The following is a 57,671-nucleotide window of genomic DNA, read 5'->3' on the forward strand; positions in this document are numbered from 1 at the left end:
AAGGGCTCTGCCCTTGCCGCTCAGCATCAGCAAACCTGCAGGTCAAACGTAGTTGTCGGCAAGGGCAGAGCCCTTGCACTACGGCCAACCTGACAGGTGGGGGGCTTTTGTTACAGCCCCGTTCGCGCGAAGCGCGAAAACGCAGGTCACAGTTGGGTTCTCCGCCTGCGGCGGAGAGGGCGCTTCGTGAAGCGCCTCTACGAAGGTTACCTTTTTAGTTAGGTTTATCGTACGTGAACGAGCCCTCGTCATAGTGATAGGGAGGGCAGTCATCTTGTGGCGCAATAGACAGCGCACTAGCGCGTCACACTTTTATGAAGCGGGGCAAGGCTTTAGGCGAGCAGGCTCTTTCCTGTCATGGCCTCGGGGGGGTTGAGGCCTATGAGTTCTAATAGCGTGGGGGCTATGTCGCAAAGGGCTCCTTGGGTGTTGGCCAGCGTGCGGCCGGTGTTTGCATAATCGGCGAGGACGAAGGGCACAAGCGCGGTTGTGTGGGCCGTGAAGGGCGAGCCGTCCTCGGCGAGCATCTTGTCGGCGTTGCCGTGATCAGCGGTGATAAGCGCCACACCACCTTTGCGTTCAAGCGCAGCCAGCACCTGCCCCACGCCTGCGTCCACCGCTTCGACCGCAGCGACCGCGGCCGGAATAACGCCCGTGTGACCCACCATGTCGCAGTTCGCGAAGTTCACGAGGTAAACGTCGGCCTCGTCCGCGTCGATGGCGGCGGCAAGCGTCGCGGCCACATCCGGCTCGCTCATCTCGGGCTGCAGATCGTAGGTGGCCACCTTCGGGCTGGGAATGAGGGAGCGTTCCTCCCCCGCCTTCGGCTCCTCGCGACCACCGTTTAAGAAGAACGTCACGTGGGCGTACTTCTCGGTCTCGGCGATGTGGTACTGGCGCAGGTTCGCCTCGGCCAGCACGTCAGCCAGTACTTCGTCCGGGAATTCCTTGGCGAAGGCCACCGGCGCGGGAATCTCCGGGTCATACTCGGTCAGACACACGAAATTGACCTGCGGGTATACCCCGCGGTCGAAGCCTTCGAACGCAGGATCCACCAGCGCGCGCGTGAGTTCGCGAGCACGGTCGGGACGGAAGTTGAAGAACACCACGGCGTCACCTTCGCGCACACCACGCACCGTGAGCGCCACCGGTTCCACGAATTCATCAGTGACCTCGGCGGTATACGAGGCGGCCATGACCTCGGCGGGCGTCGCGTCCGTGCACGGTTCGGCGCGCACGATGGCCTGCCATGCGCGCTCGACGCGCTCCCAGCGGTTGTCGCGATCCATGGCGTAGTAGCGCCCGGAAATGCTGCCTATTTCAGCGGTGCAGGTGTCATCAGTCAACTCAGCAGCCACAGCAGCCAGTTCGTCGATATAGCCCGCGCCGCTTTTCGGCGGCACGTCGCGGCCGTCCATGAAGCAGTGCACGACGATGTGCGCCATGCCTGCCGCCTTTGCTGCACGCATGAGCGCGTAAAGATGCTCATTGGAGGAATGCACTCCGCCGTCTGATACAAGGCCCATGAGATGCAAGGCCGCACCCGGCTCGCGCGTCGCAGCAAACGCGCTGTTCAACACGGGGTTCGCCGCCAGCGAACCGTCGGCGCACGCACGATTGATGCGCGTGAGTTCCTGATACACCACGCGTCCCGCGCCGATGTTGAGGTGCCCCACCTCAGAGTTGCCCATCTGGCCCTCGGGCAAGCCCACGGCCTCCCCCGACGCCTCAAGCTTCGTCCACGAACACGTGGCGAAAAGCTCGTCCAGATGGGGCGTGTGTGCCTGAGAGATGGCGTTGCCCGGGCCAGCCTCCGCCAAGCCGAACCCATCCATAATAATGAGACACGCGGGAAGCGTGAGGTTGGCGGCTTGCGCCGCACGGGATTCTTCGACTGCGCTCACTTCGTTCGCTCCGCTCAGAATGACAGACGAGGGCAGCTCGCACTGCCCTCGTTCACGATGACTAGGACTACGTTACAGACATGCCTCGATGAGTTGGACGAAGGAGGCGGCTTTAAGGCTGGCACCGCCGATGAGGCCGCCGTCGATGTTCGGCTGCGCCAACAGGCCCTCCACGTTGCCCGGGTTCATGGAGCCGCCGTAGAGCACGCGCATCTCTTCGGCCGCATCTTCGCCGAATAGCTCGGACAGCGTCGCGCGGATGGCGGCGCACACGGCTTCGGCCTGCTCAGGCGTGGCGGTACGACCGGTGCCGATAGCCCAGATGGGCTCGTAGGCCACGACGCAGCGCTTGCCGTCAGCCGCATCCACACCCGCAAACGCGGCGCGCACTTGGGCGGTCACGTATTCTTCGGTGTTACCCTCATCGCGCACGGCGAGCGATTCGCCCACGCACACGATGGCGTAGAGGCCGGCTTCCACCAGGGCCTTCACCTTGCGGTTTACGTCCTCGTTCGTTTCGCCGAACAGCTCGCGGCGCTCGGAGTGGCCCACAATGGAGCACGCGCAGCCAATTTCCTTGATCATCGGCACCGAGATTTCGCCCGTGAACGCACCCGACGGCTCCCAGTACACGTTCTGCGCGCCGACGGCAATTTTCGTGCGGTCGAAGTCGAGCACCGTTTTGGCCGGCTTGAGGTCGACGAACGGCGGGCAGATGACGATATCAACATCCTCCGGCCATTCCTTTTCGTACTGGTTCGAAATCTCCTGCGTGAGCACCACCGCCTCACCAACAGTGTTATTCATCTTCCAGTTACCCGCCATCATAGGTTTGCGAGCCATATTTACCCTTTCCGCCGTTCTGCCGAACGGCGGAACGACTTGACGGCAAGGGTAGAACCCTTGCCCTACGGAATACCTGCCAGGAGGCCTCTTATTGCGGCCTCCTACGCCAACCTGCTACTTCAAAGCCTCTACACCCGGGAGGGCTTCGCCTTGGACTAGTTCCATGGAGGCGCCGCCGCCGGTGGATATGAAGGTCATGTGGTCGGCCAGGTTGAACTTGTTGACGGCCGCTACGCTGTCGCCGCCGCCGATGATGGTGTCCGCTTCGGCGTTCGCGGCCACGGCCTCGGCCACGGCCTTCGTGCCCGCCTCGAACGGCTGCATCTCGAACACGCCCATGGGGCCGTTCCAGAACACGGTGCCCGCCTCGGCCACAGCGTTGGCGTAGAGCTTCGCCGTCTCGGGGCCAATGTCGAGACCCATCATATCACCAGGGATATCATCAACCGAAACCGTGAGCGTTTCGGCATCTTCGGCAAAGCGGTCGGCGCACACCACGTCAACCGGCAGCAGCAGATTCACGCCGCGCTCCGTGGCCTTCGCCATCATTGCGGAGGCGCGCTCCACCCAGTCCTCTTCCTTGAGCGAGGTGCCCACGGCTTTGCCCTGCGCAAGCAAAAACGTGAAGCACATGCCGCCGCCGATGATGAGGGTGTCGCACTTGTCCATGAGCGCGTCGATGACCTTGATTTTGTCGGACACCTTCGAGCCGCCGAGAATGGCGACGAAGGGGCGCTTCGGGTTTTCAAGCATGCCTGTGAGCGTGCCCACCTCGCGCTGCATGAGATAGCCCGCGTACGCCGGCAAAAGCGCGGCCACGCCCGCCGTGGAGGCATGCGCACGGTGCGCGGTACCGAAGGCGTCGTTCACGTACACCTCGCCGAGCTGGGCCAACTCTTCGCAGAAGGCGGGGTCGTTCTTCTTCTCGCGCTTGTCGAAGCGCAGGTTCTCCACCACCAGCACGTCGCCATCGCGCAGTGAAGCGGCCTTCGCCTGGGCATCCGTGCCCACCGTGTCGGTGGCGAACACCACGGGCTTGTTGAGCAACTCCGAGAGTCGCTGCGCAGCCGGACGCAGCGTGAATGCTTCCTCGAAGCCCTCGCCCGCCGGACGGCCCAAATGGCTCATGAGGATGACGCGCGCGCCACCTTCCACCAGCTTCTCAATTGTCGGCAGCGCCGCCCGAATGCGCGTGTCGTCGGTGACCATGCCATCCTTCACCGGCACATTAAAGTCAACGCGCACCAGCACCCGCTTGCCCGCCGCGTCCAACTCATCAATAGTTTTGATGTCCGCCATATTCATCTCCTTGAGGTCACATGCAAGCCACCGTCCGTGCAGAACCCCGTAGATTGTCATCCTGAGCGGAGGCCGCAGGCCGGAGCCGAAGGATCCCATGCGGCGACAGCGCATCCGGCCTTCGGCTCGCGCGGGATCCTTCGACTCGCTGCGCTCGCTCAGGATGACACCTGTAAGCATTCGGACGAGTCAGCAAAGGAAAACGAGCCTGCCAAGGCAGGCTCGTTTCAACAAATACGCTTAGAGCAAAATCTTCACGAGATCCTTAACCCTGTTGGAATAGCCCCACTCGTTATCGTACCAGCTGATGCACTTCGCGAAGTTACCCTCGCCACCCATCACCATGGTGAGCTTGCCGTCGTAGATGGAGGAATGCGGGTTGTCCACGATGTCGATGGAGACAATCGGATCCTCGGTGTACTCAAGGATGCCGTTGAGCGGGCCTTCGGCCGCAGCCTTCATCGCGGCGTTGATCTCGTCGATGGTGACATCGCGCTCCAGCTCAACCGTGAGGTCAACCATCGAGCCGTCCGGCGTGGGAACGCGAGTAGCGAAGCCGTCCAGCTTGCCCTTGAGTTCCGGCAGCACGAGCGACACCGCGCGCGCGGCACCGGTGGTGGTGGGGATCATGGACATGGCAGCCGCGCGGGCGCGACGCAGGTCCTTGTGCGGCAGGTCGAGAATCTTCTGGTCGTTCGTGTAGGAGTGAATGGTGTTCATGTAGCCGCGCTTGATGCCGAAGTTGTCCAGCAGCACCTTCGCGAAGGGGGCCAGGCAGTTCGTCGTGCACGAGGCGTTGGAGATGATGTTGTGCTTCTCGGGATCGTACTGGTCGTCGTTCACGCCCATGACGATGGTGATGTCTTCGTTTTTGGCCGGCGCGGAGATGACAACCTTCTTGGCGCCCGCGTCGAGGTGCGCCTTGGCCTTCGTGCCGTCGGTGAAGAAGCCCGTGGACTCCACCACCACGTCAACGCCCAGTTCACCCCAGGGGAGGTTCGCGGGCTCGCGCTCGGAGAGGACCTTGACCGCATGGCCGTCGGCGATGAAGCCATCCTCGGTGACCTCGACCGTGTCGAAGGCGCGCCCGTGGACGGAATCGTACTTGAGCAGGTGGGCCATCGTCGGGATGTCGCCGAGGTCGTTAACCGCCACAACCTCGATGTCGGGATCGTTCACCATCGCGCGGAACGCCAGGCGGCCGATGCGACCGAATCCGTTAATGCCTACTTTGATTGCCATGCGTATCCCCTTTCGTAAAGATACTCTGTTGCAGTCTTTTGGGACGGTACTGATACTACACCGCGTGCGCGCCCGGCGGGGCGAGCGCGGGGTCATCCCATAATAAAAGCATGCCGAGCAGGGAATTTGCCAACTTAGTGCAACTGCCTCCCAGTGGACGCCACCAGGCGCGCCCGATTCACGCATGCGCACACATTGTACTCCGCAAAAGCGCGTTGCACGGTTTCAGACGGTCAACGATGAGGCGGGCGGCGGTTTTTCACAGGGGGAACGCTAGCTTTTGGCCTCTTTCGCCATCTGTTCGATACGGCGCACGCGGTGGTACACGGCGCTTTTTGACAGCGGCGGGTTGGCGCGCTCGCCGAGTTCCTTGAGCGTGGCATCCGGGTAGGTGACGCGCAGGCGGATGAACTCCTGCAGTGCGGGAGGCAGGTTCTCCATGCCGTGAGCCTCAAGCACCGTTCTGATGGCGAAGATCTGATCGACCGAGGCGCTGGCGCTTTTTGCCTGGTTCGCCACCTCGGCGTTTGTCATGCGGTTCACGTCGTTACGCACGCTTTTGATGACACGCTCGTTTTCCATGGCTAGCGCGCAGTGGTGCGCGCCTGCGAACGCGAGGAATTCCAGAATGGCGGCTCCGCTTTTGAGGTACACCATATAGGAGCTGCGCCGTTGCATGATGCGCGCGTTGATGCCTTTTTCCTCCATGAGCGCCACCAGGCCCTCGGCCAAGGGTTCGGACTCCACGGTAATTTCGAAGTGGAAGTCGCCACGCGGGTTGGCGATGAAGCCGCTGCCGAGAAACGCGCCGCGCAGATAGGCGGCCGTGCAGCACTGCTTATCCACGAGGTCGGGCTTGATGCCCAGCTCCAGGCCCTCTTCGGAGAGCACGCCCATGTCGCGCAGCGCCTCGGCCAAGGTGGGCTGCGCCGGCACCTCTATCAGATAGTTTGGCGTTTTGTGCAGCACGCTGCGGCGCACGGTGAGCTCGGTTTTCAGGTGGTAGAGCTCGTGGAGCAGCTTGATGATGAGGCGCGCCACACTGGGCACGTCGGTGGATACTTCCAGACGGTACGCGCCCTGGCCGCTGAGGAAGAGGGTGCCTTCGATGCGCACGAGCGCCGCCAGGGTTGCTTTTTCGCAGTGCGAGCATACGGGGGGCACGCGCGCGAGTTCGTCTTTTACTTCTGCCGTGAACGACATAGCTTCAACACCCCCCGGAATGCGTCGCGCAAGGCGCCCGGGTTGTGCCAGGTGGGCTGCGCAGGGTCCACCAAATCGCGCGCGATGACCACGGGGCCCTGCGCTTGGATGGCCTGGACGTCGCGGTAGGTGATGGCCACGGGGCGCACGCGGCCGCCGAGCACCGCGTCGTCCATGTCGGACGTGGAGCCGTGTTCAGGCTCGTCGCCGGCAAGCGCGCCGAACACGCCGGTGGCGGGGCTGTCGGGGCGCAGCGGCACGGTGGTGTGCACCAGCATGTAGTCCACGAGCCCATGCATGCCGTGATCCATGAGCGCTTCCACGTGTTCGCGCGCCGTAAGGCCCCAGGTCTCCCCCTGCATGTCGGCGAGCGAGCACACGAAAAGCGTGCTGGCCCGCGAGGCGCGCACCGCGTCCACTACGCCGGGAACCAGCAGGTTCGGAATGATGGAGGTGAAAAGCGAGCCGGGGCCAAGCACAATGAGGTCGGCTTCACGGATGGCCTTGAGCGCGGGTTCGTAGGGCGTGACCGGGCGGTCGGCGCTCAGACGCACGCGGTCGAGCGCCGTGCGCGAATGGCAGGCCACGGCTTGGCCTTCAATCTCGCGGCCATCGCGCGTGTGCGCCACCAGCGTGACGCGATCGAGCGTGGAGGGGTACACGCGTCCCTGGGCATCAAGCAGCTTCTCGCAGATAGCGATGGCCTCAGGGAATGACCCGGCCGCGTCTTCGAGCGCTGAGAGCATGAGGTTTCCAAGCGTGTGGTTGCCCGCGAAGGGGAACCGGTACTTGAAGGCGCGCACGAGCGGATCGTTCGGGTCGGCCGCCATGGCAGCCAAGCATTTGCGCACGTCACCGGGGGGCGTGACGTTTGCCTCCTCGCGCAGTACACCAGTGGAGCCGCCATCGTCGGCCATGGCCACCACGGCACTGGTTTCCAGTCCCATGGACAAAAGCGTGCGGATGGACACGGGCGCACCGGTGCCGCCGCCGATGACAACCGCGCGCACGTGCTCGCCAGGAGCCACCACGGCGGGCGCGGGATCGAGCGCCGCGAACGCAGCGGTAGCTGAGGGATCGTGGGTAAACGCAGGTGTTGTCATAGCGCGCCGCCCTCGGCGAGCGCGAGGTCGCGGTGCGCGATACTCACGCGGTAACCCTGCGCCTTCAGGTAGTCGGCCGTGGATTCCGCGAGCGCCACCGAGCGGTGTTGGCCGCCCGTGCACCCCACCGCAATGGCCAGCTGCTGCTTACCTTCGGCCACGTAACCAGGCATGACGCAGTCGAGTAGCCCGCGCCAGCGCTGTTCAAACTCTTCGGTTTCCGGGCGATACAGCACGAAATCGCGCACTGGTTTGTCGAGGCCCGTAAGCGGGCGCAGTTTCGGGTCGTAGTAGGGGTTTGGCAGAAAGCGCACGTCCATGACCAGGTCGGCGTCGAGCGGCGCGCCGTGCTTGAAACCAAACGAGTACACGGTGACCGAGAGTCCCGTGCGCTCTTCCCCCGGCGCGAACAGATCGCGGATGGTGGCGCGCAGCTGCGGCGGCAACATGTCGGTGGTGTCTACCACGTGATGGGCGCTTTCGCGCAGCTCGAAGAGCAGGTTGCGCTCGCGCTCGATGCCTTGGGCGATGGAGGCGCCGTCCGTACACAACGGGTGCCGGCGGCGGCTGGACTTGTAGCGCGCAACAAGCTTCTCATCTGCGGCATCGAGGAATAGAATGCGGTAGTCAATGCCCTGGGCCTTCAACTTCTTCAACTCATTCATGAGGTTCGCAAAGAAATCACGGTTGCGGGCGTCGCATACCACGGCAAGGCGGCGACGCTCGTCGGGCTGGCCGGGCATGCCCGTGAGTTCCAACAGGTTCGCAATGAGGCTGGCGGGCAGGTTGTCCACGCAGAAATAGCCCAAATCTTCGAAGGAGTGCATGGCCTCAGTGCGCCCTGCCCCGCTCATGCCGCTTACGATGACAAGTTCAGGCATGTGCGCCAAGTCGACGCGATCCGCTGCTTCTTCGCTCATGTCGTCCGTCCTTCCGTGGATATTCTACGCATCACCCTGCACGGCCCGCTCTACCGCTTCGTCAACAACGGCCGAGGTCACCGCCGCGGGGCCCTCACCCGCTGGCGGACAGACAGCCTCAGCAGCCGCGTCCGTCTCGCCGCCCACGACGCGTTCGTCGGTGCGTTCCTTATTATACTGCTGAAGGACGCAATACAGTTCTTCAGCTACTTCTTCAGGCACGACGCGCGCGGCTTTGATCTCGTCGAGCGTGGCCGCCTTCAGGTTCCTGAACGATTTGAAGTGCTTGAGCAGCGCTTTTTTGCGCACCGGGCCCATGCCAACCACGTCGTCTAAGATGGAAGCCGTCATGCCCTTGCCGCGCAGTTCACGGTGATACGTGATGGCGAAGCGGTGCGCCTCGTCGCGCACCTGTTTCACCAGATAGAGCGAGGCCGAGCCGCTAGGCAGCACCACGGGGCCCGTATCCTGCCAGGGCACGAACAATTCCTCGTCGCGCTTGGCCAGGCCGCACATCGCAATGTCGTCGATACCCATTTCGTCGAACATGGCAAGCGCCGCGGAGAGCTGAGGCTTGCCGCCGTCAAGGATGATAAGGTCAGGCTTTGAGCCGAAGCGTTCGTCGGCCATACGCTCGGGCGCGTAGCGGCGGCTCATGACCTCTTGCATGGACAGGAAGTCGTTCGCTTCGTCGAGCGGCGTTTTTATCTTGAAGCGACGGTACTGGTTTTTGTCCGGCTTGCCGTTCGTGAACACCACCATGGAGGCCACCGTGTAGGAGCCGTGGATGGTGGAGATGTCGAAGCACTCGATGCGCATGGGTGGCGCGTCGAGTGCGAGCGCGCTTTCTAGCTGGAGCAACGCGTTGTTGATGCGCTTGTCGTCGTAGTTCGTGCGCACCTTGTAGCGCATGAGCGTGTGCTTCGCGTTCGTTTCGGCCATGCCCACCAGTTCCGCCTTCTCGCCTTTTTGCGGGGCGGTGAAACGCACTTTCGCGCCGTGGGGACTTGCCAGCTTTTCAGTGAGCCACTCTTCCATGGCCTCCTTGTCCTCCGGCTCGTCGCGCAGGATGACCTCGTGCGGGATGGAGGTGGTGGCGTCGTAGTAGCGCAGGAGGAACATGTGCAAGAGGTCGTCGTCGGGGACGTCTTTGCCGCGGTCGAGCACGAATTCGTTCGAGTTGATGATGCGGCCTTCACGCACCATGAACACGTGCACGCCCGCCACCGTTTCCTCGCGGAAGAGGCCCACGACGTCGGCGTCGAGGTTGCGCGTGGACACGGCGTGCTGCTTGTCGGTGAGGCTGTTGATGGTGTCGATGCGCGCCTTGATGCGCGCGGCGCGTTCGAAGTCCAGCTCAGCGGCGGCATCCTGCATCTCGGTGGTAAGTTCCTCGATGAATTCGCGGTGCTGGCCGGAGAGGAAACGCTCGATGCGACGCACGTTGAGATCGTACTCTTCCGGCGTGATGCCGCCGCAGCACGCGCCGGGGCCGAGGCCTACATGCGCGTCGAAGCACGGGCGCGCGTCGCGGTCGAGCAGCGCAAGCGGGTCTTTGTCAAGACGGCGCTTCAGCTGCCGCCAATCGGCACACGACGTGGCGCAGAGCGGCACGACGCGCCGAGCAATGTCCACCATATCGCGCGCGGCACGGCTGTCGGTGTAGGGGCCGAAGTACTTGGTGTCGGCGCGGTGCTTCTCGCGCGTGTACTTGATGGCGGGAAACACGTCGCCTTTCGTGAGCGCGATGAACGGGTAGGACTTGTCATCCTTGAAGTCGGCGTTGAAGAACGGGGCGTGCTGGTTGATGAGGTTCTTTTCGAGCACGAGCGACTCGTGCTCGTTTTCTACGACGATGTAGTCGAAGCTGTCAATTTGATCCACCAGCAGGGGGATCTTCGCGCGTTCGTCCTGGAAGTTCACGTACTGACGCATACGGGCGCGCAGCTGTTTTGCCTTGCCCACGTAGATGACCTGGCCAGACTTGTCCTTCCAGAGGTACACACCGGGCAGCGTGGGAACGGCGTTCAGTTCCTGCTTGATGCGTTCCAACTTAGCGCGTTGGCTTTCGGCAGGAGCCGCTTCCGCGTTGTAGGAGCGCACGGCATCTTCCAGCGCCGGGCGGCGGCGTCCCTCGCGCTCCAAGCGTGCGGCGGCATCAGCAGCGTCGGCGGTGTTGGCCGCGTCAGCTTCTCCAGGCTCTGCGACCTCTTCCTCGTCCCAGCGCTCAACACCGCCCGCGTCACCGTCGGAGAAAGAATCATCATTGGTATGTTCAAAAAGTTCGTCCATAGGCGCAGTATAGCAAACCGCACAAGCGTTCCCGTAACGTCAAACCCCCTCCACGCGGTCACCAGAACCGCTGGCTGGAACGAGGATTAACGGCGGTTTAGCGCGTGCGAAGGGTCGACGTTGCGGAGGAGGGTTGGGTTGTCGTAGAGGGGGTGGACTATGAGGTCGCGGGAGCGCAGTTCGTGATGGGTGCCGGTCAGGAGGTTTTCGAAGAAGCGGTGGAGGAAGCTGGGGTCGGGCATGACGCCGGCTTTTGCGTTGCGGTAGTTTGCGCGTACGAGCGCGTCGCGGAAGTAGCGCGCGTGCTGCTCGAAGGGTTCGTTGTCTATGTCGAAGCCGAGAAAGCGCAGGTAGAGCACTGCAAACACGGCCACGGTACGCGTGTTTCCCTCCACAAAGGGGTGCACCTGCCACAGCCGTGAGACAAAGCGCGCGAAGTGAGCAAGCTGCTCGCCCTCGAACGTGATGTCATACACGTAAGCCGCTTCCTCATCAAAGGCAAATTCGAGCGAGTGCGCGACGAGGGACGGATCAGCGTACACCACGCTGTCCCCGTTGAGGATGAATTCGCGCTTTTGAAGCGCCTCCGTTTTGAACTCACCGGGGTGGTAGAGTTCCGAATCGAGGTCTTGAAACAGCGAACGGTGCACTTCGGGAAGCATCTCAGGCATGAGCGAGAACGCGCCACGCGAAAGCAGTTCAACAATGCGCTGACTTACCAGGTCAGCTTCACGGGTGTCGGCCTCACAGGTACCTGCCTCCCCCTCGTCAGGAAACTCGGAGGATTTACGCTGTTCGTAATACGCCCGGATGAGACTGCCTGTTTCCGCAAGGTCGCGCTTCCCCGCAACGTGCGCGTCTGCCAGTGTGCGCAGGTAGCCAGACGGCTCGAGCCCATCCACCTGCTGCAAGCCCATCGCCACATTCCAGTATCCTCGGCGCACCGAGGCATCGCCCGTCTCATGCACCGGCTCATAAGGAAAATCCTGCGGACAATCGGCCGTCATACACAACCCTTCCGAAACAACATTGCCGCCAGTATAACAAACCCCAAGCCACCCAAACAAATGTTTCACATGAAACACCGGAAGCACGCCTGCCAAGCGGCAACAACAAAAGAGAGGCCACGCTTGAGCGACCTCCCTCCTACATGCGAAACAACGCAGACACTTACCTATTTATAGTAGGGTTACCCAGCTACCTCAATTGTCCAGGTGAGTTTCGTGAGCGATGTGATGTCCTCGCCTGGTTGATAATCCAACTGCGCGCCATTCAGGTTCAGTCCGATGGAGCCATCCAACACACTCGGCTTCCCTGACGAGGCAGCGGCTAAGGTGACGATATACTCATCACTGCCGTTTTCTATCGGAAGGGTCATCGTTTTATTCCCTAACTTAATATCAAGGCTCACCTTCGCGGAATCGCCCTCCACGGGGAACAGCACCGCAGCCCCATTGGCCTTCTGGCTTGAGACTTGCGAAACACGCAGCTTCTGCGGCGTGTTCGAAACTATATCAAACTCACCGGGCGTCACCTTACCGGACGAATCAACCTCCACCTTTGCCGAAAGCGGTACGTCCAAATCTACCTGCAAGGTAAACACGCCATACAGAGTGGTTGGCTGCTCAATAATACCCGTTTCAAAATTAAACATTTCCTGAAACGTCTCGTCGGTATACCAACCGCCGAAGGAATAGCCGAACTTATCGGGCACGCCAGGATCTATCACCTTCTTCTCACTCGTGGAGAGCAAACTGGCATAGTCGGTCCATCCTTGCTCGCCCGCAAGCTTGGTCTTAAGCGAAACGATATTTACACCTTCAGGCAAATCGGCAGGATCCGTCACCAGCGTACGGTATTGCGAATCCCAATATGTTTGATCGAGAATATGCGACGGATCCCCCGCATAATATGTGGTCACGCTATAAGAAAGTGGCTGATTTGTTACCGGGTCGGAGCATACGAAGGCGCTATCAAGACCAGCTTTCGCTTCGTCGGAAATCGCCGTCAGATCAATGCTGGCTGGAAGAACCATCAGTTCATTGCACTGCGTGAACATATCCACAATATTCGTCAGGCTCGATGGGATCGTAAATCCATTGGGGAGGTACTTTAGGCTGTTGCAGCAATAGAAAGCAGCTTGTGCGTTCAGGCAGTTTGGCGGAATTCTAAACCCAACGGGCAATGCTTCCAGCGAGCGGCACTCGTAAAACATCGACGCTATGTCCATAACGTTTGGAGGAATATTGAAACCCGCCGGCAGCGACTTGAAGTTCGGACACACATGCAACAACCCTGAGACATCCGTCACACTATCAGGCAGGGTAAAGCCCGCTGGAAGTGTTGTGAGACTCGCCATATTGTCAAACATATAAGAAACGCATTCGACACCATCCATTACCTTGAGCTGCGACGGCAAGGCTGCGATTGATTCACAGTGCGAAAACATTTTCAACGCCGTCTTCGCTGTGCCAGGAATCACAAGATTGGTGGGAAGATCCGTAAGATTAATACAGTTGGCGAACAGGCTTTCCACGCTGTTCACGCCCTCAGGAATGAACATCCCCGTTGCATCAACAAGCGAACTCATACCGGCGAACCAAAACGCCATGCTGGTGGCGCGCACCGACGCATCCATCTGAACGCGTTTCACTCTGTCACGCAGCGTGCCCCAGTGCTCCATGGGCAAGACGTTCATCACGTCGTTATTCCACGTCCATCCAAAGTCGTCGATCACCGCTCCTTCGGTGCAGTGGATCTTCAGCGTACCATCGTCGGTGAGTTCCCAGGAGGCATCGTGGTTGCCAGCAGTTCCGGTGGTGGGTAGCAGGCCGGAGGCCTTTTGGTACAACCCATATAACGTTGTATTCGCAGTAATCGGTTGCGAGAAGTCAAACTTCACATCACCCTTCTCGCTGGTAAACCAACCGAGGAAAACAAACCCTTGGCGTTCGGGCGCAACGGGTTCCGCCATCGCTGCATTGGCAGCAACAGGAAGCGTTTTCCATTCCTGGAAAGCGCCAGACTCTTGGGACACCATAAGCGTAACTGCAAACTCTCCCGAAAGAGACGTAACAAGTTCGCGAGACTGGCTGCTCCAGAACGCTGCATCCATCATGTCGCTTGGATTACCCGCATAATAGGTTTTCACAGGAGAACTTGGTTTAGCCTGGTCGTAGAACGAGAACATAGTGTTAGCCTTTTGAAGCGCTTCAGCACTCAACGAATTAAGCTTCATGCTTGCCGGCAGCGACCGCAACCTACCGCAATCAAAGAACATGTTCGTTACCTTCTTCAGAGAAGCAGGTATGCAGAAACCGGTCGGAAGCGCATCCAGTGCGTGACACGAAAAGAAGAGGAACGAGAGATTTTCCACCTTGGTGCATGTCGTCAGGTTGAAGCTGGTCGGAACCGCCTTCAGCGAGCCACATTCCGCAAACATACCTTCGCCGTTAATAAGATCACGCGGCGCGCTGAAGCCTTCAGGTATGGAAGTCAATCCCGTCCGAGCAAAGACGTACGCTGCACTATTCACGCCATCAGGAAGCGAAAATCCTGCCGGCAAGCTGCTCAGCTTATTGCAATAGTTGAAGGCGTGGTCCACCGCAGTCACGGTATCCGGAATGATAAAGGGCTCGGGAAGTTTTTCAAGCAGCGAGCACGAGACAAACAGGTTCCCCAGGCTGGTGACCCCGGTCGTAGGCACGAAGAAGCGAGAGGCATCGGTAAGCTGTGGCATGTGCGCAAACCAAAAGTCCATGCTTTCTGCCACGCCAACCGTCGGCGCCATTGCAATTCGTTTCACATCGCCGCGGTGCGGCCCCCAATACTGAAGATTATACTGGGCGTCAGGCGCTCCATTCTCCCACGTCCATCCGAAGTTAGCTATAACCCCATCGCCACATATCGAGAGCGTTCCGTCGACCGCAATGTGCCACCACGCCTCACCGGTGTCAGGCTGAACCGGCAACGCACCTTCCACCGTACCGCGACCACCATGCGTGAGCCACGTGCCGTAGAGCGTCTTGCTTTCGGTCAGCGGCTTCGAGAAATCAAACGGCTGCGTGCACTCTTCGTCAATACACCAACCACTGAAGATGTAGCCGTCAAGCACAGGGTCATCAGGTTTGACAATTTCTCCAGCTTCATTTGACCAGATCACTGAAAGGGTTTCCCACGGGAATCCCAATGCTTCATCCGAGGACTGCACCTTAAACGTAACTTGCCAGATACCACCGTCTTCCATACCTGAAGCATCGGTAACCAGCGTACGTTCCTGACCCTCCCAATCAAAATTCAAAATGTGAGGATTCGTACCCTGGTACAGCGTTTTGAGACGCGCCGTATCTCCTTCCCTCATTGCTTGAAATGGCTCAGCCGAAGACAGAGCAGCCTCAAAGGGAAAATCAAAATCCTCGCTCAAACTCACAAGACTTTGGCATCCCTTAAACATGTAGTCCATAGCGGTAACACTTTGAGGAACTATAAATCCCTCAGGAAGCCTTGACAGCGAAGAACATCCCTCAAAGAGCGAAGTGCAATTGGTAGATAGCGGTCCTATAAAATCATTGGGAAGACGCAAAGTAGCTAGGTTGGAGCAGTTCCTAAAAACGTTCCTCATATTCGTAACTCCAGAAGTGTCGAAGCTACGTAGGTCAATTGATGTAAGACTTGCGCATCCTTCAAACATGCTGAACATCGACGTCAAAGACGTTGTAACAAAATGCGAGAGATCGACGCTCTGCAAACTTGCACACCCGTTGAACATCTTGTGCGTGAATTGTACCGACGACGTATTGAAATTTGATATATTCAGTTCGTGAAGGCTTGAGCAGCCATTGAATAAGCTGCCCATATTTATCACCAGCGGTGTAGTGAAATGCGAAATATCAAGAGAAACAAGACTTGAGCAATCTTGGAACATCGCATAGATGCTAGTCGTACTATCGGTACTGAAATTCGACACATCGATAGAGGTTAATTTTGAACAGCCATCAAACGTCCAATACATGTCTTCTACACGCGAGGTGTTTAAGCCAGACACGTCAATGGATTCCAAATTGGAGCATTTGCTAAAGATATAGCCCATGTACTGAAGATTCGGTGTGTTAAACGAAGAAAGATCGAGCCTTTTGAGGCTTGAGCATCCAAGGAACATGCCATACATACTGGTTACATTCCTCGTATCAAACCCCGACACGTCAATCTCTTTTAAGCTTGAGCAGCCGTTAAACATATTGCTCATGAGCTGGACATTCGACGTATTCAAGCGAGACAAATCAAGTTCGGTCAGACTTGAACAACCAAGGAACATACTTGCCATAGACGTTGCTCCGGCGGTCGACGTCTCGGGAAGTATCAGCGTTTGCAAGTTGGAGCATCCGTAGAAAAGACCTCCTATGTTGGCAACAGACGAGATGTCAAGACTCGACAGATCAAGTGAAGTCAAACTTGAGCAGTTGTAGAACATGCCATAAACGCTGCTGGCATTCGTGCACTTAAAATGAGAAACATCGACCGACTTCAGGCTTGCGCAATCGTAAAACATGTCGAACATGAGGTCTACGTTTGAGACATCGAAGTTAGATACGTCGATCGATTCAAGGCTAGAACAACCGCGAAAGAGGTTATACATATCTTTTACATTTGAGGTATCGAACGAGGAAACATTAAGATAGGTAAGGCCTGATGCTCCGTAAAACATCTGGGCAATGTCCTCTGCTTTTGAAGTGTTGAATGTTCTCAGATCGAGTGACTTAAGAGCGGAGCAATCGCGAAACATGTTAAACATAATTGTGACATCTGAGGTGTCGAAGCCAGAAACATCCGCTGTTTCCATGTTCACGCAACCCCAAAATAGGCGAGAAGAATCTGGTGCCCCCTTCACACCTTCCTCAATCCGCAACGATTTAATTAAATCACGCTGGGTGTACCAGGGGATATTTTTTTCAGACTTATCGACACTACCCAGCACGCCATCAGTCCCCAACTTCGGGGAGATGGTCAGACAGCCTTGTTCGTCAATTACCCACGTACAGTTACCCCATTCGCCTTCTTTCGGATCCGAAGTGTCAGTGGGTTGTCCATCGGTAGCAAGAGGCATCACATGGCTCAACTGGGCAATACCGGTTTCGGAGTTGGATGAATTGGGCTTTTCTGTTCCAGCGTTTGTATCCGGGAAGTTGTATGTTTCGGATGCAGCGGAGACTTCTATGGTGCGGGTGGCACGGGCGAGTTCTTTGTTGTTGAGAGTGAGGGTAGCGGTGACTTCGGAGGTTCCGGGGGCTTTGGCGGTGGCGGTGCCGTCAGGGGCGACCGAGATTGGTTTGGCGGCGTAGGAGAAGGAGAGTTTACAAGCTTCGGGGACCTCGGCGAGGGCGTTTTCAAAGAGGTTGGCTTGTTGGTCTACCTCGAGGGTGAGGGGTTCTTGGGGGAGAGTGAGGCCGTAGGGGTTGAAGTGGTTGTTGTTCGCGATGAGGCCCAGGTTCCAGGGATAAGTGTTGTCTGCGTTGTAGGGGCAGTAGAGGGAGAGGTTGGCACAGCCTGCGAGGGTGTCGTCGGCTACTTGTGGTGTGCCGAGGGCGACGATGCGAGTCAGGGACTCACAGGAGGCGAAGGCGCGGGAGTTGATTGATTGCACGCTGGAGGGGAGCCAGATGTCTGCGAGGCTCGTGGCTTCGAAGGCGCGCTCGCCTAGTTCGCGGAGGGTGTCGGGGAGTTGGATGCTTGTGAGGTTGGCGCAGCCAGCGAAGGCGGCCCCGCCGATGGAGGTCACGGTGGCAGGGAGGGTTACGCTGGTCAGCGTGCCGCGGTTCGCGAAGGCGTTAGCGGCAATGGTGCTCACACGGTACGACACGCCATTGATCTCGGCGGATGCGGGGATTTCGAGGGTGGCGGCGGGGCCTTCTACACCTTCCCAGGTGACTGAGAGGGTGTAGTCATCAAGCAGCGTAAACACGAAGTCGCTGGCATCTTCGGCCTCAGCTTCTGGGCGCGTTGTTGCACCGGGCTCCGCAGGCTCGGCGAAGTGTTGGAAGCCGGCCGCTTCCCAGACAGCCTTGCGTACGTCGTAGTCCTCCCCTGCGGGAAGCGCGACAACAGCGGTGGCTTTGACATCATCAACAAAGGCAGTCGAGTCGATCTCAAGCACATTCCCGAGTGCGGTGATCGAGGTGAGGTTTTTGCAGCCGGCAAGCGCGTACTCGCCGATGGTTTCTGTCTCAGTGGGAAGCACGACAGCAGTTCCTACCTTCGGCGGGCAGACAACCAAGGTCTTGAGGTCTTTCGTGAAAAGCATCCCGTTGAGCGTTTTGAATTCGGCGCTGCCATCCCCGGCAGATAGTGAGGAGCTCAGACACCGGGAAAATGCCTGAGCGGGGACGTATGTTGTTTGGCCGGGGATGGTGGCAGCGCCCTCCTTGCCCTCGGGAATGAGCAGGAGATGAGAGTAGTCTTTGGTAAAGAGCATGCCGTCAGAAGCCGAGAAGGCCTCGTTTTTGCTGCTGACAGTAATTGATTTGAGAGAAGAGCAGCCCGCAACTGCGTCGGAGTCTACCTCGCGCAGGGTGGCAGGAAGTGAGATTGAGGTGAGTTCCGGACACTTCGCGAAAGCTTCTTTCGCGATGGAAGTTACCTCGTAGGTGGTTGACCCGCTGGTTACCGATGCCGGAATCGAAAGGTCACCCTTGGGCAGTGTCACGGCAGTGCCAACCAGCTTAGCGGTGTTGGCTGTGGTTTCGATTTCGAAGACAAGGCCATCAGCCACAATTGAGGCAATGGATTCGGATGCACCTTCAGGCAGCGGAACGGTGCCTGCTACCTGGCCGGACACACCAGTAGAACCCGCGTCCTGCACGGGCGAGTTTTCGTTTTGATTGTCGTTGGAAGAAAGTTGGTCGAGTGGGACCTGTTGGGAGAACTGCGAAGCATCGCCGCTCACATTCGGAGATTCAGAAGCACCCTCCGCGCTTGTAGCGTCAGAGGATTCGGAGGCTATAGGCTCAGAAAGCCCCCCCCCCCCCGGAGGTTTTCGGATTCAGCAGTGTCTGCGAATGCAGGCAGAGTACCGGTCGCCAGAGCAAACGTAAGCGTTACCGCACACGCAGCCCTGCCGAGCCGCAAAGCTCGACGATTATTCATTTCCCTTGTCCCTTTACTCCAAATTCTTTGTGCATTTCCCGATGCACGTACCCCACTCACTGAGGGATATGCTCGGCATAGTAGCACGCGAAATGGGAATGTGAAGAGGGGCCGGAGGCGCCCGTCAAGGGAAGACACAACCCATCAAGAACCAATAACCGCAGGTAGAACATATTCCGCACATGTTCTGCATAATACTTTTCAACAGACATGCAAATTCACAGTTTCTTCATAAATTGTTGACAAACACAGGAGATGAAAGAAGGGAGCGGACGTGCTAAAATACAGCCATCGGTGCCCCGCCAAGCCGGGCAGCGTGTTTTGGCAAGGCCGGGAAACTTTCGACGGAGACCCGGCCTATTTCTTTAACCTAACGTACCTACCAAACGCTGTTCGTCGTTATCTATCCCTTTTAGAGCCCAATCTTACGATTCCGAGAACAACAGTAAATACTGCACAGACCGCAATAACAGTTTGAACATCCATGGCAACTCCAATCTCTCAAGCTGCCCAGGCGACGAAGCACCGTCGCTATTGTACTTCGCGATACCCATGAATGTTCAAAATACTTACCTTTTCGATAATGGAATATGACATGGGGAGGTGCTGTTCTACTCGTCGACAGCACGAGACACCGCCACCCCGTTTCTAGTAAAGACAGGGCGGCGGATAACGATTAGTTTGCTATTTCGAAGGTAAAGGTTATGTCGGCTAAGCCGGTGGAGAAGCCATCTCGATAGAAGATGACATCGGTCGGGTTGAGGTCTTCAATACCTATCGAGCAGTCCAACACGCCAGGATTCGCAGGACCTGTGGCAGTGGGAATGACAAATCCATCCGGGCGCGAAGGTACAAGAACCCCATCCAGATAGAGATCCAATAACCCCTTTCCCACCAGCGGTTTTACTATCAGGTGGAGTTTATCGAGAGCACTTGGCGCTACTGCCATGTCAGCTTCAGCATTCGAAATAGCCACCGCGCCTGCCACCCTCACGGGAGCAGCCGTCTGAGACGTCAGTCGCAGGGGCGCTTTGGTGATAGTGCCCGACGCGTCAACCGTGATCTTAGCGGAGGCGGGCGCCGTTGCCTTCAGGATGGGAGCGGTGAAGCGCGCGTACAGCGTCATGGTTGTCGCGTTCGGCTCGATTGTGGTGCCGAATTCCACCTTGCTACCTTCCCCATCAAACCAGCCCTCGAAGGCCACACCGTAGCGCGATGCCAACTGCGGGTCGACCAGCGTGCTGCCTTGTGCCACCACCACACTTTGCCACAGCGTATAGTTGGAGTTGCCGGTGGTATCGGGGATCATGAAGTTCACCGTGCACATGCCCGTCGGCATGTCCTGCCCGCCGTTGGTAGCCACCAAGGTGCGCTTGTAGTTCGTCTTCCAGTAGGCCTCCGTCGCAGCCGCATCGCCGCCATCGACGGAAAGTTTCGCCAGATCGGAGCCTGCGTAGTAAGTAGTAATCTCAGTAGCATCAGCAGCGGGGGCAAACAGCGTCTCCACGCCTAACACACCTTGCAACCCCGTGAGATCAAGTGAAGCTGGCAGCGAAGTGAGTGCCGAGCAGCCCCTGAACATGTTCGTCACCTCGCTAACCCGAGAAGAATCCGGAATGGAGAATCCCTCGGGCAGCGCCGCAAGTGTCGTACATCTGGTGAACATGCTCGAGAGGTCGATCTTCTTTTCCTGGTTGGTGCTTGCCGGGATGGTAAACCCAGCTGGTAGCGAGGTCAAAGCCGCGCAGCCACCAAACATGGCCGACGCATTGGAAAGATTGGTCGGCAGCAAAAACGAACTCGGCAGTTGCTTTAACTTCGGGCAATTCCAGAACAGATAGTTCGCGTCAATTACCCCCTCCGGCAAGGCGAAGCCCTCCGGAAGCGACACGAGTTCGAGGTTCTCGCCGAAGATGATAGCAGCCCTTTTCAGGTATGGTGGGAGTTTAAAGCCCTCGGGTAGCGTTTTAAATTGACACCCTCTGAACGTGCCTGTCATATTGGTGAGCGAATCGGGTAGCGTAAAGGTCCCCGGAAGGGCAGCGAGTGATGTGCACATATTAAACGTATGATCGAGAGACACGGTGCCCTCAGGCACATACACCCCGTTTATGTTGTTCAAGCCATACATTCCGGAGAACCAATAGTCCATATCACCGGAGGCTCCATCGTCTCCACCAACAAGAATGCCATCACTCATCTGAACCTTTAGCACATGCGCCCTGAACGGCGACCAATAGCTGGTTCTTGGAGAATCATGGGCATCATCGACGGGAGCCCGGAACAGCTTCTTTATTTTCGCGCCCGGCACGGTGGCCTCGATTTTGAGGACATGGGTGTCCTGATCAAACGACCATGTGGCTCCCTGGCCCTCGGTGCCGTCGGGATTGATGGTGGGTAGTGTGCCGCCGGTTGTTTCGTAGAGTGCGTAGAGGTAGATGTCCTTATCGAGTTTCAGCGGGAATGTGGCGGGATCTGTGCATTCCTCGTCCAGGTACCAGCCTTTGAAGGTTTGGAAGGCGCGGGGTGCAGCTGCTGGCGCAATCTCGATAACGTTGCTAGCATTCGCGTACAGCCTCTTCCACACCGTGGGATAGGCGCCGGTGGCGTCGGGCAACCGCAGGCTGGCAATATACTGGCGATTAGAGTCACCGGCCTTCACGATAGTGCGGCGCTGCACCGTTTCCCAATTCCCCACCAGGGCAATCTCCTCGTTGGTCGCAGGGAAATACGTCGGTAGTGGATCAGGCTTCGGCGACGTTACCGCGTTAAACCCGAATACATTCCAGTTCTGTTTTAAGTTTTGCCGGAATGCTCCGTTTTCTGGCATCTTGATAACATTTTCTAAAAGATGCGCAGGAAGCGTCGTGAGTTTAGGGCAATTCATAAACAGTTCTTGGATGTTCGTTGCCGTTGAAGGTATCTTCAGATTTTCAGGAAGCGACGTCAGATTAAGACACCAATAGAACATGCCTTTCATCTGGCTTAATCCCTCGTGCAACATAAAGTTTTCTGGAAGTGCCGAGATTCCCGTTTGGAAGAATAAGCAGTAAGCCACCTCAACTGTTGTAGGCAAAACAAAGTCATCTGGCAGCGTTTTTAGGTTGCTGCACGACTGCAACATGCCGCCCACCCTCTTCAAGTTTTTCACACCCTCAAATATACCGTCGGGAAGCACTCGCAAACTCGAACAGAAGTAAAGCAAGAAACTCGCATCTTCACAGTTTTCCGGAATAAAGAACCCCTTGCTTACATCGGTCAGAGGCATGCGCTTGAACCAACCCACAGCATCGCGTGCCTTTACGTTGCGCTCCATGCGAACAGCAGTAACATCATTTGAGTATGGCTCCCAATACTTGTCTCTCACTTCGTCGAATTTGAACCCGAGCGGAGCGACCGAGCTGCCGTTTTCGCACACGATGTGGAGGGCGCCATCGGTGGCAATGCCCCACCAGGCGTCCTGACCTGTGGTGCCGTCGGGGTTTTCGGTGGGCAGCAGGCCTTCGTCTGTACCCTTGCCGCCGTGCTTGGTCCACTTGGCGTAGAGCGTCGTTGCCTCCGCGACCGGACGTGAGAAATCGAACGCCTTGAGGCAATCCTCGTCAGCGAACCAACCTATGAACCCATAACCTTCTCTCTGGAGAGTCCCCAGATCGGGCACTATGCCGTCATCGCTAGTGAACACAGAGGCTGACGTTTCAAACACGTTCGTATCCGGGTTCATTACCTTATACTCAACCGGATACAACCCCCTATCAGCCACGCCATCGTCCGTCGTTATAAGCGTACGATTCTGACTGGCCCAGTCGAAGTTGAGCACGTTGGAATCGTCGCCCTGGTAATAAGTCGCCACACGCGGAGCGCCCGATTCCACGTCGCAACCGAATGGCGCTGCACCATTGTCAGCCGCATGGTTAGCGCGATCCAAGGGGAACGAGAAGCCGTCGGGCAGCGACGTGAGCGATGGACAGTCTCGCAGCACGTTAAACAGCTTAACCTCGGGGTTTGTAAAGCTGAAACCCGCTGGCAGTGACACTAAATCTTTGCACTGATAGAACATGCCCGCAGGATTGCTCACGGAAGCGGGCACCTTAAACGACGAAGGCAGCGCAACAATAGCCGAACCAGCAAACATGCTGTAGGTATCAATGGTATTCGATGCCAGCGAGAAGCCCTCAGGCACTACCTTGAGTGAGCTACATTTCTGGAAAAGCGAGCCCACGTTCACTACGTTCTCCGGCATCACAAATCCTGAAATGTCGGTGAGATTCGTGCAACCATAAAACCAATAGGAGAAGTTGTTATTGCGGATAGAGGGACACATTTGCACGCTCACGATGTCGCTACGATACGGAGCCCAGTGATTCGTCTTCTCATCTGGGCTGTCGAACCAACCAAACCCTTGGATGACTCCTCCTCCCCTGACATACAGCGTGCCCTCATCAGTCAGAGTCCAGAAAGCACTTCCCGAGTTCGCCTGACAGGGCAACTCGCCCTCGCGTGTTCCCGGTGCAAGCTTGCCGTAGATGGTGGTATCAGCTTCGAACGCCTTCGAAAAGTCCACCCGCTGCGTGCACCCAGGGTCGGCATACCACAACGTGAACACGTGGCCCACCCGCGAAGGTACAGCTGACGGCTCTGTAAGCAAACCAGACTCATCGGTGTAGGCCGTAGTCCAATATGACCCTCCGGCTGGGTCATCCGAGGATATAAAGTTGAGCGTAACAGTCTTCGAACCTTGAGGTTGGCTGGCAGAAGTCACGAGTGTACGGTTCGCTTCACCCCAAGGATAGTTCCTCACCGAGTCTTTGTTTCCTGGATAGAAAAGCGGTACCGCAGGACCTTCGACAGCAAACACTCCGGCCAACCAACTGGGAGCAATAGAAAAGGTAGGCATATCAAAATCAGCAGGTAAACTCGCCAACGACGTGCATCCTTCAAACATGCGCGCAAAGAGATTGGCTTTTGAAGGTATTTTCAGACCTGCAGGCAAACTCGTAAGCGACGAACAATTGAGAAACATGCCATAGGTCGAGGTAATGTTATCGGGTATAACAAAGCCCTCTGGTAATCTTTCAAGCGAAGTGCATTCTGAAAATATACCTTCAGCCCCCTTCTCTTCAGTAATATTGTTTGACAACCTGAACCCATCGGGAAGGCTTACGAGATTCGAGCACTTATCAAACAGAGCGTTGCAACGCGTGACTGAATCAGGCACCGTGAAGTCTTCAGGCAACGAAGCGATGGCCGTCATCGAAAGCATGCCATGAACATTTACGTTTGTGCCGGAACGGGGTATGCGCACTCCCCCGATAGATTCAAGGCTCGAACAATTGATGAACATTCCCTGCAAATCGTTCGCATCGTCAGGCACAATCAGCCCTTCAGGCAAGGCTTTAAGGTTTAGGCAGGAATGGAACATGTTACGCATCTTTTTGAGACTAGCAAGCGAGAAGTTCTCAGGGAGACTTTCGAACGAGTTGCAAGCAAACGTACCTTGAGCGCTCTGTGCACTGACTGGAATTCGCACGCCCGAAATATCGAGCAGCCCCGGCATTTCGACGAACCAAAAATCAATATCGAGTGCATCAAGGTTTGCATCCATCACAACCCTTTTAACAAAGGGGCGCACCGGACCCCAATAACCTGTCGACCACGCTTTCCAGCCCCATCCAAGATTTTGCACGACCGCACCCTGGCGATCAGCCCAAATGCGTAGCGTGCCGTCGGAGGTAAATTCCCAGTGGGCGTTCGTTGTGTTGTTGTCGGTAGGCAGATCACCGCTCATGGGTGAGAACTTGGTGAAGTTGTAACTCTTCGTCCAGACTTCTTCCATTGTCGCAAAGGGTTCGTTTTTGCCATCTTGTGACACTGCGGGCAATACGACCGTGGCGTTGCCTTTTGCCGCGTCGTCGAATGCCGCAGCGATGCCAGCACCAGCGAAACTGCTGGGCGCGAAGATTGCGCTCAGCGAAGCGCAGTTGGCGAATGCTTCTGCGCCCACAGCGCTCAGTCCCGCCGGAAGCGATACGGCCGTGAGACCTGCGTTTTTGAATGCTTTGAGACCAATTCGAGTTACAGAACTCGGTAACTCTAGAGATCGAAGGGCCGAACAGTTCTCGAACACGGATTCCTCAATTGAGCGTAGCCCCACGGGAAGTTTCACCTTTTCAAGGCTGGTATCGTTGCTGAAGGCCGTAAGGGAGAGGCTTTCCAAACTCGAATTCTCGGCGAACTCTACCAATTTGAGTAATGTATTGCCGTTGATTGCAGACACGTCCACAGTCTTTAAGCTTTCAGGAAAGCTTAAAGACTCAAGCCCAGTATAGGAAAACGAGTTAACCCCGATTTTCTCTAACATCGAGTCGGCCGAGAACTGCACCGACTTTAACGCCATGCAGCCCGCAAAGGCTCTCACACTTATCACGTTCACTGTGTCCGGAATAACGCATAGTTCGATATTCGCCCCGACGAAGGCTTCAGGTGCTATTTCAACAACGTCGTAATTTTCCTCACCTAAGCGATGCGAAGAAGGCAACTCAAGTCGTCCCGACAGCGCTGAAGGACTCACTGCAAACACCATGAGACTCTTTCCGTCCGGGCGCATGCGGTACGTTAAGCCTCCGTCAACGACGTCTTGTTCCCATTTCGCGTGCAACTTCATATCACTTTCTACCGGCTGCAACGCGTCCCAACGCTGAGTGCAGTCGGCATCTAAGAACCAGCCAGCAAACCCATTTCCCGGCTTCGACATGCCCATCTTAGGAATAGTTGATCCTTTGGGAATAAGCCTTTGAACGCTTTGAGGAGCGCCTCCATTGCCCTCAAACGTCACCGTGCAAAGTTCCTGCTGCGCAAGCACGATATTCTCGTTCGGTATGCCATATCCGTTAGTTTGATTAGCCTTCTCCCAAGTAGTCTTATCGATTTGGGAGTTGACGAACACCTTGAGATTCTCCATGGGGTGGCCGCCAAAAGCATTGGGATGAAGAGAGCTCTCGGGAATACTTCCCTGAATTCTCATTTCTTCAAGCGCGAGCGTATGGGCAAAGACATTGTCGGAAAGTTCCGTGATGCCTGAACCTACTACAACGTTTTCTAAGAGCGTGCATTTCATGAAGGCCGCAGCACCCAGTGTTGTGACAGAATCTGGGATCACTACCGATTTCAGGGAGTAAAGCGACATGAAGGCATTGGTACCGATGGTCTCAAGACTTTTAGGTAGTTCAAGGGATTGCACCATCTGGCAGCTATTAAATGCACTGACTTGAATAGTTTTAACTTTGCTGTTTGGCTCAAAACTAATTGAGGTGAGGGCTAAGCAACTTTTGAAACCGACGTAGGCCACCTCTGTCACCTCATAGGTGATGCCTTCATGCTCGACCATTGCCGGAATGACCAGATCGCCCGCTATTTCAGTATTCGCCGCAGCCACGGATACCGAAGGCGTCCCTTCCGTGGCGAGTACGGTATAGCGCAGCATCTGGCCTGAAGGGGCGAGGGCTTCAAATGTTGTGCTGGTTGCGAGCGTCTGTGTTATTGAAATTGTCGAAGGCTCGTCATTGAGCGGCGCGAGAAGATCAATCACAGGCGCTTCGTTGTTCGCTGGCTCTTCTTGTTCGCTTGTTGTGCTCGAAGTTGGCTGCTCTTCCGCGACAGGTGGAGCAGAGGTGGCGGAGACTTCCACCGTGCGGGTTGCGCGGGCGAGTTCTTGGTTGTTAAGGGTGAGGGTGGCGGTGACTTCGGAGGTGCCGGGGGCTTTGGCGGTTACGGTGCCGTCAGGGGCGACGGAGAGGGGCTTGGCGGCGTAGGAGAAGGAGAGTTCCAGAGGGTTGGGGGCTTCTGCCAAACCACTGTCGAAGAGGTTGGCTTGCTGGCCTACTTCGAAAGTGAGAGGCTCTTCGGAATAGGCCAGGCCATAGGGCAGCACGTGGTTGTTGTTGGCGAGAAGGCCCAGGTTCCAAGGGTAGGTGTTGTCTGCGTTGTAGGGGCAGTAGATGGAGAGGTTGACGCAGCTCGCCAGGGCGTCGTCGGTCACTTGCGGCGTGCCGAGGGCTACGATGCGCGTCAGTGACTCACAGGAGGCGAAGGCGCGCTGGCCGATTGCTTGCACGCTAGCGGGGAGCCACACGTTAGTAAGAGACGTGGCTTCGAAGGCGCGCTCGCCTATTTCACGCAGGGTGTCGGGGAGGCTCACGCTTGTGAGGTTCGCACATCCTGCGAAAGCAGCCTCGCCGATGGAGGTTACGGAGGCCGGCATCTTCATGCTCGTCAGCGATCCACGGTTTGCAAAGGCGTTCGCAGCTACAGTACTCACACGGTACGACACGCCTTTGATCTCGGCGGATACAGGGATTTCCACCTCAGCAGCAGGATCTTCCGCACCTTCCCACGTTACTGAAAGCGTGTAGTCATCAAGCAGGGTAAACACAAAGCCACTGGCAGCTTCGGCCTCGGCTCCCGGGCGCGAAGTCGCACCTGGCTCAGCAAGCTCAGCGAAGTGCTGGAAGCCGGCTGCTTCCCAAACGGCCTTGCTCTCCCCTGCGGGTAGCGCCACCACTGCGGAGGCTTTAACTTCATCGGCGAATGCGGTGGGATCAATCTCACGCACGTTCCCGAGTGCGGTGATTGATGCGAGATCCTTGCAACCAGCAAGCGCATACTCGCCGATGACTTCCGTTTCCGCCGGCAGAACAACTGCCCTGCCAACCACCTGCGGACATACGACGAGGGTCTTCATATCTTTGGAAAACAACATCCCGTTAAGCGATGCAAATGCGGTGCTGCCATCCCCGGTGGTGAGTGAGGAGCCCGGATGGCACAGGGAAAATGCCTGGGCAGGAACATAGATAGTAGAACCGGGGATGTTGGCAGCACCCTCCATGCCCTCGGGAATGAGCAGGAGACGCGAATAATCTTTGGTGAAGAGCATGCCATCGTGCGAGACGAAGGTCTCGTTCTTGGCGCTCACGGTGATTGATTTGAGAGAGGTGCAACCCATGAGGGCATCGGGGTCTACCTCGCGCAGGGTTGCAGGAAGCGAAATGGAGGTGAGTTCCGCACACTTCGTGAAAGCATTCTTCGTGATGGCAGCTACCTCGTAAGTGGTGGTACCACTGGTCACAGAGGCAGGTACCGACAGGTCACCCTTAGGCGGCGTCGCAGCCGAGCCCACAAGGGTCGCGGTGCTAGTGGCAGCATCAATTTCGAACACAAGGCCATCGACCACGATGGAAACAGCGCCCGTGTCTGAGGGCAACACGACCGTGCCAGCTACCTGGCCGGACGCATCAGATGAACCCGCAACCCGTGCAGGAGCACTTTCGTTTTCGTTTTCGTTGGAAGATTGGTCGAGTGGGACCTGTTGGGAAAACTGAGCGGTATCACCACTCACGTTCGAAGAATCAGTAGCTCCCTCCGCGCCAGAAGCGTCAGAGGTTTCGGGGTCTAGAGGCTCAGAAAGCCCCCCCCCCCCGGAGGTTTTCGGATTCAGCAGTGTCTGCGAATGCAGGCAGAGTACCGGTCGTCAGAGCACACGCAAGCGTCACCGCGCACGCAACCCTGCCGAGCCGTACAGCTCGACGGTTACCATTCATTCCCTTGTCCCTTTACTCCAAAAGCCAGTGCATTTCCCGATGCACATACCCCACAAATGCGGGATATGTTCGGCATAGTAGCACGCGCCAAGGGAATGTGAAGGGCACCCTCACTCCCCCATCACAAGGAGAAGCCAGGGCGCCCAAGGTGATAACCGCAGGTAGAATATATTCCGCGCAGGTTAACTAAGATACTTTTCAGCAAACCCGCTAATTCACAGTTTCTTCACAAATAGTATCGCGCTCTCACGAGGCAAGTACTGCGGCTCGATACGTCAGCTGAGCGACATCGGTGCTCCAGCCGTCGCCGAGGAAGTTTATACGAACATCTGACGGAAGCGTCAGCCCGAGCGAAAGCTCCAACTCACCCGGCATCGCAGACCCCGTGGCCGCAGGCACGCGGAACGAACTGCCGCCCACTCCCGTATCACCCAAATACACCTGATACGTGCGCTTGCCAACGCCCACTTCCACCGCAAGCGAGGCGCGATCTTCCGCACGTGGCAGTACCTCGGAAGCCGCATTCGCCTCAGTGCAGTCCAGCGTGAAAGCAACCGGCTCCGGCGTGTACGACCTGACGCGCGCCACAGCGGGCGTCAGGGTGCCGTCAGCCGCCACATTCACCCGCACCTTCGAAGGCACTTCAAGCCGCACGATGGGAGTAAGCGTGCCGTAGAGCACCGTGTTTTGCGTGAGCGTTTGCGCTCCAAAATTGAACACCTCCCCCGCCTCGGTGCGCCAGCCATCGAACGCGTAGCCAAACTGCGAACGAGCTCCCGGATCAGGCACTTTGCCGGACGCATCCGTAAGCACCGTCATATAGGTTGACCAGTCAGCCTGTCCGGCAACCTTGGTTTTGAACGTAACCGTTACAGCACCACCCAGCGAGGCAACATCGGTTACGAGCGTTCGCTTGTAGTTCGCAAGCCAATATGATGCTGCATCATTTCCAGCAATGGCAAGCTTGGCAAGGTCGCCCCCCACCACGTAGGTAGAACGTGGCGCTCCTACGCTAAACATGCTGCTTAGGCCCTCGCACGTGGACGGCACACTGCGCAGGTCGAGGCTTGCCGGCAGCGTGGTGAGAGACAGGCAACCCGAGAACATACCCGCAACGTTCTTCAACACAGTAGCATCGGCAAACACAAAGCCCTCAGGAAGCGCCATAAGCGACGTGCACTGGTAGAACATATTGCGCGTGTCGGTCACCTTAGCTGGAATGGTAAAACCAGCCGGCAGAGATACCAGGTTTGTGCAGCTTTCAAACATTGCTCCGCAATTCGCCAGCTCATCGGGAAGTCTGAACGTCGAAGGAAGTTCCTTCAACGGCGTTTGCGAAAACATATAAGAGGTGGTCGCAGCTTTTGATGGTAGCGTAAAACCGTCCGGCAGCGAGGTAAGCTTGGAGCTCCCAAACGTTGCCGACAGGATTGTGGCGTTCGACGGCAGCTTGAACGACGCCGGCAAGCTTTCCAGGCCGGTTCCGAGGAACAGTCCATCCAAATTAGTGACGTGATCAGGTATAACAAAATTGTTGGGCAGCGATGTTAAGCTTGAGCATTGTGCGAACAGGTGGGTAACATCAGTCGCTCCTGCGGGGAACTTGAACTCGGACACATCCACCAGATTCGTCATACCAGAGAACCAGAAACGAAGATCATTCTGGACGCGCACGTTGTTTTCAATAACAACCTTCTCCACCCTATCGCGCAGTGGGCTCCAGTACCCGGTGCGCGGCGTGCTGTTGATGTCGCCGTTTTCTGGCAAGTTCCAGAGCGTCATTATCTCCGCGCCCTCCACATCGCACCTGATGGTGAGCGTGCCGCGGTCGAACGACCAGGAAGCTTCCTCGCCTGTGGCGCCATCGCGAACTGTTGGTAGTAGTCCTGCTGCGGCGGCGTACTTGCCGTAGAGTTTGGTGTCGGTTGTCAAGGTGTCTGAGAAGTTGAACTTGGTTGTGCATTCGCGCGTGGTATACCAACCGAGGAATGCGGCACCCTCGCGCCCGGGAACGATCGGTTCGTCCAGAGCGGCGTCTTTTTTGGCAAGCTGCTCAAACCACGGAACATCGCCAAAGGCACCCGCGCTGTCGGACAGGTAGAATCTCACCTTCACCGAATCCTCAGGAACGGTGGTTACGATCTCGCGGTTCTGACCGCCCCAGTTGTAGCTGTTTACACTCGATGATGAATCGGCTCCACCTGCAAAGTATGTTTTCAGTTTCTCGGTGCCGCCCGCCATAAACGGGTTCGTTGAATCATTCGCTACATCCAGAGGGAAATCGAAACTCGCAGGCAAATAAGTCAGACTGTCGCATCTCGAGAACATGCTAGTCATCCTGTTTGTCGAACTACCCACTGAATCTGGCACTTTGAATCCTTCGGGCAGCGATTTCAAGGAACTGCATCCATTAAAAAGGCCGCCCGCATTCTTCACGGACTGAGGAAGTGCGAACGTTGACGGCAGCGATTCCAACTCACTGCACGAGTTAAACATCCGATCAATAACCTCCAAATTCGTTGAGGAAGCAATAGATTTACCCAGCGCCTCTGGGATGGTACGTATAGACGCGTTCTGAAAAAGACAAATTGCAGTGGTAACCTTGCTGGGCAGGCGAAAGGATTCCGGAATATCACGCAATGAGAAACATCCGTTGAACATTGAGTTCATATTGGTAACCGACTCTGGAATAATGAAGTTATCTGATATGGCTTCCAGATTACTACAGGCAAAAAATAGACAGCTAATGCTCTGCACATCGTCTGGTATATGCACCTTCTCGATATTAACAAGGTTTGACATGCGATGAAACCAGCAATACATGGTTTCCGCACGGAGAGAATCGCTCATGACAATGCGCCGTACACTGTTACGAACAGGGTACCAATGGGTATTGTTCTTCTCAAAGCCATCCCATGTCCAGCCCAAGTCTTTCACCTTGCCGTCACCCATGATCATGAGCGTGCCGTCGCTGGTAATCTGCCACCACGCCTCGCCACTGTCAGGCACGACAGGTAGTTGGCCTTCTCCAACGGCCTTGTCGCGACCGCCGTACTTGATCCACTTGCCATAGATTTCGCGGTCGCTGTCGAGCGGCCGAGAGAAGTCGAAGGGCACCATGCAGTCTTCATCTTTGCACCAGCCGGTGAAGCCGTAGCCATCACGCGACGGTGTGCCCAAATCAGGCGCAAGACCAGCGTCATTTGTAAGCGCCGTCGAACGCGTGGTCCATGTGCCGTCGTCATTGCCGACGCGATAGATGACCGTAAACGCATTGCGGTCCCCCGCATCGGTAACAAGCGTGCGATTCTGGCTGGCCCAGTCGAAGTTGAGCACCGTGGTGTTATCGCCTGTGTAGTACGTAGGTACGCGCGCCGCCCCCTCAGCAATCGTGCAGAAAAACAGCATATCATCAGCACTTACCGTTGACGGGAAGGAAAAGCCCTCGGGGAGCGTGGTGAGCGACGGACAATCCTTGAACGCATTCTTCACATGAAGCACGCCGGCCGGAAGCGTGAAACCCTCGGGCAAGGACGAAAGTGCCTTGCAGCCAATAAACAGGCCCGAGACGTTCGTGATTTTACTCTTCTCCGAGAAAACGAACGTAGAAGGAAGCGAGCGTAGCGCTGAGCAGGAACCAAACGCGGAAGCAAGACTCTCCACGCTGTCAGGGATACTAAACCCTTCGGGCAACGCTTCAAGGGCACGACATCCCATGAACGCACGATGCAGCGTCACAGAGCCTTCTGGGATGAAGGCCTCGGACACATCGGACAACTTCTGCATGCTGTAGAACCAGTTCACCATCCCCTTCGCCTTCAAGGAAGGAGTCATGCATACACGAAACACTTTGGATCGGTAGGGACTCCATGCATACGCGCTGCCATACGCATCATCGTCAGGAATGCTGAAATTCACCGTGCCGCCACCCCTGATGTAAAGCGTGCCGTCATCGGCGAGCGACCACCAAGCGCTGCCAGTGCCTGGTTCGCAGGACAATGAACCGCCGAAGGAGCCCTCCGCGTACGTGCCGTAGATGGCGAACTTGCCGTCTGTACCAACGGAGAGACCATTGTCGGCGGGCGATTTCGAGAAGTCGTAGCGCTTTGTACACTCCTGGTCAGCGTACCAAAGGGTGAACACCTCACCAGCGCGCTCAGGTACGGCAGGCTCAGACACAAGACCGTTGTCACCCGGATCGACCACGCCCCATTCTTCCCACGCGCTGCCATCTTTGGAAGATAGGTTGAAAACCACCGACCCTTCATGCGGCGTGATAAGGGTACGATTATTTTCCTGCCATTGGCTTTCCGTAATGCTGAGCATGCCCTCATCACTGCCCGCGTAGTACAGCGGAGTTGGCGTGGCGGTATAGAACACATGGGACTGCGCGGCGGCATAACGGGATAACCCGAAGTTCTTCGGATAGATCAACAAGCTGTCGCAGGAGGCGAACATGTTCCGACACGCCGTTCCCTCAGCGGATATCGACGACGGAACGCGAAACTGCTCGGGAAGCGACGAGAGTCGCACACAGTCTTGAAACATTCCCGCCGTATTGGTGACACTCTCAGGTAAAACAAAACTCTCAGGGAGGGATTCGAGGGAAGTGCACTGGAAGAACATGCCTTCAACATCCTGGGATGCTTTTGCATTGAATGCGATTGAGAATCCTGCAGGCAGATTCTTCAAACTGCTACACCCCGAGAACATATACGAAAGGTTACACACAGCATTCCCAAACGCGAACCCGGCGGGAAGCGCCACCAGCGAGCTACAGGAGTTGAATAAAGATTGAGCATTCACGACTCCTGCAGGAATAACAAAGGTATCAGGCACGGTCGTCAAGGAAGTGCACTGCTCCATCATCTGCTTGATATTTTTAACAGTATCGGGGATGAGTAGCCGAGAGACATCGGTCAGGTTGTGCATGTCTTGGAACCACTTCGCCATACTCGGCGTGCCCGTAATGCTCACGTCCACGCTTTTGACGTACTCGCAGAACGGCTTCCAATGATCCGTCACCACGTCGATGTCCGCCCATCCGAAGTCGGCGACATCTTCCGCACTCCACACCTTAAGCACGCCTTCCGGGCTGAGAGACCAGCCGGCTTTAGTCTCGTTGGTGTTGAGGGCATCGAACACAGTAGGCAGAGCACCGTGGGGTTCAGCTACATGCACGGTTGTTGACCCCGAGGCCAGCGGAGCGCCTCCCCGGAACGTCATCTGTGCAGAGGCAGTGAACTCCCCAGTTGCACCTGCTATGGGAACCATTGAAAGCCGCTTGCCATCAGCAGATGGTGTACACTTCGCCAAGGAGTCGAAGCCATCTGAATACGACCAGGTGAACGTGATATCCTTCGCGAATGCCGAATCCTGAGGAATCGACAAAGAAGGCTCAAGCGCTGCCTCCGTGAAATTGGACGGCACAGCAAACGTTGCAGGAAGGCCTGCGGAAAACGCAACGGCATCGGTGATGGCTGGAGAGTCCTGGGCAGCCGCCGACATAGCCTGCCACGACGCAACTGCACCCTCCGGGCAGTACACCACGGGATCCCCACTGCGTAAGAACGACTTATTACTTGGATCGAATGCCACAGCGCCCGAAAGATCAAGAATTTCCTTCAGGCCGCCCATCAGGTCAAAGGTTGCCTCATCAATGGTCTTCAGCGTCGTCGGAAATACAAGAGCGCTTACCCAGTTTTTCGACTTGAACGACGCATTGCCGACTATCTCAACTCCCTCAGGAATGGCATAGCATCCATCAACAGCGCAGGTACGCGCCGCCGCACTATCGATAAGTTTCTTCCCATCCCCCGTGAGCAATGCCCCATTGACAATGCGGAACATCGAGCCTTCCTCTACGGTCACAGACGAAACATTTTCACAGCCAGCGAATGGGCCCGATCCGAACGATGTCACTGACTTCGGAATCCATATCGTTTCGAGTGATGTACAGGCTTCGAACACTAGCCCATCGACAGACTTCACAGTTGAGGGAAGTATCGCATCCTTCAACTGTGAACAACCGCGAAATGCGTTCCAACGAAGTTCTTCGACACCAAGCATAGCGGGAAGCGTGGTGAGTTTTTCGCACTTATCGAACGCCGCTCCGTAGAGTTTTTTCACCGTATTCGGAAGTGCGACAGACGTGAAAGAACAGTTCGCGAATCCACTATCAGCGACACCCGTCACGGTAAACGTATACGACGAGCCGCCCTGCTCGTAGGTCACCACTTCAGGCACCACGATATCGCCAGTTGGAGCCTTGGACGCGTCAGTGCTTTTACTCACATCAACTTGTCCAGCGTTGCCGGAAATGTTTGTGATGGTATAGCGATACCAGGTGCCGCTGGATGCCTGCTGCTCAAAAGAGGAACCCACCGTTGGAACAGAAACATCAGCCATAAGATTGATCGATGAATTCAATTGGGCGAATGACGAAATGGGGGGTATCGGTGTTGCGAGCCTATCTTTGTCCTTGAACTCTTCATGCGTTAAGGAATTCGCAGGGAGATCGGCACCTGCGTCTTCGGAGGCTACAGTTATCTCTACGGTACGGATGGCGCGGGCGAGTTCGTGATTGTTGAGGGTGAGGGTGGCGGTTACTTCGGAGGTGCCGGGGGCCTTACCGGTGACAGTGCCGTCGGGGTCGACGGAAATTGGTTTTGCGGCGTAGGAGTAGGAGACTTCGCAGGGTTCAGGGGCTTCGTTGAAGGTGCCTTCGAAGAGGTTGGCGGATTGGCCTGTCTCCAGGTGGAGGGGCTCTTCGGAGAGAGTGAGGCCATAGGGCATGAGATGGTTGTTATTCGCGATAAGGCCCAGGTTCCAGGGGTAGGTGCCTTCTGGGTTGTAGGGGCTGTAGATGGAGAGGTTGGCACAGCTCACCAGGGCGTCGTCGGCTACTTGCGGGGTGCCGAGAGCAACGATACGAGTCAGGGACTCACAGGAAGCGAAGGCGCGAGAGCCGATGTATTGTACACTCGCGGGGAGCCAGATGTCTGTGAGGCTCGTGGCCTCGAAGGCGCGCTCGCCTAGTTCGTTCAGATTCCCGGGAAGTTGAATGTCTGCGAGGTTCGCGCAGCCTGCGAAGGCGGCTTCACCGATAGAGGTGATGCTTGCGGGGAGTTTTAAGCTGGTTAGTGAGCCACGGTTTGCGAAGGCGTTGGTGGCGATGGTGCTCACGCGATAGCTTACGCCGTTGATCTCGGCGGATGCGGGAATCTCAAGGTCAGCGGCGGGATCTTCGGCACCTTCCCAGGTGACTGAGAGGGTGTAGTCATCAAGCAGGGTAAACACGAGACCGCTTGCGTCTTCAGCATCAACTTCGGAGCGAGTTGTTGCGCCGGGCGCGGCAGGTTCGGCGAAATGCTGGAAGCCGGCTTGCTCCCAGACAGCTTTACTCTCCCCTGCTGGGAGTGCCACTACAGCGGAGGCTTTGACTTCGTCGGTGAAGGCCGTCGGGTTGATCTCACGCACGTTCCCAAGCGTGGTGATTGCGGTCAGGTCTTTACAACCAGCAAGTGCGTACTCGCCGATAGTTTCCGTTTCAGCAGGTAGCACGACGGCGTTCCCGATAGCCGGCGGGCAGGAAACCAAGGTCTTTAGGTCCTTTGAAAAAAGCATCCCGTTAAGCGTAGTAAATGCGGCGCTGCCATCCCCGGCAGTGAGTGAGGAGCCCATAAGAAGGCATCGGGACAATGCCTGGGCGGGAACAGTAGTTGTAGAACCGGGGATGTTGGCAGCACCCTCCATGCCCTCGGGAATGAGCAGGAGTTTCGAGTAGTCTTTTGAGAACAGCATGCCGTCAGAAGCCGAGAAAGCTTCGTTTTTGCTGTTGACGGTGATTGATTTGAGCGAGGGGCACCCAGCAACTGCGTCGGGGTCCACTTCGCGCAAGGTTGCAGGAAGCGACACGGAAGTGAGTTCCGAACACTTCGCGAACACATTCTTCGCGATGGCAGTTACCTCGTAGGTGGTGGTACCACTGGTCACAGAGGCAGGCACCAGCAGGTCACCCTTCGGCGGTGTTGCAGCCGAACCCACAAGAGTCGCGGTTTTGGTGGTATCGTCAATTTCGAAAACAAGGCCATCGCTCACGATGGACACCGCGTTAGCATCAGCCGGCAACACGACCGTGCCAGCTACCTGGCCGGACGCATCAGATGAACCCGCAACCTGTGCAGGAGCACTTTCGTTTTTGTTTTCGTTGGAAGGTTGGTCGAGTGGGACCTGTTGGGAGAACTGAGCAGTATCACCACTCGAGTTCGAAGAATCAGTAACTTCCTCCACGCCAGAAGCGTCAGAGGTTTCGGGGTCTATAGGCTCAGAAAGCCCCCCCCCCCCGGAGGTTTTCGGATGTTGTGCCCGCGTATGCAGGCAGAGTACCGGTCGTCAGGGCACACGCAAGCGTCACTGCGCACGCAGCCCTGCCGAGCCGTACAGCTCGACGGTTACAATTCATTCCCTTGTCCCTTTACTCCAAAAGCCAGTGCATTTCCCGATGCACATACCCCACAAATGCGGGATATATTCGGCATAGTAGCACGCGCCAAGGGAAAGTGAAGGGCGCCCGCGCTCCCCCATCATGAGAAAGAGCCAGGACGCCCAAGGTCATAACCGCAGGTAGAACATATTTCCCAGCCATGCTGTAGCTAACTCACCACAAGCTTAACGAATTCACAAGTTTTACACAAAATGGCATCACGGCAAAGTTATCCAAAATCAGATGCTTCCTTCTCATCTGATGCGGTCGTCTTACAAGTTAATACGTGCTTCAAGAACTTCTACATACGTGTTAAAATCCGTATTATAAGAAACTATTTCGTACGGAATTGAGGCTGATATGGATGCAGTTAAGGATGGAAAGCTCACTTTCAGTCGCGACCAGATAATCACGTCGTCGCAGGCCGCGAAGAACTTTGGTGAGGCGCGCCGGCGCGCCAAGCAGGCTCCCCTGTACGTGTCGGATCGCAACAGTGGCATCGACACCGTCATCGTCGACTACGACACTTTCGAATCGCTGGCAGTTGAGTTGGAAGAGCTACGCCAGCAGCGCTTCTACGACGCTGCAGCTACGCGCCTCTCCCAGGGCGAAGCCGACCCCGAGCGTCGATCGATTGCGCTGGAAGATGTTATGGGCGAAGCGCGCTATGCCGAGTGGCTAGCGAGCGATCCCGATGCCGTGTCCGACGAGGATCTCTTCGAATGAGTAGCCATCGGCCGCCGAGACAAAGGTGAAGTGTTTACTATTGCCGAGCGCAGGCTAGATTCCAGTGATGACAATCAGAAAGAAACGATGCCCGGTTAGCGCATCGAAATACATTCAAAACTATCGAGCGGGGCGACTTCCGCCCCGCTCGATGCGTCTCTCATCAAATAACTCAGCGTAGCGCTTATGCCGCAGGACTAATTGTCCAGGTCAGCTTCGCGAATGAGGTGATGTCCTCGCCCGGTTGGAAGTTGATCTGGGCTTCTTTGCGATCAATGGACAGCTGACCGTCCAGAACACCTGGTTCGGCAGGTTTGGCGATGGGGATTTCTCCAAGCGGAATATTGCGGCTCTGTCCAAGTACAAGACGATATGAGTCACTGCCAAAGCCTATCACCACCTGCACCTGCGAGCGCTCGCTCGAATTCGGGAACAACTTCTCGGCACCGGGTGCCTCCACCACACTCACCGAAGAAACCATGAGCGGCTTCGGCGTGAACGACTTCATCTGAATCGCATCAGCCTCCACGTTGCCGGAACTATCCACCGTCACCTTCGCAGCCACCGGAATGTCGTAACTTAGACGCAGCGTGTAGCGCCCATAGAGCTTAAGGCCGTCCGTAACCTCTGCCGTCCCAAACGAAAACTTCGATTCAGCAGCAAATGAAGCATCGGTATACCACCCGTCAAACACATAACCAAACTCTGAAGGCTCTTCCGGCTTCGCTACGCGAGTAATCCCATCCTCGCCCGCCGTCGCAAGCACCGTCATCCACTCAGACGGTTGGGTTGCATCAGGCTTTTGGACGTTGAACGTTACTCGATACGTACCTTTTGGCAGCGCTTCTGATCCTGCGCCATTCCACACAAGCTTGCGGTTGAAACCAAGCCAATAAGTTGCCGCGTCCGAAGCAGAAGCTTTTGGAGGAAGTAGTTTAGCTGAGCTATCGCCCGTATAGTAAGTGACTAGCGGATTCTCCTTATAGGGATCTTCTGATACAAAAAACATTTTCTGCTTAGATGCCGCAGAAGAAAGCGTGGACAAATCGAGCGACCCTGGTAGTGAGGTTAACTCAAAGCAATTCAAAAACATTTGAGTAAACGACGTACCTGACGAAGGCAACGTGAAACCCTCCGGCAAAGCCCTTAGTGAATTACATCCCGCGAACATCAGATCAAAGTTCTTAGCCACAACGGTATCCGGTATCCTGAATCCCGCAGGAAGAGACTCAAGACTTCGGCAATCCTGGAACATACTTTTTACGTCTGTCGCACTCTCAGGAATACTAAAACCCGCCGGCAACGCTCGTAAGGATTCCATTCCGTAGAACAACGCCCCAGCGCTTTCAACACCTTCCGGTAGAATTACTCCAGTTGGTATAGACTTCAATTTCTTGCAGTTGACAAACATCCCTGCACAATTTTTGAGTCCCGATGGAATATCAAAACATGCAGGAAGAGATACCAACGAAGAGCATTCTCCAAATAAGCTTGCTGAATTCTCCAGTGTTTTAGGAAGAGCAAATTCAACCGGCAGTGAAACAAGAGACGAGCACCCGTAAAACATACTAGTGGCGTCGATAAGGCCTTCGGGAAGGAAGAACTCCGCCGATAGTTCCCGAAGCTGCGCACACTTGCTAAACATTTGGGACGTAGACCGACAACCTTCAGGAACAAAGACACCAGTAGCATCTTCCAAATTCGTCATGCCATAAAACCAACCCAGCATGCTTTCAGTCTTAATGGAAGGGGCCATCTCCACGCGTTTTACTTTACCACGAACAGGACCCCAGTATTTTTCCACGAAAGGTGACGCCCAATCGAATTCTTTGATAACCTGGCCCTCCGCGCAAGTGATGGACAATGTGCCGTCACTTGAAAGCGACCATCCAGCAACGTTCGGATCGTTGTTTCCGGGAACATCCACTGTGGGCAGCGCACCGCTGTTGTTGATGTACTTTGCGTACAGTGTTGTTTCAGAGCTCACGACCAGGGGGAACGTTACCTGCGTCTGATAGTCGCTTTGGTTGTACCAGCCAACGAATGACCCGCCCGCACGCGCTGGTGCCGGTGGCTGATTCAGTGATTCTCCTTGCGCAACCATGAGTGTTTGCCAAGAGTAAAAGTCTGCACCATCCGCATTCGGCACCATAAGTTTCACGAGTGCCTGCCCCTCCGCGGCAGGGTCCGTCACCAGCTTTCGCCTTTGCGCGCTCCAGGTGATAAGGTCCTGTTGTTCTTTGGGCGCAGGAAAATACGTGGGTAACGGATTGACAGCAAGGGAACTCCTTAAACCAAACGTACCCACTGAATCAGTATTTGGATTCGCATGTGGCTTATTGAGTTGCTTTTTAGCGGATTCGGAAAGCCTACTCAAAAGCCCCGACGGCAAAACGGTAAGTTTCGAGCAATCAGCAAAAGCCGATGCTATCGAAATAACGCTTTCAGGGATCACAAGATTCTCAGGAAGCGAGCGCAAACTAAAACACATGAAAAACGCCTCGTCCATATTCGTGATGCCCTTATGCAGCCGAAACGCTTCTGGTAAAGAAGTGAGCGAAGAGGCGTCGTAGAAGAGACATCCAATAGTCGTGACACTTTCCGGAAGAACAAAATCAGCGGGAAGGCTTTCAAGCGATCGGCAGCCTTGGAACATACCCCACATATTGCTAATCTTGCAGTTCTCTGGGAAAAACCCACTCGGCAAGTAGCGCAGATTTTCGTCGTTGTAGAAGAGGTGCAACGCACTGACGCAGTTATCAGGGATAAAGAATCCTGTGCGCACATCTTCAAGTTGCGTCATATTCTTAAACCAGCCCTTCACGGAACGGGCACGCACGTTTTCGTGCATGTTAAGTGAGCGCACTTCGTTCGCATAGGGTTCCCAGTATTTATTGCAGTCATCGTTCCACTCAAAATCATTGACGTTGATGCTAGCGCCCTCTTCACACTTGATGTTGAAGGCGCCATCCGTCGTAATGCTCCACCAAGCGCTACCCACGTCATCAACCGGCAATGTACCTTCCGCGGTGCCACGGCCACCGTGCTTCACCCACTTGCCGTAGAGCGTGGTACGTTCAGGCAGAGGCTTGGTGAAGTCGAAGGGGGTAAGGCAGGTTTCGTCCGTGCACCAACCAGTGAACTTATAGCCGTCCGGATGGACAGGCATGCCAGGATCGGCAAGAATCCCTTGCTTGTCCGACCAGGCCGTCGAGCGCGTTTCCCAAGCAAAGGTACCGTCCGGCTGTTCTACCTGCATATTGAAGATAGCCTGCTGCATGCCTTTCCCGTTCATCTCCGCCTCGTCAGTGATAAGCGTACGCCCCTGGCTTTCCCAGTCGTATTCCAGCACCGATCGATTGGAACCTGCATAATACGTTGCTATACGCGGTTCACCTTGCGCCACTGTCCAACCAAACACGTGGTTATTTTTCGCGCCTTCAGGCATCTCGAAATTGTCCGGCAAGCGCGTGAGTGACGGACAAGCATCGAAGACTCCCGCTAATCCTGACGACCCCATACTCAGGGGCAAACTAAACCGCTCTGGCAGCGAAGCAAGTGAGGAGCAATCGTAAAACGTGTATGAGACGTTGTTGATCACGCTCGTTTCAGAGAAGAAAAACGTTGAAGGAAGTGAAACCAATGATGTGCATCCTCGGAACATACTCGCCATGTTCTTCACCTTGTCAGGTATTGCGAACCCTTCTGGCAGCATTGTGAGCGCGTTACAGCCTTCAAACATGCGATGTAAAATGGTTGCACTTTTTGGTATAAAAGCTTCACGAACGTCGACAAGATTTGTCATACCCCTAAACCAGTTGTGTGTATACAAAGCATCAAGACTCGGGCACATGGCAATCTTGCGCACCTGGTCGCGGTAGGGCCACCACATTTTGCCAGTCTGCGTGCCGTCGTCAACATCAGGCATCATCACGGTAACCATGCCCGCACCGCGAAGATACAGTGTTCCGTCGGAAATCGACCAAAAAGCAGCCCCCGTACCAGCTTCAGTGACCATACTGCCCGATAAAGACCCTGGTGCCATCACACCATAAAGTGTCACATCCTTCGCAAATGGTTGCGAGAAGTCCGCGCGTCGCGTACACTCCTCGTCGGCATACCACAACGTGAAAACGTAATCGGAGCGTGACGGAGCGATGGATGGCTCCGCTAACATACCAGCAGCATCGGTGTGCGTTTCGTACCATATCTTGCCAGCACCAGGTTCACCTTTTGTCTTTATGTTAAACGTAACCGTCTTTGAATCTGGAAACGGTTTATTCGAATCTTCGAACGCACGATTTGCCTGATCCCATACATAACCAATAACATCCTCGTCCGTACCTTTGTAGCACATCGGAAGAGTTGTACCCTCCACTCGGAAAATAGATGCGTTTGTTTTAGCTGCTGCAGGTAGGGCGAATTCGTCAGGTAACTTGAGAAGTGACGTACAACCTGCAAACATTTCATTAAGGCTACCAACGCTATCTGGAACAGTAAAACCATCGGGTAACGAAATCAAAGAAGTACAGTTAGCAAATAGCGCCGGTGCACTCTTTACCGTATCAGGTAGTTTAAAGTCCCGAGGAAGGGTAACTAAAGAGGAGCAGTCGCGGAACATATAATTACAACTCGTCGCAGAGGGTATCGAAAACCCTTTGGGCAATTTCGTCAGGCTTACGCAGCCTCCAAACATATCATTAAGGTTCGTTGCATTTCGAAGACCTCCAAAGCTTTCAGGCAGATCATATAAATTTGAGCATCCGTAAAAAAGGCAATTGGCATCCGTAACGTTGTCCAGATTTGAAGACACAAAACTTTCCGGAACTGCTGTCAAGGATGTCCATTCGCGGAAAAAACCCTCTATGTTCTTCACAGTTTCAGGTACGCGAAAGCTTTCAGGCAAATCTGTCAGGTTTGGATTGAAGCCGAAAAGGTAGCCGATGCTTTCCACCTTGCTAGGTAGTTCAAATGTTTCCGGGATAGTAGTCAACGACTTACATACATTGAACGTCGCCTGAAGGTTCGTTGCACTTTCCGGTATGCAGAAATTCTCAGGAATCGAAATCAATCCGGTTGCTGCAAAGGTATTTGCTAACGACTCAACATTATCTGGTAACTTTGCTTTAGAAATGTCAGAAAGGTTGATCATATCCCGAAACCAGTAATCCATGTTTTTCGCCCCAGCCAAAAGGGTTGTGTCTACGCTTTTTACAAAGTCGCGCAATGGCCCCCAATGCTGTGTTCTCATTTCCTGACCAGAGTATTCCCATTTAAAGTTTGCTACCGATTCCGTGCTCGTAATCGTAAGTACACCATTCTCGTCGAGCGACCAACCTGCAATACTCTCGCTTGTATTTGATGCGTTATTTTCGGTAGGAAGTGCACCATGAGGAGCCACAATAGATACATTCACATCCGAGCGCGCCAGTTCGACATTCGTCGAACTACCCGTAAACATCAGTTTTGCTTGCGCAACGTACGATCCATTTGTTACCTGAGGTAACACTTTAAACGTACATGCACCAGCCTCGTTCACACCTGTGGACTCAATTGTGGCAATAGTATTGTCTACGTTCTCCCATCGAATCTCAATTGGAAACTCAGAAGTAGCTGGAATTGATGGCACTACCGTCATCTCAACCGCTTGATTATCTGGCACCGAGAATGCGCTCGGAGCGCCAGTAGAGAATACAACGCAAGAAGCACCCGTTGATTGCCACTTTTCGGCAACAGCTTGTGGACAGTAAACCACACATTCCGGATCTCGATTATTCAATGCACCTGTTGAGAAGGTTGGCAGATTGCTTGAAAGACACAGAACTTCTTTCAGGGATTTACAGGCGAGCGCATCGCCTTCCACCGCTTTCACAGAAGCTGGCAAGACGATGGAAGTGAGACCTGCACCCTTAAACGCCCCATAGGAAAGATAGGTAACCTTTTCTGGCAATTCTATTTTTGTAAGCTTGCCGCAGTTCTGAAACGCCTGCGATTTGATGGTGTCTAATTTCGCGGGCAGATTTATCGAAGTAAGCCCTGAGCAGGTATCTGCCATTCCTGAACCTATGCGCGTTACGGTTAAAGGAACATCAAAATGCCCCTTGAAGCCACCCGGAATAGCAATGAGCGTTGTCATATCTTTGTTGTAGAGGGCTCCGCTTTCATCTGAAGAAAACGCGGTGCTTTGAGGATCGACCACGAAGGCCTGAACGCGAGGATTACCTGTAAATGGATTACTATCAATTGAAGTCACCGATGCGGGAATACGTATGGTACCGGTGAGGTTGCACCAAGACAATGCTCCGGCACCAATAGTATTCAGCGTTTCGGGAAGTATTACGGAATTCAAAGTGAGATTATTGCTAAGATCGAGGAAACCCTTTTTCGGTATTTCGGTCACAGTATATGTCTCGCCCGTTTCATCGGTCACCAGGGAAGGGATAACAAGATCCCCCGATGGCCTTTTCGCCACGTCAGCGCTCATCGACACTGAAACTGTTTTAGCAACCTCATCCAGCACTGTGAATTTAAGTGTTTGACCAGATGAAACTTCTCTTTCGAACCAACGATTATCGGCAAGCAAAGCAACATGACTTATTTGCTGAATGCCGACAGGAGTGAAGAGAGAATCTTCGCCGCTAAAAGTGTTCTGAGATGATGGCTCAACCGCCAACCTGGTGGCAGCGGCGACTTCCACGGTGCGGGCGGCGCGAGCGAGTTCTTGGTTGTTGAGGGTGAGGGTTGCGGTTACTTCGGAGGTGCCGGGAGCCTTGGCGGTTACGGTGCCGTCGGGGGCTACTGAGATTGGTTTGGCGGCGTAGGAGTAGGAGACTTCGCAGGGTTCGGGGACTTCGTGGTGGGCACCTTCGAAGAGGTTGGCGGACTGGTCTACCTCCAGGTAGAGGGGCTCTTCGGGGAGAGTGAGGCCGTAGGGCATGAGGTGGTTGTTGTTGGCTATGAGGCCCAGGTTCCAAGGGTAAGAGCCAGCTTCGTTGTAGGGGCAGTAGATGGAGAGGTTGGCGCAGCCGGCGAGAGTGTCATCGGCTACCTCGGGGGTGTTGAGGGCGACGATGCGAGTGAGCGCTTCGCAGGAAGCGAAGGCACGGAAGCCGATTGATTGCACACTGGCAGGGAGCCAAACATTCGAGAGCTCCGTGGCTTCGAAGGCGCGCTCATTGATGACTTGCAGGGAGTCGGGAAGACTTACGGTCGTAAGGTTGGCACAACCGGCAAAGGCGGCTTCACCGATGGAGGTTATACTTGCAGGGAGCTTCACGTTGGTTAGTGAGCCGCGGTTGGCAAAGGCGTTTGCGGCAACAGTGCTCACGCGGTAGGACACGCCGTTAATCTCGGCGGATGCGGGAATCTCCACTTCATCAGCGGGATCTTCCCCACCTTCCCAAGCTACCGAAAGCGTGTAGTCATCAAGCAGGGTGTACACGAGGCCGCTTACGTCTTCGACGTCGGCTTCGGGGCGAGTTGTTGCTCCGGGTGCGGCAGGTTCGGCGAAGTGTTCGAAGCCCGCTTGCTCCCAGACGGCCTTACTCTCCCCCGCTGGCAGCGCCACAACAGCCGCGGCTTTGACCTCTTCGGCAAACACCGTTGCGTTAATCTCGCTCACGTTCCCGAGTGCGGTGATCGAAGTCAGGTCTTTGCAGCCGGCGAGGGCATACTCGCCGATAGTTTCAGTCTCAGCAGGCAGCACGACGGCGTTCCCGATAGCCGGCGGGCAGGAAACTAAAGTCTTCAAGTCCTTCGTGAACAGCATCCCATTGAGTGTGGTAAATGCGGCGCTGCCATCCCCGGCAGTGAGTGAGGAGCCCATAAGACGACATCGGGACAATGCCAGGGCGGGAATGAATTGAGTTGAACCGGGGATGTTGGCAGCACCCTCCATGCCCTCGGGAATGAGCAGGAGACGCGAATAATCTTTGGTGAAGAGCATGCCATCGTGCGAGGTGAACGCCTCGTTCTTGGCGCTCACGGTGATTGATTTGAGGGAAGCGCATCCAGCAACTGCGTCAGGATCAACCTCGCGCAGGGCTGCAGGAAGCGACACGGAAGTGAGTTCCGGACACTTCGCGAAGGCGTCCTTCCCAATGGCGGTAACCTCGTAGGTGTTGATGCCACTAGTGACGAATGCCGGAACCAGCAGGTCGCCCTTCGGCGGCGTTGCAGCCGACCCAATGAGTTTAGCCGTGTTGGTTGCCGTGTCGATTTCGAAAACAAGACCATCGCTCACGATGGAAACAATGGACTCAGATGAGTCTTCGGGCAGAGGAACAGTACCTGCTACCTGGTTGGATGTGCTCGTAGAGCCCGCGTCCTGCGCAGGCGTGTTTTCATTTTGAACGTTGTTGGAAGGTTGGTCGAGTGGGACCTGTTGGGAGAACTGAGCAGTATCACCGCTCGCGTTCGTCGAGGATTCAGTAGCACCCTCCGCGCCAGTGGCGTCAGAGGTTTTCGGGGCTATAGGCTCAGAAAGCCCCCCCCCCCCGGAGATTTTCAGATTCTGCAGAACCCGCGAAAGCAGGCAGCGTACCGGTCGTCAGGGCAAGCGCAAGCACCGATGCACACGCAACCCTGCCGAGCCGCAAAGCTCGACGATTCTTCATTTCCCTTGTCCCTTTACTCCAAAAGCCAGTGCATTTCCCGATGCACATACCCCACAAATGCGGGATATGTTCGGCATAGTAGCACGCGCCAAGGGAATGTGAAGGGCGCCCTCGCTCCCCCATCACGAGAAGGAGTCAGGGCGCCCAAGGCGATAACCGCAGGTAGAACATATTCCGCACATGCTTTGCAAAATACTTCTCAGCAAACCTACAAATTCACAGTTTCTTCATAAGAAGCCAACAACCCCGCGTCCCAGGAACACGCGAGGTTGCAATCATCTTCGAATCAGTTATTACATAATCACAGCCATTTACCCTAAAGGCCGATGAGAGCCCTGTCCACAGCGTTACGCAGAAAGTCTGAGCGCGACTCGCCCTTCTGCTTCACTGCACGCTCGATAGCTGAAAGACGTGACTTCGGAAGCCGAAAAGATACGGTTTCCATGTCGTCGTCAGCGTACAACTTCGGGCGCCCCACGTGCGTCTCGGTCGTCAGTACCACACCAGGCAGTTCGTCTTTTTCGGCCGCCTCAGCAATAGCGTCCATCCATTCGTCGGTAACCACCGTTCCGTCTTTTTTCGTATAAGCCATGGCGAACCTCCCTACAGCATATCCAGTTCAGCGAGAAGCTTTTTAGTTGGTGGCGTAAGCGCATGGAAGATCACTGTGTCGCCACGATCGTCGAACGCTATCATTTCAAGCGGCTTCCCGCTTGATGAAACACCCACGGCCACCAAATATGGCTTATCGCCATCCAATCTGAACTGCGTCTTTAAGCGCCATTCCCACGCGCTCACCACCTCAGCTTTGGTCAGATCCGGGTGCCTCTCGGTAACACGATCCAGAACAATGACCATGCGCGGTGCGCCTCCTTTCGCAATTTTGCAATACGAAGATAATACAAAATAGAAGGCGCGTCAAATGAGCTGATAAGCTAGCTATTCACGCGCGCCTCAAGTTCCTTGCTGGACGCGTTAAAAAGCCCCTCCCACCTTCAAGACTAACTAGCGGGAGGGGCTTGCTTTAGTTCACTATTTCGAAGGTAAAGGCTACGTCGGCTAGGCCGGGAGAAAAACCATCTCTATAGAAGATGATAAAGCATCCCGCACATAGCCAACGCTTGAAGCCACATAGCGCTCTTCAACCTCAACACAAGACACCGAAGGCCGCACCATATAGGCGCGGCCCTTTCATGGCCATTAGCTTAAAGGCGCTGGTGGCACCTTGGGCACAACAGGCTTCTTTGCAGCGGAGCCTGCGCCGGTCACCACAACCACGTCGCTGCCAGTACCGCCCGGCATACGCGACACGCCCTCCCCCGCTGAAGCTGGTACCGCCGGCTCCTTCGGCACGCTCGGAACCTTTGGCGTCCCGGGCGCTTCCGGGGCTCCCGGAGCCACAGGTGTCCCTGGAGCTGCCGGCGCACCTGGCGCCCCGGGAACCCCTGCCGCCGCGGTGCCCTTCTCGTCAAGATCGACTGATGGTGGCCTAAAGCACATGATGTATCCTTTCTCTCTGCGTTCCACGCAAGGGCTCAGCCCCGCGCGGCCAATCGAAAAGCCGCTGTCTTAACGGCGAACACCAACACGGCGATAGCCATCAGGACGAACGACGGTACTAAAATGAGGTCGGCACCATAGCCCACACCAAACAACGCAACGAGCCATGATCCAACGACCGGGTTAAAGAAGTTGCCAAACCCTTGGAGTGCTCCGGCGATAGCGATAACCGAGGCTTGCGACACCGGCCGACAAAGCTCCGTTATCCGCATAACGTACGCGGGCCACACAATTCCCACTCCCGCGCCCGCCACCACCATACCCATGTACACCCATACCTCCGACGCGCCCAGAACAACGCAAAGGAAGCCCACACCCATAACAAGCCACGAGCACGGTATGACGTAATAGCCGAGGCGCTTCTTGAGCCAGCCGTAGAAGAATGCTCCACCTGCCGCGCCAATCATCTGCAGCGACAGTGCATTGCCCGATACCGCAGCAGTGCCAATGCCACCTTGCTCCACAAACAACGACAGGTTGGACGTGACCAGCGTGGCAAAGAGATTGCCCACGAAGTACACGGCCACCTCTACCCACACAATACCCCTTACACTACCAAGCATCTCCGCAGCAGATGGCTTACCACCATCGCCACCCTTCACCATAGGTATCTTGGGCAACAGGAGCAGCACGAGTACAAGTGACACCAACCCCACACCGTACCCGAGAAAGCTGAGATGCCAGTCGGTCACCGCGAATTGCCCGCCGATGAAAATCATCACCGTACAGCCAAGCGCGCCTACCGTCATGTTCCATCCCATCATGTTCTCGCGCATCTGACCCTGATAGAGACGCGGAATGATGGAATCGCACGCTGGCAACGTGAGTCCTGCCCCCACACCCAAAACAACGCGACACATCAAAATCGCCGGGAATGAGGTTAAAAGCGCCGGCGCCATGCCGCCCAGTACGAACAGGCACAACCCCACAATCACAAGCGTACGAGGATTGATGCGACTCGCCAGCCAACCATACAACAGTGCTACGAGGCAGCAGGTTAAACTCGGAAGCGTAACGAGCAGCTGCACTGTCGAGGTTGCGATATCCGGGTAGGTCTCACAAATGGATGCGATGGCCGGCGATATGCACGCTGAGGCGGAATCTTGCAGCCCAATGGCCAATACCGGAATAGCGAGCACCACCGGGTTCATTTCGGCATAGTTCTTCTTCACGGTTCACCCCCTCTGTGAAACGTCGCGCCAACGATAGCGCGAAAGACCCTTCCTACGCGAACCCCTCAGCCTTCGGCGGGGGGCTTACGAACGGCCGGGGGAAGGGACCGACGCCGCGTAACCCTTCCCCTCGGCATCTGACGTCCCTTCCACCATCTGCGGTTTATCAGCGATCGGCCACGTCGGGACGTACAGGAAGCACCTTGCGCCGCATGTAGACAGACCCAAGAATGGCAAACACGAGCGACGCTATAGCGAAGCCCACCACCATGGGCACGCAGGCACCCCAGTCGCCGCCCGCAGCATCCACAAACATGCTAGGCAACGTAGTGGAGAGCGCACCGCCCAGGTTTGCACCGATCATGAGTACACCAATAGCCATGGACAACACCTGCGGGCGCTTGATAGCGTCGGGCACGAGCGCGAAGCCCACCGGCATGTTGAACTGAGTGACTGCGGTGTAGAAGATGATGAACGGGGCCACAATGGCAGCGGTCATGCTGAACTGGAACGAGAAGCACACGATGCTGATGACAGCCACCACACACAGCAAGATGCCGCGATTTCGCACCTTCGTGCGGTTGATGACCCAGCCAACAGCCACGCTACCCACGATGCCACCAAGCGTGCCGAGCGACACAATATTGTTAGCGGTTGCCGGGTCAAGACCAAGGCCTGTCTGCAGGTAGGTCGGATAAAGCCCGGTCAAGCACCCGCAGCCTACGGCCACACAGCAAAGCGACGCGGAGAATAACCACACAGCGGGTTCCTTCAAGCCGTCGAGCACAGACACCTTCTCCTGCGGGACCTGAGTGCTCTGTGCATTCGCTCCCTCAGACACGTCTTCACCCACCGTATCGAGTCCCACACGACGCGGATCTTTGACGAACGCAATGAAAGCCACAAGCAGCACTGCTTGAATGACGGCGATAGCCACCCATTCGCCGCGCCAGCCAAACGAGGGAACAAGCAGGTTCGCCAATTGCGCCACGATGAGCTGCGCCACGCTCACCCAGATGACCCAGATTCCGTTGGGGAGGCCGCGCTTTTCGGTAGTGAAGTATGCTGACACAATAGCCACGCTCACCATGGACATACAGCCGTACGAGATACCCTCAAGGAAGCGAGTACCCAAAAGCACCCAAAAGTTTGGAGCGATCGCACCGATCACGTTCTCGATGATGCCCGAAGCAACCACGATAATGCCAAACGTCTTAGGCCCGAGCTTCTGCATAACAGCGCCCGCCGGAATGGCCGTAAAGATACAAGTGAAGCCCACAACGGACATGAGTAGGCCCGCCTCAGTGATGGACACACCGAACTCCCCCATAATGTTCGGCATGTTTACCGGCACCTTGAACATACCCATTGCAATAGTGATACCCGTCAGAAACACTACGGCGAACTGCAGCCAGCTTGTGGCGCTGTTCAGCTTAATGGTAGGCTGAGTCATGATGCTTCCTTTCTATGCCTCTTGCGCTTTATCCAGCGGGAAGTCGCCGACGTTCAGGCTTTCCGCCACATCAATGGTCCGCTCCAAACTCTTGAAACCATCAGCCTCGATGACAAGGCGATATGCTCCCGGCTGCAAATGCCAGAACCAGAAGTCGCCAAAGCCGTCCGTTACAGTAGTGCATTCGTTGCCCGTCGCATCAACGAGTGCGACCCGCGCGCCTTCGATGATCAGATCCGCGGCGGGGTCCCACACCTCGCCCGACACAAACAGGCCGAACGGGTTGAGGTAACAGACGCGCGGCGCAGTGCCTTCCACGTCAAACGCATCAGTTGCGCAGGCCAACTCCTCCGCGAACTCTTCTTCCTCACCGAAGCGCAGAGCACCCGTCGCGCAAGCCTCTACACAGTGAGGCAACTCGCCTTGATCAACACGGTGTGCGCAGCCCGTGCACTTCTGGGGCAACTGAAGTTCTTCGTTCCAGTAAATGGCACCATAGGGACAGGCATCCACGAGCTCACGCTTGCCCTGCGCCTTCTCGGGATCTACGATGATCAAGCCGTCGTCGCGCCGATAGACCGCTTCGGGCGCCGCAGCTATACACGGTGCGTCGGCACAGTGGCGACAGAGGGTCGGACGGTACTCCACGCGCACCTTCGGCACCTGGCCGTGCACCTTCTCCTCCATCTTCAACCAGAAATGGCCAGTGTTGGGCTGGGGCTTGGCGTAGGGCGCCCAGTCGTTTTCCACGTTCTCGTCTTTGCAGGCAAGCTGACAGCCGTAGCAGCCATTACATTTGCCCAGATCAATGACCCATGTTTTCATGCTAGGCCTCCTGAATCCAGTTCATGATCTCAACGCCCTCGTCCGCGTCGTAGGCGCGCCCGAACGCCTCGGGGTACTGCTGAGCCAGTTCAAACACGTCCACCTTTTCGATGTTCACAAGGAATCCGCTCGTCACCTCACCGGGCGCGTTCTGTGACGTCGTCTTATTCGGGGCGATGAGGTTGTTCGCACCGCCGCGGTCGGACACTCCAGGCTCAATGGGATCGACGCGCGCACCGTGATCCTGATATACAACGCTCGGACGGATGCGCTCAGTGAGCACTGCACCACCAAGCACCCAACCGCGGTCGTTGTACAACCGCACTACGTCGCCGTCCTCAATACCGCGCTCAGCCGCGTCCTGCGGGTTGATCCATACTGGCTCGTACTTATAACCGTCGGGACCCGTTACCTTGCAGGTGGGAATCTCGCGCAGCCAGGGGATGTCGTCCATGTTGGCATGGATGCGCCAACGCGGATGGTTGGACACAATGAGGAACGGGTACTCCTCCGAGCGCGGGTGCAGCAGGCTCTCCTGATGGCGGCGGCCATAGGGGATGAAGTGCGGTACAGGCGGACGCTCGTCGTCATCGGGGAAGTGTTCGGCCAACGCCGTGGCGTAAAATTCCACCTTACCCGTGGGCGTAGACAGCGGGTGCCCCTCGGGATCCTTATAGAATAGTTCGAAGCCACGGGGCAGTTCCTCCCAGTCGTCTCGTGTGGGAGCAGCCAGGTAACCCTTCTCTTTGAACTCGTCGAACGACAGATCGAGTGGCTTCTCGGCGCTCTCAAAGCCCAACTGAATCCACTCTTCAAGCGAGCGACCTTCCACATACTCGTCGTACACACCCAGCTTCTTGGCCACCTCACCTACGGCTTCCCAATCGCTCTTGGATTCGCCGAGCGGTTTCACGGCCTGCTCTTCTAAATAGATGAGACCAAACGGGGCGGCACCGTTGTCTTGACCAATGTCACGTTCCTCGTATTTGGTATTGATAGGCAAAAGAATATCGGCGAACAGACAGTCATTTTCAAACCAGGGCTGCTGAGCTACCACGCATTCTATTTTCTCACTGCGCAGCGCCTCAATCATGCGGTTGCCACCGTTCCAGCACGTGGTCCAACACGGCGTGTCGGTCCAGATCATATGGATGCCCTGCGCACCGGGAATAGGATACTGGTATGTTTTGTACTGATCTTCGCGTGGCCAGCCTGCCACCGTATAGCCCTGCCACGTGAGCGGGTGCTCATAGGTGTAATCGCCCAAAATGGCCTCAGGCACAAGTGTCTTCGTGATGAACGACTTCGTTTGTACGAAGTCCCAACCGCGGTAAGCAGCACCCACCGTCATATTGCTGGAGTAACAGGGAGCGGGCTGCTGCGAGGGCAAGCCATACATGTACCATTCGATGAATTTCACCACGTTACGGCCCGGTTTTCCGAGGCCCTGCATGGTCATAAGAGCCACCTCGAAGCGAGCGGGTTCGTGCGAGTAGCAGGAGCGGATGAACGAGCCACCGTTGCCGTGCGCCATAGAGGTAGGACGCTTAGCCCATTCATGTGCAAGCGCCTTAATCTGTCGTGACGGCACGCCGCAGATAGGTGCCGCCCATTCGGGAGTCTTGGGCTGACCGTCTTCCTTTCCCGAAATGTAGTACTCGAACCAGTCGAAGCCCACAGCGTGAGAAGCGAGGTATTCCTTGTCATAGGTACCTTCAGTCATCCATACGTAGGCGACAGCTGCCATGAGCGCGGCATCGGTGTTGGGCAGGACCGGGATCCACTTGTCGGCGTGCACAGCCGCGCCGTAGTTGAGGTCGGGGCAGATGTAAACCTGCTTGACACCGATCTCGGTAAGCCAGAAGCAATACTGGCTGGGAATCTGACCCTGCCAGCCCCATGTGGTGGTTTCCATGTCACAGCCGCAGAACACGAGCATGTCGGTGTTCTCGGCGATATCGAGTAGCAGGTTGCCCATGTCGAACTGGCCAAGCGGGTCCTGTCCCCACATGTGTTTAGCGCCCCAATACCAGCCTTCCCAGCTGTCGGGCTGGCGCGCCTGGTACGTCCAGTCGTCGCCGAGCACGTTCATCAGGCGCGTGGCGCAGCCATGCGAGGCATGCACGACCTTAGTCTCGCCATGACCGTCACCTTGAATAAACACCGACGGAAGCCCATAGGTGTCCTTGACCCGAGTGATCTCATCGGCGATAAGCGTGGCAGCCTCGTCCCAAGAAATGCGAACGAACTTACTCTTGCCGCGATTTTCAGGATGGCGCTCACCCCTCGGATCCCAGTCGATGCGCTTGTACGGGTACAGGATGCGGTTCTTGGAATAGATGCGTTTCTTATACGCGTAGGCGTACGGTGGCAGCAGTGCCTTCATGCTGGAATGGAATTCACTGCCGCGCGCCTTGATTGTCCACGGCTTCAGGTAGTCGGCCGAATACTCCTTGTCGTAGCGCATGGGCCTCACGCGCACGATACGGTCGTCGGCTACGTCGACCTCGGCCACGTTCGCGCCGATGCCAAATGAATTCATGCCGGTGGATTTGTACACGGTTCTTTCTTCTGACATGCGTTCTACCTCCTCCTTCTCTTCCCTGCGCGTACTTATTCCGCCACGGCGAGCGGTGGTTGGCCAGCGGGCAAGCCCCTCTGCTTCGCGGAGCGGATCTGCCCAGTAGCCTCTCTGTCGCGCGTTTCCCCCGGTGCGATACCCTGTACGGGGCTCGCCCCCTTCACCGCTCATGCTAGGCCGCGAAGGTGCCGTTGAACAGCGAGTTTTCTTCAACATTCGTATTCCATATTGGAATATCAAAGCGTATGATGCAGGTGGGAAGGCTACAACGCCGAAAGGGGAAGCGTATGAGAGTAGAGCATATGAGGGAATTCGTGGCAGTAGCCAACGCGGCAAGCTTCACGGTAGCTGCCGAAAAGATGTTTGTGGCGCAACCGGTACTGAGTAAGCACGTTCACGGCATCGAAGAGACACTAGGAGCGCAACTCATTAACCGCTCACCCAAGAAGCTTACACTCACACCGCTTGGCGAGAAGGCTTACGACGCGTTCGAGGACATCGTGGAACGCTACGACGACCTCCTTTTACAAATGCGGCGGGACGACAATCGGGTGTCGGGCAAAATGCGTATGGGTATCCTCAGCACAGGTGTGGGCACGTATGTTATGCCTCTTGTCACCGCATTCAATCGACGCTTTCCCAACGTCAGTTTCACGTTCATGACCGAAAAGCCGCAACATATCGTGCAGAGTCTCATGGAGAACAAATTGGATGTAGGTTTCGTTGCCAAAGGCGACTTCAACGACATGGGCCTTCTGTCCTACCGGCTCATCGGCCACGACCTCCTCAAGGTGGCGCTGCCCGCCGATCATCCGGCGGTCGCGCGCGGAATCGTGACACCGGAGGACCTAGCGGGCAACACACTAGTCTGCCTGAAGATTAAAGAAACGACGAACGCGCTGAACAACCTTTTGTTCGCCGCGGGGTTCAAGCCAAGAAAAATTCACCGGGTAGACGAACTTGAGGTGGCCGCCGCAAACGTCACAGCCAAAAACGGCTACTTTGTGTTGCCCGATTTCATGGGCGATACCTTTTCGACGTTCGGCGACATCAAAGTGGTCGATCTGGCAGAGCCGGTGCTGCTGCCCATCTACTTCGCGTACAAGACCGCGAACGAGAACCCCTTAATCCCTTTGTTTCTCGACAGCATAGAGGCAGCAACTGAGTAGCGGAGGGGCAGATGCGCATAGCGGAAAGCCGACGAAGGTCGCTTAAGCCACGCACCTGCCCCCCACCCTACCTTGCTGGTTGGATCACCCAGGTTAGTTTGGCTAGGGGCGCGAGGTCGTCTCCTGGTTGGTAGTTGAGTTGGGCGCCGCCCAGAGTCAGGCCGATGGAGCCGTCCAGTACGCTCGGTTTGCCTGGCGAGGCGGCAGCTATTGTGCCAAGATATTCTTCGCTGCCGTTCTCAATGGGAAGCGTTGTTGTTCTGCTGCCCAGTTTAAGGTCCAGGTTCACCTTCGCCACATCGCTCGCCACCGGGAACAATGCCGACACACCCGTCGCTTTCTCGCTGGAAACCTGCGCCACCACCAGCTTCTGCGGCGTGCGCGACACCAGGCTAAACGCAGCCGGCGTCACCTTGCCAGACGCGTCCACCTCCACCTTCGTCGCCAGCGGAATGTCCACGTCAACGTGCGACGTAAACACGCCATACAGCGGAGTGTCCTGCTTCACGGTATCGGTGTCGAAGTTGAATGCGTTCTGACACTTCTCGTCGGTGTACCATCCGCTAAACGAGAAGCCGAAGTTGGCGGGCTTACCGGGGTTCGGCACCTTCCCCGCAGTATCGGTAAGTAAACTAGCATAGTTAGTCCACTCTTGCTCACCCGCAAGCTTGGTCTTGAGCGAAACCAGGTGCACATCTTTAGGCAAATAGGCAGGATTCGTCACTAGCGTACGGTATTGTGAGTTCCAATAGTCCTGGTCAGGAATGTGTGAAGGATCTCCTGCATAATACGTAGTCACGTTAGAAGAAAGCACCCCGCCGGTCACCGGATCAAAACACGTAAAAGCATCATCGAGGCCTGTTTCTTTCGGGATGCCTTCCATAATCGTCCGCAAATCAATACTTGCTGGAAGAACCTTTAACTCATTGCACTCGTAAAACATAGCCGTGATGTCTATTAGGGTCGACGGAATCGTGAACCCATCAGGAAGATACTTTAAGCTGCTGCAACGATAGAAGAGCTCATAAACCCACAAACAGCTTTCGGGAATCCTAAACCCAACAGGAAGCTCTTCCAGCGAACGACACTCGTAAAACATCGACGCAGCTTCAGTGGCATTCGGCGGAATATTGAACCCCGCTGGCAGCGACTTGATATTTTGTGACACACGCAGAAAACTTGAAACGTTCGTGACGCTATCAGGGAGAGTAAACGCTGCTGGAAGTGCTGTGAGACTTGTCATGTTGCTAAACATATAAGAAACGTCTTCAACACCTTCCCTTATCTTAAAGTTCGTAGGTAAAGCGGCCATCGAAGAACAGCGAGAGAACATGCCCTTTGCCGTTTTCACCGTACTAGGAATGACAAGGTTTTCGGGAAGTTCCGTCAGATTTGTGCAGCCAACGAACAGACCTTCCACACTGTTCACACCTTCAGGAACAAATATTCCTGTTGCATCAACAAGCGAACCCATGCCCGCAAACCAATATGCCATGCTGGTGGCGCGCACCGTTTTATCCATTTGGACGCGTTGTACTTTGCTACGTAGCGCGCCCCAGTGCTCCATTGGCACGATGGTTATCTTCTTTCCGCTGTCCCATCCCCCCCACATGCTGTCCAACGTCCATCCAAAGTCGTCGATCACCGCTCCTTCGGCGCAGTGGATTTTTAGCGTGCTGTCGTCGGCGAGTTCCCAGGAGGCGCGCTCGCCGCCGTCGGTGGTGGGTAGCAGGCCCTTGTTCGTTTCGTACTTGGCGTACATTTCTACGTTGCCCTTCACAGGCTTTGTGAAGTCGAAGGGCGTGGCACAGGTGGCATCGGTGTACCAGTTCACGAAGGTGGCCGACTCTCGAAACGGTGCCTCGGGAACTTCCAGCGCGCCAACATCAACCAGGCGCGTAGTCCACACCTCGAAGCCATCAAGTGTGTCGTTTGACACGTAGAGAGTCGCAAGCGCCTTACCCTCGGGAACGGAGGTTACCAACTCGCGGTTCTGAGTTGCCCAGTAGCTCGTATCGTTCATGTCAGCAGGATCGCCAGCATAGTAGGTTTTCAGCGGGTTTGCCTTAGACGCTTCATCCTTCAGGAGGAACATGGATTCCATATTTTTGGCGTTTACCAACTCCGTTATTTTCAGAGAAGCTGGCAATGAAGTCAGCTTTGAGCAGCCTTGAAACATATGCTCAACATTCGTGATGTTTTCCGGGTTGGCATACCCAAACCCTTCAGGCAGGCTTTCCAGCGAGAAGCAGTTATAGAACATGTCATTGGTAGCTACAACATTCTGCGGGATAGTAAATCCTTTCGGCAGCGTACGAAGCGAATGACAATTGTTAAACATCCAGTTGACCGTCTTGATACTCTCAGGTAGAAGGACGACATCCGATACCTTTTCCAAACTGGTGCATTCGCTGAAGAGCCCCTGCACACCTAGCAAGTTCTCAGTTGGCAAGCGAAACCCAGAGCCAACCTCCTTTAACCCCGTACAGTCATTGAATAAATCCCAGAGGTACTCCGCGTTGCTTGGGAGTATGCATTTGG

At 55.9% G+C, this 57,671-nt stretch carries 23 protein-coding genes and 1 pseudogene (1 of these 24 running past the window's edge); 2 read left to right on the plus strand and 22 right to left on the minus strand.

Annotated elements, in window-relative coordinates; genetic code table 11:
* Nucleotides 1–332: 332 nt before the first annotated feature.
* From gpmI to QNJ86_RS12070, 13 genes and pseudogenes are all read right to left on the minus strand, one after another.
* Entirely contained in the window at nt 333–1,904 is a 1,572-nt protein-coding gene (gpmI, locus tag QNJ86_RS12015; RefSeq protein WP_283832877.1) for a 2,3-bisphosphoglycerate-independent phosphoglycerate mutase, read from the minus strand.
* 72 nt (nt 1,905–1,976) lie between these two features.
* Nucleotides 1,977–2,747, minus strand: a complete 771-nt coding sequence (tpiA, locus tag QNJ86_RS12020; RefSeq protein WP_283832878.1) for a triose-phosphate isomerase — start codon at nt 2,745–2,747, stop codon at nt 1,977–1,979.
* A gap of 117 nt (nt 2,748–2,864) precedes the next feature.
* Nucleotides 2,865–4,049, minus strand: a complete 1,185-nt coding sequence (locus QNJ86_RS12025; RefSeq protein ID WP_283832879.1) for a phosphoglycerate kinase — start codon at nt 4,047–4,049, stop codon at nt 2,865–2,867.
* A gap of 240 nt (nt 4,050–4,289) precedes the next feature.
* Complete coding sequence (gene gap / locus QNJ86_RS12030; protein WP_283832880.1) at nt 4,290–5,291, minus strand: type I glyceraldehyde-3-phosphate dehydrogenase; 1,002 nt, start codon at nt 5,289–5,291, stop codon at nt 4,290–4,292.
* 273 nt (nt 5,292–5,564) lie between these two features.
* Nucleotides 5,565–6,494, minus strand: a complete 930-nt coding sequence (gene whiA / locus QNJ86_RS12035; protein WP_283832881.1) for a DNA-binding protein WhiA — start codon at nt 6,492–6,494, stop codon at nt 5,565–5,567.
* Nucleotides 6,473–7,597, minus strand: a complete 1,125-nt coding sequence (locus tag QNJ86_RS12040; RefSeq protein ID WP_283832882.1) for a gluconeogenesis factor YvcK family protein — start codon at nt 7,595–7,597, stop codon at nt 6,473–6,475. The genes whiA and QNJ86_RS12040 overlap by 22 nt, the downstream gene beginning before the upstream one ends.
* A complete protein-coding gene (gene rapZ / locus QNJ86_RS12045; protein WP_283832883.1) occupies nt 7,594–8,517 on the minus strand; it encodes an RNase adapter RapZ in 924 nt (307 codons plus the stop codon). Before rapZ ends, QNJ86_RS12040 begins: the two co-directional genes overlap by 4 nt.
* Before the next feature lie 24 nt (nt 8,518–8,541).
* Nucleotides 8,542–10,809 (minus strand): excinuclease ABC subunit UvrC, encoded by a 2,268-nt coding sequence (gene uvrC / locus QNJ86_RS12050; protein ID WP_283832884.1) that lies wholly within the window; start codon nt 10,807–10,809, stop codon nt 8,542–8,544.
* An 86-nt stretch (nt 10,810–10,895) separates the two neighbouring features.
* Nucleotides 10,896–11,816 carry a Fic family protein gene (locus tag QNJ86_RS12055; RefSeq protein ID WP_283832885.1) on the minus strand — a complete coding sequence of 307 codons (921 nt, stop codon included), beginning with the start codon at nt 11,814–11,816 and terminating at the stop codon, nt 10,896–10,898.
* 182 nt (nt 11,817–11,998) lie between these two features.
* Nucleotides 11,999–18,748 carry a BspA family leucine-rich repeat surface protein gene (locus QNJ86_RS12060; protein ID WP_283832886.1) on the minus strand — a complete coding sequence of 2,250 codons (6,750 nt, stop codon included), beginning with the start codon at nt 18,746–18,748 and terminating at the stop codon, nt 11,999–12,001.
* An 876-nt stretch (nt 18,749–19,624) separates the two neighbouring features.
* Nucleotides 19,625–27,832 (minus strand): leucine-rich repeat protein, encoded by an 8,208-nt coding sequence (locus QNJ86_RS12065; protein ID WP_283832887.1) that lies wholly within the window; start codon nt 27,830–27,832, stop codon nt 19,625–19,627.
* Nucleotides 27,833–27,916: 84 nt separating this feature from the next.
* Nucleotides 27,917–28,342, minus strand: a pseudogene (locus tag QNJ86_RS13945) (leucine-rich repeat protein); the annotation flags it as partial.
* A 448-nt stretch (nt 28,343–28,790) separates the two neighbouring features.
* Nucleotides 28,791–36,836 carry a leucine-rich repeat protein gene (locus QNJ86_RS12070; RefSeq protein WP_283832888.1) on the minus strand — a complete coding sequence of 2,682 codons (8,046 nt, stop codon included), beginning with the start codon at nt 36,834–36,836 and terminating at the stop codon, nt 28,791–28,793.
* A gap of 553 nt (nt 36,837–37,389) precedes the next feature.
* Between QNJ86_RS12070 and QNJ86_RS12075 the strand changes: the two genes are divergently transcribed.
* On the plus strand, nt 37,390–37,755 hold the full coding sequence (locus QNJ86_RS12075) for a hypothetical protein (protein ID WP_283832889.1): 366 nt from the start codon (nt 37,390–37,392) through the stop codon (nt 37,753–37,755).
* Nucleotides 37,756–37,939: 184 nt separating this feature from the next.
* On the opposite strand, the gene QNJ86_RS12080 is transcribed toward QNJ86_RS12075, so the two are convergent.
* The 8 genes from QNJ86_RS12080 to QNJ86_RS12115 form a co-directional block, all read right to left on the minus strand.
* A complete protein-coding gene (locus QNJ86_RS12080) occupies nt 37,940–45,997 on the minus strand; it encodes a leucine-rich repeat protein (protein WP_283832890.1) in 8,058 nt (2,685 codons plus the stop codon).
* Between the two features lie 689 nt (nt 45,998–46,686).
* Nucleotides 46,687–46,962, minus strand: a complete 276-nt coding sequence (locus QNJ86_RS12085; RefSeq protein WP_283832891.1) for a ribbon-helix-helix domain-containing protein — start codon at nt 46,960–46,962, stop codon at nt 46,687–46,689.
* Nucleotides 46,963–46,973: 11 nt separating this feature from the next.
* Entirely contained in the window at nt 46,974–47,228 is a 255-nt protein-coding gene (locus tag QNJ86_RS12090; RefSeq protein ID WP_283832892.1) for a hypothetical protein, read from the minus strand.
* Nucleotides 47,229–47,570: 342 nt separating this feature from the next.
* Nucleotides 47,571–47,723 (minus strand): hypothetical protein, encoded by a 153-nt coding sequence (locus QNJ86_RS12095; RefSeq protein ID WP_283832893.1) that lies wholly within the window; start codon nt 47,721–47,723, stop codon nt 47,571–47,573.
* Nucleotides 47,724–47,905: 182 nt separating this feature from the next.
* The gene (locus tag QNJ86_RS12100; RefSeq protein ID WP_283832894.1) at nt 47,906–49,102 is read right to left on the minus strand and encodes an MFS transporter; all 1,197 of its coding nucleotides are present in this window, start codon (nt 49,100–49,102) and stop codon (nt 47,906–47,908) included.
* A 166-nt stretch (nt 49,103–49,268) separates the two neighbouring features.
* On the minus strand, nt 49,269–50,555 hold the full coding sequence (locus QNJ86_RS12105) for an MFS transporter (protein ID WP_283832895.1): 1,287 nt from the start codon (nt 50,553–50,555) through the stop codon (nt 49,269–49,271).
* 12 nt (nt 50,556–50,567) lie between these two features.
* Nucleotides 50,568–51,380 carry a 4Fe-4S dicluster domain-containing protein gene (locus QNJ86_RS12110; protein ID WP_283832896.1) on the minus strand — a complete coding sequence of 271 codons (813 nt, stop codon included), beginning with the start codon at nt 51,378–51,380 and terminating at the stop codon, nt 50,568–50,570.
* Nucleotide 51,381: 1 nt separating this feature from the next.
* Nucleotides 51,382–53,958 (minus strand): molybdopterin-dependent oxidoreductase, encoded by a 2,577-nt coding sequence (locus QNJ86_RS12115; RefSeq protein WP_283832897.1) that lies wholly within the window; start codon nt 53,956–53,958, stop codon nt 51,382–51,384.
* A 290-nt stretch (nt 53,959–54,248) separates the two neighbouring features.
* Between QNJ86_RS12115 and QNJ86_RS12120 the strand changes: the two genes are divergently transcribed.
* Nucleotides 54,249–55,130: a LysR family transcriptional regulator gene (locus QNJ86_RS12120; RefSeq protein WP_283832898.1), complete on the plus strand. Its 882-nt coding sequence runs from the start codon at nt 54,249–54,251 to the stop codon at nt 55,128–55,130.
* A gap of 67 nt (nt 55,131–55,197) precedes the next feature.
* Here the strand turns inward: QNJ86_RS12120 and QNJ86_RS12125 are convergent, their stop codons facing one another.
* Nucleotides 55,198–57,671, minus strand: partial view of a leucine-rich repeat protein gene (locus tag QNJ86_RS12125; RefSeq protein ID WP_283833083.1) — the 3' portion only. The gene runs 5,470 nt beyond the window's last position; only the last 2,474 of its 7,944 coding nucleotides appear in the window; the start codon falls outside the window, past its right edge — the gene reads right to left on this strand; the stop codon is at nt 55,198–55,200.

This window comes from Gordonibacter faecis (genome assembly GCF_030077735.1).
GTDB classification, from domain to species: domain Bacteria; phylum Actinomycetota; class Coriobacteriia; order Coriobacteriales; family Eggerthellaceae; genus Gordonibacter; species Gordonibacter faecis.

Bases quoted from the DNA above. Each gene is read 5' to 3' on its own strand.
- rapZ (WP_283832883.1), bottom strand. From the start codon at position 8,517: ATGAGCGAAGAAGCAGCGGATCGCGTCGACTTGGCGCACATGCCTGAA.
- QNJ86_RS12105 (WP_283832895.1), bottom strand. From the start codon at position 50,555: ATGACTCAGCCTACCATTAAGCTGAACAGCGCCACAAGCTGGCTGCAG.
- QNJ86_RS12040 (WP_283832882.1), bottom strand. From the start codon at position 7,597: ATGACAACACCTGCGTTTACCCACGATCCCTCAGCTACCGCTGCGTTC.
- QNJ86_RS12115 (WP_283832897.1), bottom strand. From the start codon at position 53,958: ATGTCAGAAGAAAGAACCGTGTACAAATCCACCGGCATGAATTCATTT.
- QNJ86_RS12065 (WP_283832887.1), bottom strand. From the start codon at position 27,832: ATGGAGGGTGCTGCCAACATCCCCGGTTCTACTATCTATGTTCCTGCC.
- gap (WP_283832880.1), bottom strand. From the start codon at position 5,291: ATGGCAATCAAAGTAGGCATTAACGGATTCGGTCGCATCGGCCGCCTG.
- tpiA (WP_283832878.1), bottom strand. From the start codon at position 2,747: ATGGCTCGCAAACCTATGATGGCGGGTAACTGGAAGATGAATAACACT.
- QNJ86_RS12120 (WP_283832898.1), top strand. From the start codon at position 54,249: ATGAGAGTAGAGCATATGAGGGAATTCGTGGCAGTAGCCAACGCGGCA.
- whiA (WP_283832881.1), bottom strand. From the start codon at position 6,494: ATGTCGTTCACGGCAGAAGTAAAAGACGAACTCGCGCGCGTGCCCCCC.
- QNJ86_RS12075 (WP_283832889.1), top strand. From the start codon at position 37,390: ATGGATGCAGTTAAGGATGGAAAGCTCACTTTCAGTCGCGACCAGATA.
- QNJ86_RS12025 (WP_283832879.1), bottom strand. From the start codon at position 4,049: ATGGCGGACATCAAAACTATTGATGAGTTGGACGCGGCGGGCAAGCGG.
- QNJ86_RS12085 (WP_283832891.1), bottom strand. From the start codon at position 46,962: ATGGCTTATACGAAAAAAGACGGAACGGTGGTTACCGACGAATGGATG.
- QNJ86_RS12110 (WP_283832896.1), bottom strand. From the start codon at position 51,380: ATGAAAACATGGGTCATTGATCTGGGCAAATGTAATGGCTGCTACGGC.
- uvrC (WP_283832884.1), bottom strand. From the start codon at position 10,809: ATGGACGAACTTTTTGAACATACCAATGATGATTCTTTCTCCGACGGT.
- QNJ86_RS12055 (WP_283832885.1), bottom strand. From the start codon at position 11,816: ATGACGGCCGATTGTCCGCAGGATTTTCCTTATGAGCCGGTGCATGAG.
- QNJ86_RS12090 (WP_283832892.1), bottom strand. From the start codon at position 47,228: ATGGTCATTGTTCTGGATCGTGTTACCGAGAGGCACCCGGATCTGACC.